This is a genomic window from Streptomyces sp. NPDC005784 (assembly GCF_042871525.1).
Taxonomy (GTDB): Bacteria; Actinomycetota; Actinomycetes; order Streptomycetales; family Streptomycetaceae; genus Streptomyces.
The window spans coordinates 55,998-111,701 of the sequence record NZ_JBIAIQ010000026.1 but is presented as its reverse complement, the minus strand read 5'-3'; the positions used below and the strand labels follow the sequence as shown (position 1 = coordinate 111,701).

Here is a 55,704-nt window from a genome sequence, read left to right as displayed (position 1 = left end):
AGCCGAGACCAGCGGTCGCCAGTCCCGCGGCGGCCTTGTAGGCCAGGCCGCCGGCAACGAGCGGGCGGGCGAGGAGCTTCGGGTCGAGAAGCGGATGGCGGACCGAACGCTGGCGAAGGAAGAAGGAAATCGCCCCCACAACAGCCGCGGCGGCAGCCGTCCATGGCGCCCATGAACCGGTGCCTTCGTTCACGAACAGTGTCGGCGCGACGAGCGCGAGCGCGATCGTCGCCGTGCCCAGCACCGCTCCGAGGACGTCCACCGGGTCGCGGTGGAGGTCAGCCGCTTCGTCCGCGGCGACGCCGACCCGCACACCTGTCATCGCGAGCACGGCGATCGGCACGTTCACCAGTAGCAGGACTTGCCAGGGAGCGACGGCGAGCACGAACCCTCCCACCGTCGGGCCGATCGCGAGCCCGACCAGACCGACGGTCGAGATGATCGTTATCGCACGGACACGCAGGCTCTCCTCCTCGAACAGCCGGAAGGCCAGCGCCATCGAACCTGGAGTCGTCATCGCCGCCGCGACGCCCATCACCGCCCGGACGGCGATCAGTTGCTCCGCAGTGGTGACGAAAGCGGTCGCCAGGCTCGCAACGCCGAGCAGCACCAGCCCGATGAGCATGATCCGTCGTCGGCCGAACCGGTCGGCGATCGCGCCGAACACCAACATCAAACCGCCGAACACGACCCCGTACGCGCCCGTCACCCACTGCAGCGTGATCGTCGAAGCGTGCAACTCGCGTCCGATCGTGGGCAACGCGACGTTCAGGATCGAGTTGTCCAGCATCTCGAACAGAAACACTGCCGACAGTCCGGCCAAGGCCACCCAGGCCTCGCGCAACGACCGGGGTGCGCCAGGAGAGGGGTCCACCGCGGCGAGAGCGGGTCCGGTCTCGTTGGGAGTACTCACGAGCAGCCACCTAAGATAGAGACTCCTGTCTTACGGGGGCCAGAGTAGGGCGCTAGAATAAGATAGGCAAGTCTATTCAAGGGAGGCACGGATGCCCGAGCGACGCCGCGGAGCGGCTCTGGAGAAGGCGCTCCTCGATGCGGCCTGGGAGGAACTCACGGACAGCGGCTACGCCAGGTTCACCGTGGACGCCGTCGTTCGGCGCGCGGGCACCAGCCCTCCCGTTCTCTACCGCCGCTGGTCCGACCGTGACGAACTCGTCCGGGCAACCATCGTCCACATCCTGGAGAAGTACCGCCTCGACCCTCCCGACACGGGAAGCCTCCGGGGGGACGTCCTCACCCTCATGCGGGAGATCAACGCGACCCGTGTCCAGCTCATCACCGTGATGAGCGTGCACCTGGCCGGCTACTACCAGGAGACCGGCATCAGCCCCGGCGACCTCCTCGCGACGGGGCGCGGGAATGGTGTCGACGTACTGTTCGACCGGGCCATCGACCGCGGCGAGATCAAACCGGAACTCCTGACCGAACGCATCAAGTCCCTCCCCTTCGACCTGCTGCGCCACGAAATCCTCACGACCTTCGCCCCCGTGCCCGACGACGTGCTAGAAGAAATCGTCGACACGGTCTTCCTCCCCCTGGTGCACTGACCGCAGCCGCACACCTCGCGCGAACGGTCCCTTCGCGCGAGGAGGACCAAATGGCCGCCGCCGGCCCGACGATCTGCGTGGGAGTCGCCGTCGGCGGAGAGTCAGAGTCCTGGTCCGTAGCCCGCGTCCGGGTGCTGTCGAGGGGTCCACCACTCCATGAGTCCCCAGATCCCGAGCACGAGCGTGGCCAAGGCGGCGAGTACCGAGACCCAGGGTCGGCCTGTCCAGCGTTTGGTCAGCGACCAGGCCAGGAGCGGCACCAGAGCGCCGCCGAGCACGATGAGCGGAAGGTCGAGGTAGACCACTCTCAGGTTACGGGCATGGCCCTCGAACCCGCCGTCGATACTGAACGCTGCCCGCGGCGCCCACACAAGTACCGCTGTCACCGCGCCGAGACCGGCAAGGAGGCGTCCGGCGCCGCCGGTGCTTTTTGAAGTGGTGCTCATGTCCCGTCCAGTGGAGTTCCGCCCATGCCAGTGACGGACGCAGATGGCATGGTGTGTGGTTCCTGTCGACGGTTGTCAGCGTTGGTCGTTGAGCGTCCTTCCAGGTTCCGGGACGGCCCAAAGAGTGTCAGTACCAGGTGCGACGAGTCCTGAGTCACCCCGGTTGGAGGAATCATGGGCTTCGGCTACAAGACCGACACGGTCGACGCCCCAGGGATCTACGGCTTCCCGTCCGGCGTCGAGCCCAGCCACGAAGCCTGACGTTCGATCGCGACGGGACCCTCACCTCGTTGGCGCGCGGTCCGGCACGCGCCGCGGGCAGTCACCGGTCGGCAGTGCCTCAACAACTCAGGCAGGCCAACAGGTTGCGGCCGACGGGCCGGCGAGGGCCGTGCCCTTCGTCGGCATCAGCGGTAGATGAACCTGCCTCGCTTGCGTTGACTTGAGACAGTCGCCAGTGTTCGTCCTTGTTGGTGTCAGGGGCCGCTGCATCAGGCACCGTTCGACCCACCGTCGGGTCCGAAGTCAGTGACCGGTCTGTCGCTGTCCGCCAGAATCAGCGCATGCTGAGGATCGGATCCATTGTGTTGGGTGTCTCGGATGTGTCGCGCGCCGCCGCGTTCTGGATGGAGGCTCTGGGTTACGTCCCGCGCGAGGAGATGGAGGACGACTGGGTGGTGCTGGTGCCGGCGGAAGGATACGGGCCCCAACTGTCGCTCGGTCTCAGCGAGACGGTGGTCCAGGCGTATCCGCGGGTCCATCTGGACCTCTATGCCGGGGACGCGGCAGACCAGGCGGCCGAGGTCGAGAGACTGGTGGCCCTGGGCGCCCGGCGCGTGGACTGGGATCTCTATCCTGAGGACGCCGATTTCATCGTGCTCGCCGACCCCGAGGGCAACCGGTTCTGCGTCATCGACACCAGCCACGGTTGACGGACTGCCGACGGCCACGGCCAACGCCCCGAGAGAGCCCCGTACTTCGGCCTGGCCCGCGCTGGTGGACAGTCCCAAGTCGCCGATCGCGGCGGGCTCCTGGTCGCCGTGTCGCTGGTGGCCGGCCAGCCGGCTCCCGTTGATGAGCGGCCGCAGGGCGCTCCGGGCCATCGGTCACGCCACCACCGCGCTGCCTATGACCAGCGTGCTGATGGTCTGCCTGCTGATCGCGCTGAAACTGTACGACCGCACCACCACCTGCTGACGAGCGCTCGGGGACAGGACACATCCCACCGGCGGCCGCCCGCACAGCCGGGCCCGCTGTGCCTGAGTCAGTAGGCCTCGGAGCGCGGCACATGGAGCAGCCGAGCCACTGCGCGGCCAGCCGGGGGGACGGACGCCGGGGTGACGCCGAGGCCCCAAGTGGAGCCCACGAGTGGTGGACGTCTCCCCGCCGACTCAGGCTGGCGTACGCAGTGGCCGCCCCGGCCATGCGGCGGCGGGCGGAGCCACGCGACGTCGTCCCGGTCGAGACGGCCGGGGCCGTCAGAGAGACGGGATCGTCAAGCCGTGCCCTGGCCCGTGCTGTCCTGGGGACAGCACGGGCCAGGGCGCGAGCCGTGGCACCCCCGTTTGCGGCCGCCGTGAGCGCGGGCGTGAACCCGGCCTGGCGGGGCGGGTGTTGACCCCGACCCTCGTCACTGGCCCACCCTGCCGTCGGTGCACTCGCGCAAGAGGTCGGCGTGACCGCAGTGACGGGCGTACTCCTCGATCCTGTGCACCATCAGCTCCCGGATCGCGATCCCGTCCTTCCCCACCCGCTCGCTCAGATCCGGGTGTTCAGCCAGCGCGGCGTCGGTCGCCCCCTGCTCACGCTCCAGATCGGAGTACGCGGCGTCGACCAAGGCCTGATCGGCGGCAGCTTCCTCGAAGTCCGCGTCACGTCGGCCGTACAGCTTCGGCAGCGGGTCACCGTCGCTGATCCAGTTGCGCCAGTCCCGTTCCACCTCGGCGAGGTGCCGGACCAGACCGAGCAGCGACATCGTCGACGGCGGGACCGATCGACGGGCCAACTGCTCCGCGTCCAGGCCCTCGCACTTCATCCGCAGGGTCATGCGATAGCCCGTCAGGAAGTCCTGCAGCGTCGCGAGTTCACCGTCCAGGCTGACACCTTCATCGTTGCGGGGGTCGTCGTCCGGGTCGGCCCACATGTCGGGGTAGACGGTTGCCTGGGTCCATCGTGCCGGTCGGTCACTCATACGTCGCATGGTTGTCCGCGACGGCCCCTGTACGCCACCGAGTTCTTCACTGCGACGTGACGCCATGGTGGCGTCAGGAAAGGCGCAGGGCCCCCCGCAATGAGCGCGATGGGTCAGAAGCGTCAGAAGCTCACCGGCAGCGCGAGCAACCCGCGGGCCCGCATTGAGGGTCGCCACCTCAACTCCTCACGGGGAGCGGCCAGTTGCAGGGAAGGGAAGCGGCGCAACAGCGTGCTTACGGCGATCTGTGTTTCCAGCCGTGCCAGCGGGGCGCCCACGCAGTAGTGGATGCCGTGACCGAGCGCCACATGCCCGCTGTCCCGTCTGTCCACGTCGAATCGATCGGGGTCGCGGAAACGGGCGGGGTCGCGGTTGGCGGAGGCGAGCGACAGCATGACCGTCTCCCCCGCCGGGATCGTCACGTCACCGATCTGCACGTCATCGACCGGGAAGCGTCGAATGGCAAGGAGCGCAGGACCGTCGAAGCGTGCGAACTCTTCGACAGCATCCTCGATCTTGGCCGGACTGTCGCGTAGGGCGGCCAGTTGCTCCGGGTGGTCCAGCAGCGCCAGCACGGCGGTGCCGATGAGCTGCACCGTGTTTTCGTAGCCGGCGGACAGGATGAGGAACGCGAGTGACGTCAGCTCGTCCTCGGTGAGTTTGTCGCTGTCGTCGCGGACGTTGATCAGGTCGGACAGCAGGTCGTCGCCGGGAGTGCGGCGCTTGTCGGCGATCAGTTGTGGGAAGTACGAGAGCATGGCGGCGACGGCGTGCTTCGTCCCGTCGGGGTTCTCGGGATCCGGGGCGACCAGTGCGTCGGTCCAGTCGCGGAAGTCGCGGCGTGAGTCGTGCGGCACACCGAGCAGGTCACAGATGACGGTGATCGGCAGTGGTGCGGCGAACTCGGCGATGAGGTCGGCGTGCCCTCGGTCGGCCACGCTGTCCAGTAGTTGGTCGGCCAGGAGCTGTATGTCCGGACGCATCCGCTGGATGCGGGCCGGGGTGAACGCTTGGGTGACCAGTCGCCTGATGCGGGTGTGATCGGGCGGGTCCATATTGAGCAGGTTGGCGTCGAGGGCCGCCGGCAGCGTGAAGCCTTTGTACTGGCCGGGAAGCCTGTGTGTCTTGTCTAAGGAAAGCCGCGGGTCGGCGAGCAGTTGGCGTACGTCGGCGTGACGAGTGACGATCCATATGGGCAGACCGTCCGGCCCGGTGATCTTGTGCACCGGCCCGGCCTCCCGCAGACGGGCATACGCTGCGTGGGGGTCGGCGACGAGCGTGGCCGGATCAGGGAATGCAGTAGACATGGGCGCAGCCTAGGCTGATCGCTTTCGGCCGCGCCCCGTCGCCCCTCCCCCGCCGCCCATTGCTCTTCGCGGCTGGGAAGGAGCGGAACAGGCGACATGTCCGGATCTTCCTCAGGAAGACCCAAGTCCCCCCGAACGGCTCTGCTTTCGTCGACGACAGCAGGCAAGTCGGGGAGCCGGGGGTCAGGGGCGGTTCAGCCCCCACGTCTGCAGGGCATAGGGGCGTCCTTTCTCCTCACCTGTGATCAGCGGCACGTCGAGCAGTCCGAAGCCCGCCTTGGTGGCCACGGCGACGCTGGCGGCGTTCTCTGCCTCCAGCTCCAGGATCACCTGCCCCGCGCCCAGCTGCTCGAAGGCGTACGCGGCCATGACCCGTACCGCCCGCACCGCGAGCCCCTGGCCGCGGTGCGCGGGACCGACCGCGTACCCGAGCTCCGTGCCCTCGGGGGCACGCCGCAGCATCACTTCGCCGAGCGGTGCGCCGCCGTCGACAGTGATGGCGAGCAGCACGGCCGTGCCCTGCGCCCGGAGCTGCCGGTCCCGGTCCAGGCGGGCGCGGGCGGCCGCTTCGTCGAAGGGGGAGACGAGCGGTGTCCAGTACGCGATGTCGGGGTGGTCGAACAGCTCCGGCATCGCCGCCAGGTCCGCCTCCGTCCAGTCACGGAGGACGAGCCCTTCCCCCGAGAGCTCGATCCGCTCGGGAAACGACGGCATGGTGCTGTTCATGGTGCGGAACCTCTCTGGCCTGTTCAGGACGAGGCAGGATAACAATCGATGTCCCATGACCGGACGGCACCGGTCGCGTCCGAGTGCCCGCCCGGTCTCGACGGCGCCGGCCAGGTGCGGCGGAGCGGTTACCTCGGGTTCACAGGGTGTGGTGCAGCCAGCGCTGGAGCACGTTGTTGACGTCTGCGGGCAGGGCGCTGATCTGGTCGATGACGGCACGGTCTTCGGGCATCGGTGGGATGCCCGCGGCGGTGAGTGTGGCATGCAGGTCGAGGCGTCGCCGGTCGTGCGGGTCGAGGGTGTAGCCGAGGCGGCGGGCGGGGTCGGGCGCCGGCAGGTAGGCGTCGATGTCATCGCAGGGCTGGTCCGGAACCGGCCAGGCACTGTCCCGGGACGATGCGGCATAGGGGTCGACGAAGGCATGGGAACCGAGGCTCTCACTGTTCCAGGGGGTCATCTCTGTCTCCTCACCAGGTGACGTACGAACTACCTGTCCAGAGCACCGCAAGGACCAACCCGGTTGCGCCCGCAGCACAACACCACACGGACGGAGCCATCGACGGCTGATCACCTCGTGTGACCAGCAGACGACAGCCAGCGCCTCCAAGTCTCCGTAAATCAGGAGTTCCCAACGCGCGCAGCGGTGAGTACCCCGCCACCGCGCCAGTGACGAATTCTTCCTCTACGACGTCGAACTGCTCGACAAAGCAGACGAGTTGATACGAACGCCGCTCACCGCGCGGTGACGTGCCAGAAGTCCCGCGTCAGGGGGGTGGGTGTCGGGTTCGCCATGGCGACCTGGGCGAGCAGAAGGGTGACCGTTCCGGTGGACGGAATGACATGGCCCGTCGTCCCGGTGCCGCCGATCCAGCCGTAGCGGCCGGGCACTCTCCAGGGTTCCGAAGATGGTCCGTTCGTGCCCGTCGGCCCGTTTCGCGGTTCTCCGCTGGTGTTCCGAGGACCGCCGACGTCGAAGTCCGTTTACAGGTCTGCCGATTCACCTGCGGGACGATTACATTCGCCGGGCAGCCACCCAGCCCGAGACACTGCTATCCGGCTCGATCCCGGGTGAGCCGGAACTGAGCCACCTTCAATCCGGGGGCGGGCTCGACGGTGCCCACACGGGAGAATCCCAGGCGCTCGTAAAGCGCGACTGCCGGACGATTGTCGGCACCGGTACTCACCAGGACGTACCCACTGGGGACGAGGTCGGTCAGGAGATGACCGAGCAGCCTTGAAGCCAGGCCGCGACGAAACCATGTGGGATCAACGCACACGCGGTCGATGTCGAGAGCGTCCTCTCCCGCCGACCACTGCCAGGCGACGAAAGCAATGACCCGCCCGTCATCCGTCACTGCCCCGAGCCAACGCAAAGGCTGGGCCCGCATCTCTTCTAGGCTCTCTCGCAGAGCCGGGATACCGTCGAAGCCGATCAGGTCAGCCTCGACCGCGTACGCACGGCGACCGATCCGGTGCACCGCTGCAGCCGTCGTCTCCTCGCCAGGATTCAACTCGCGCACGATGAAGCCATCGTGACTGCACTCATCGCGTCGAGGATGATCAGAAAACGACATACCCGATGGTAAACCGCGCCGAAATCGGGACACCCGCCGTTGAGTTGTCGCGCTTCGATCAGCCGCCACGGTGGCCGGACCCCACTGCCCCCTGAAACCGCGGGTGTGGCGTTGACAATGGGCATGCTGGCCACGGCGGGCATACCGGCGCGGACCGTACGCCCTGGCCGCGGCGTTCTTCGTGCCGAGCCGGTGGGCGCGGCTGGGGGCGGTGGCCACGCTGCGGCCGGGGTGGCCTACGGGGGCTTTGTCGGCTCGGCGCAGGCTCAGCAGCGCCGGCACGCGGCGGAGGTTGCCCGGTACCGGGAGCATCCGGAGCCGCTGTACCTGGCCGCTGCGCCGCCCGGCATGCAGTTGTCCCGTGCCGAGGTCGGCCCCGCCTCCTTCGGAAATCGACCGCAGACTCTGACCATCACTTCAGCGAGTTCGGCTTGCGGGCCGTGCCCGACTGACAACGCATATCCCGTAGCTGGCCACCCCCTTGAACGAGATGGTCAACTACCAGTCGCCGGCACAGATCGGCACGCTGGTCCCTGGGCTCCGGGACGGCCGAGGTGACGTACCTCGATCGTGCGTTGCGGAGCCAACGCAGGCTGCACCCCGCGGCGCTCGGGCGGGGCGTCGTGGTGGTGGTCAGCGGTACCAGTAGCGGACGCCGCGGTGGTGGCTGCAGGTGTCGGGGAAGTGGGCGCGTAGCTCACTGTGGTGAGCCGGAGCGGTAGTTCGGGAGGCTGACCATCGGCCGCTGCCGCCGCATGGATTCCCTTCGAGCGACTGTTCTCGAAGCCCCGGGAAGCCTAGGCTCGGCTGATGACCTTGAAATGGCAGAATGTAATTGTTCACTCTGCAGATCCGGCGGCCCTGGGGCAGTGGTGGGCCGAGGCTCTTGGTTGGGTTGTGGTCCACACCTCTGACGTGGAGTTCGCGATCCGCCCGGAGCTGGAGCGCTCGCCGGGGTTGGAGTTCGTCCTGCTTGATGAGCCCAAGAAGGCCAAGAGCCGACTGCATCTCGACTTCGTGCCGGATGATCAGGACGCCGAGGTGGCTCGCCTTCAGGCGCTTGGCGCGAAGCGTGTCGACATTGGCCAAGGTGACCAGTCGTGGGTTGTCATGGCAGACCCCGAGGGCAACGAGTTCTGCATCCTTGGCCGCCGACCTCAGTGAGACGCCCTGCGAGCGCGTGTCCGGCCTGGCGGGCTCGCAGTCCCCAACACAGGGCGCCGTCCTTGACCTTATGGACTCGTGACCTGCCGACGATGCGGAACTGGCTGATCGCCGAGGGCGTCACGGTGGTCGGCATGGAGGCGACCGGCGCTTACTGGAAGCCGGTGTTCTACTTGCTGGAGACGCCGAGTGCCGGCTGCTGAACGCCCGGCACATGAAGAACGCATCTGGCTACGAACTTGCTGCTGGTCCGGGGCGGGATGGCGTCCCGCAGCAGGGGGCGGTCGAGCCAGAGCGCGGTTCAGCAGGGATGACGGCGGTGGCGGCCGCCTGGTGCATTGCGCGCGCCTGGCGGCCATGATTGGCTCGCCCGGTGAAGCTTCTGTTGACGGCGAGCGGCCTGCGTAACGCGACGCTGCGAGATGCACTGCGGGACCTGCTGGGAAAGCCGTTCGAGTCGGCGAACATCGTGTACGTTCTCACGGCATCCACCGCCGAGCCCGGTGACCACGGGTGGCTCGTCGCGGATATGAGCCGACTGCACGGTCTCGGCTGGCGGGAGTTCGACATCCTGGAGCTGAACGGCCTGCCTCGGCAGATGGTGCTTGACCGGCTGTTGCACGCCGACGTTATTTATGTCGAGGGCGGCAGTCACTACCATCTCGCGCGCAGCATCACCGGCAACGGTCTGGCCGAGGGCTTCCTGGAATTGCTGGAGAGCCGGGTCTACGTGGGGGTGAGCGCCGGATCGATGATCTTCAGCCGGAATCTCACCGAACATTCCGCCGACGTCATCGGGGATGCTGCGGACCTGCACGTGCTCGGCGCTACGACGGTGGAGCCGCCGTTCGCGCTCTTCGACTGGTATCTGAAGCCGCACCTGTACTCGCCGGATTTCCCGGAGCGGGACGACGCCTGGGCTGATCGCATCGTCGAGCGGGCGGACTTCCCGATCTATTTCATCGACGACGACACGGCAATTCGCGTCAATGACAACAAAGTGGACGTCATCTCCGAAGGCCGGTGGCGGTTTCATCCGTGACTCGACACGCGATGCGGTGCCTCCGCCTGTTTCCGGTTGGGGCTTTTCAAGCAGCCCCGTTTGCCCGCTTGCCTGGTCAGCAATTGATGATCTTGAGACTCGTGGAGGTCAGCAGCAGTCCTTGAGGACGGCCAGCCGCCCGTTAGGGCAACGGGCCGTCGCGGTGGGACGTGCAGAGGTCAGCCAAGCGACAGCAGTGAGGACGGGCCGGCGGCGGCAACCCAGCGAGTGGACAGACCGACCCCCAGGCGGCCCGGCTGTCCGGCCGTCCGGCCGTCCGGCTGTCGAAGGGTTCGCACGGTAGACGGCCACCCGGCTTCGCTGTGGACCGCGCCACGAAGCACAACAGTGACGAGCTGGCGATCAACCGATTGAAAGATGATCCGGCGACGGCCGCGTGATACCCCAACCCCCTGACCGAGGCATCCGCATGCCCGCCAGTGCTCAAGGCAGCCGAACTCGGCCCTCCGGACGAATATTTCCAGCCGCCATCTATTGCTGTGGCTGGTTTTAGGTACAGGGTGTGCGTGAGCCCATCCTGTGTCCTCCTCAGGTCGGGATCACCCCTCGGGTCCCGCCTGAGGTGCGCTCTCTCGGGGCCCGCCGCTCCTCCCGTCTCCCCACGGGAGGTTCTGCGGCTGCCCTCAGCCCAGGGCGCGGTTGCTGGTGTCGACAGCCTGTGAGCCGGTTGCGCGTTGTGGTTGTTGATCTTCCTGCGGGTGCTGATTGATGCGCCCAGGCCGGTGAACCGAACACGGCCGTCGCCCTTCGCCCGCGGCATCAGCGGACCAGCACACCCATTACGCGGTCCCGGCCCGGCGTCCTCATCCACGACCACGACCAGCCTCAGCCTCAGTCAGGGAACACGGTCCCTGCCCATGCCGTCACCGTACGAACTTCAGCACTATATGGACGCCCCCGGTTCATGACGGCCGGCCGCCGAACTGCCAGTTGTGAACCTCGATGTCGGCGTACCGGTCCGGGATCAGGACAGCGCGTGCCGCGTCCGGGTCCGGCGCCCGGACCAGTGCCGCCGTACCCAGCCACGTGGCGCCGTCGTCGGACAACAGCGGCCCGTATGCGATCAGCTCGTCCCGGTCGGGCGGCACGGCGACGTCGGCGGCCTCCCCCGAGCCGAGGCCGAGCACCAGGTACCGGTTGCCACCGGTCCGGCCTCCAGGGAAGTCCCACATGGTGCGCCCCAGCATGTTGCGCCACCGGCGCAGCAGCACGTCCCGGTACACGCCGGCCTGATAGCCGGGCTCGTCGAAGGCGAACGCGCGGGCGGCGACGGGATCGGGCAGGTCGACGATGTGCACGCTGCCGGTCGCCACGTCGCCATCGCCGACGAGGGTCGGACCCCGGGCGATCATCTCCTTGGCGTACCCGTCCATGTAGGACCAGTGCTCTTCCAGCAACTCGCTGCGCAACGCCACGGAGCCGGACCGATCGCGGTGATAGCAGAAGAATTCCATGCCCACAGTCCCTACCACCATGCACGGCGACAGCGCGACAGACTTATGGCTCGTCTGCCAGAAGCGACAAGCCTCCGACCTGCAAAAGGTTTCAGAACTGGAGCCTGCACACGCCGCGGAAACGCCCACCGGTGGCCCAACACCGCGCCGGCATGCATGACAGCAGCCTCGCCACGAACGCGGCCTTCCCCGCACCTCACCCGCGTGGCCACCAGTTCATCAGCAACGTGGACAGCCTCACCGCACGGTCCTCACCGGGAAGGACGCCGCATGGGCGGACTGGTCGGCGGGCAACCCGACAGACGTCACCGACATCAGCCCCTCGGGGGCCTGGGCAGCCGGCGCGGGCGTCTCCACCCTGGACGACCTGCTGCGCTGGGCCCCCGTCCTGGCCGACGGCGAGTTGCTCGGCCCGCGGACCCAGCGTGAGCGGCTGACTTTCGTCCCCACCTCGGACCAGCCCGGCCGACCCACGTACGGGCTGGCGATCGCCAACTTCTTCGGCTTCCTCGGCCACGACGGCCAAATCCCGGGCTACAACAACTTCGTGGGATACGACCCGAAGCGGAAGGCGACCGTCGTCATCCTGGTGAACCTCAACCAGTCGCCGGACGGCGCCGCCCCGTCCGACGAGCTGACGAAACTGGTCCTCTCGGAGGTGTTCCACGTCCCGCAGGCCTGAGCGGCGTACCAGCACGGGGCCTGGCCGCCACAACGGCCCGGCCCGGCCGCACTCCCGGCTCCCGGCACTGACGCGGGGGACGTTGAACCAGTCGTCGTCGCCTGTGCGGGAGGAAGGGTCAGGCTGCCTCCAGGTCCGTCAGCAACTGCGGCCATGTGGCCGCGAATCCGGGGTGGAGACGAAGCGAGTCGATCTCGGCAGGGGTGCACCACCGATAGGCAGCGCCTTCGCCGTCGCCACGGCGCGGGGAGAACGGCTCCGTGACGTCCATGACGAGCGTGTGGTAGGCCCATCCGCCGTGGTCGTCCACGAAGGTACGGACGTGACGCAGTGCCGGAACCACGCCGAGTTCCTCCTCGAACTCTCGGCGGGCCCCGTCCCGCGGGCTCTCACCTGCCTCCAGCGCTCCGCCGGGAATGCTCCAGCTGCGGCCATGGTGGACCCGCCAGGAACGGCGCTGGAGCAGAAATCTGCTGTCCTGGCGCAGGAGCAGTCCTGCGGCACCGTGCGGGCCCCAATGGCGGCATCCGCGCCGGTCCCTGACGTATCCGCGACTGCTGTCGGCCATGCTGCCTCCCGTGCGTGGTGCCGGCCTGGGTCGGACAGGCTGAACAGACTTCCGAAAGACTGCCATCCTCCAGTGCACAGCGTCCGCCATGGACAGCAACGAAAAGAAGATCGCGCTGGTAGCGGCCGGGAGATGCCGAAGAAAAGACCCTGCCCCGGACAATGCCGGACAGGGTCTTCACAGAGCGCCGGGCAGGCCTTGCACCTGCATCTCCCCGCAGGAAGCGGGACGTCTTTCCTTGGACCACCAACGCGTAACGAACCGGCCTGGCTTCCGCCGATCAGCTCAAGATCCATGTTAACGCACGAGATGACAGGCAGGTTGGCAGCACCTGTTGGAGTTGATCGACGAGGCCGTGGCCGACGGGCACGAGGAGTTCCGTCCCCTGACCGAGCTCAGTCCGGAAGAGCGACGGCAGGTCATCACCCTGCCGCCCGGGATTGCCAGGCTGACGGCGGTCAGGCACCTCGTGCTCTACGGCAGCAACCTGGTCAGAATCCCGCCCGAGATCGGGGCCATGACCAGCCTCGAGGAGTTCACCCCCTACACCTCCCACTGGCTGCACTGGTTCCCCTACGAGATCACCCGATGCCGGAACCTGACCCGCAGCACGGTGAGCACGCGCGCGTTGTTCGGCAACTACAAGGTGCGACCGCCCCTTCCCGCAGTTCCGGTCTTCCCCTGACTCCGCCGCTGACCGCGATCTCGAAAACCTGGATCCCGGGCGATGGGGCGCCGCCGGCGTTCACCGCTGCAGCGTCGGGCGACAAGTCAGCCGATACCTCAGTGACAGCGTCAGACCCCGGCCGCCTCGGCGCTGGCCGGCCGGCCGCGACACCAACGCGCCGCTGCGGTTGACGACCGGGGTGCCCCCGGCGACCGTAGGGAGGTGGAGCCCCTGCGGCGGCGGGCGGACACCCGCGTCGGCGGCGGCCGTCCGCAGCGGCGTCGTGGGCGTGCGGGACACCGTGAACCTGGTGGGCGGCATCCCCGACCGCACGACACGACCTCCCGCGCGAGCGCAAAGGACCACAGCCCATGACCGAGGCTCGACCCAGCCGCTCCGCAGCAGACTGGCAGGACCGGTCGTCCACCGCCGACCCGGTGGCGTATCCGCCCCATGTCCTGGACAGCCGCCTGAGGGACCTGCCCGGTCCCGTCCCCGACCTGCGGCGGATCGGTATCTCCCCGGATCACTGGTATCCGGTCGCGACCTCCCGGAGCGTGCGGCGCAACCGGACGTTCGCGGCCGTGTTCGCCGGCGAGCGGATCGCGTTGTACCGGGGACACAGCGGCACCGTCCACGCGTTGGAGGACCGCTGCGCGCACCGTCAGGTGCCACTGAGCATGGGTGTGGTGGAGGGTGACATTCTGCGCTGCTGCTACCACGCCTGGGCCTACCGGGGCGACGGCCGCATCTCGCAGATCCCCTACCTGCCCAAGGGCTGCGAGCGGCCGCCGCGCGGGGTGCGTTCCTACCCGGTCCGAGAAGCCTACGGCCTGGTGTTCGTGTTCCCCGGGGACCCGGCTCTGGCCGCGGCGGCGTCGTTCCCGTTGCTGCCCGAATACCATTCGGCCGCCCACCGCACGATGACGTTCTCCCGTACGGTGCGGTGCCATTACTCGTTCATGCACGAGAACCTGCTCGACATGAACCACCAGTTCCTGCACCGGAGTGTGCTCGGCAGGATCCGGCCCGAGCTGCTCGGCTACGAGACCGGCCGGCGCCATGTCGAGGCCCGCTATCTGTTCGTCCCCGCCGGAGGGCGCAAGGACCGGGGCGCGGGCCTGCTGTCCGCGGAGGGGATGGGCGGCCGGGACAGGCCCGACGTCATCACCATCCGCACCGAGTATCCGTACCAGACGCTGCGGGACGTCCCTGAAGGTACCGACCTCCCGGTGTTCTCCCTCTGGGCCGCCTACGTACCGGAGGATGCCGAGCAGCGCGTCAACCACGCCTACGGCCTGCTGACGATCGCGAAGCCGTCGGTTCCCGGGGCGCTCCACCTCGCCTGGCCGCTCATCCGCCGCTTCACCGAGCGCGTCTTCGCCCAGGACCGGACGGCGGTCGAGGCCGAACAGCGTGCGTGGGACGAACAGAGCGAGGACCGCAACCACGAGGTGTTCCCGCTCATCCTGGATCTCCGCGACGTGCTGCGCAGCAATGGAGTGCCACTGAGCCCGGACCAGGCATCCGGATGTGCGCCGTGCGGGTTCGCCACCCCGTCGCACCACGCCAGTGTCACGGACCATGACGGGCCCATGCAGTCCGCGGGGCCGGCCGCGGACGGCACCGTCAGGTCCGAGTAGTCCCAGCGTCCCATCGTCCCATCGTCCGAACAGTCCCAGCGACCTGTCGAAGGTCGATCGAGGGCCGACGCGTCAGTCCGCTGTGCGGACGCGCGTGTCTGGTTCGACCGCGGGCGACGCTTGCGCGATCACTTCGGAGCGTCGGTCGCCCCGTTCCATGAAACCGCCCGTGAAGGCGAGGCCGAGACCCGCCACGGCGAGAGCCGCGCCGACCAGGTTGGGGGCGGCCCAGCCCCAGCCCGCCGAGATGACCAGGCCGCCGAGCCAGGCACCACCCGCGTTGGCCAGGTTGAAGGCGGAGTGGTTCGAGGCCGCCGCCATCGTCGGGGCGTTCTTCGCCTTGGACATGAGAAGCATCTGAACCGGCGTGGTGATGAGGGAACCCATCGCACCGATGAACGTGATGGTGACCAGGGCGGGCACGGTGCTGTGGACCGTGAAGTAGAACGTCGTCAACGCCGCAGCGAGCAGAACGAGCCCCCAGTACATCGTCGGGCGCAGCGCGCGGTCCGTGAGCGGACCGGCGATCAGGGTGCCGAGCGTCATGCCTACGCCGTAGAGCGCGAGGACCCAGGTGGTCGAGGAGTCGGCGATTCCGGTCAGGTGCGTGAGCATGGGCACGAGATAGCTGTAGACGGCGAAGAATCCGCCGAAGCCTATGACGGCGGTGGCCAGGCCGATGGCGACCTGCTTGTTGCCCATGGCCCGCAGTTCGTGCCGGATGCCGGACTGCTGCCCGCGGGGCTGGTGCGGGACGAAGGCGGCCACTCCGGCGAGGGCGACGAGGCCGATGACGGCGACCGCGCCGTAGGCGGACCGCCAGCCCAGCTGCTGCCCGAGGGCAGTACAGGCCGGAACCCCGACGATGTTGGCGATCGTGAGACCGAGGAACATCTTCGACACGGCACGGGCCGCACGCTCCGGGGCGACCAGCCGTGAGGCGACGACGGCGCCCACGCCGAACAGCGCGCCGTGCGGCAGACCTGCCAGGAAGCGCGCGGCGAAGAGCGTGCCGAAGTCGGGGGCGAGCGCGGACGCTATGTTGCCGACCACGAACAGACCGGTCAGGAGCATCAGCAAGCGCTTGTGCGGGACGCGCGCGCCGATGCCGGTCAGCAAGGGCGCGCCGACGACGACACCGAGCGCGTAGGCCGATACGACGTTGCCGGCGTGCGGCACGGACACACCGACCCCGTGGGCGATCTGGGGCAGCAGCCCCATCGTGGCGAACTCGGTCGTGCCGATACCGAACGCGACGACCGCCAGGGCCAGCAGAGCCAGGGGCATGGTGCGGGAATACCTTTCGAAGACAGCGAGCCAGGGCGAGGGAGCAGACAGGATCGAGATCGTTGGCGGGTTCTCGTGTCCGGTCTTGCCGAGCACCATCGCCCGGAGCACCCCTGGAACAGGGCGAGCCCATGGCGAGTGCAGCAATGCCGAAGGGTCATCCATTCCAAGATCGACCTGCGGCTTTGCGCACCGGGCCGAGCCCGGTCCCCAGGCTGTGGAGGTCGGCCCTGGCCGGTGAGAAGGATAGCCGCTGCGGTCACGGCTCCGTCCTCGGCGGCTCCAGCTGCCGGCCGGCATCGGCGGGTGCACCTGCCGGCGTGCCGGCACCGGCGGGTGCGGCGCTTCGTTGAGCGAAGGCAACGGCACCGCCGGCTTTCGCCCTTCCGTCTCACGGCACCGCCGGCTTTCGCCCTTCCGTCTCAGTGACTCGGCTCCCATTCCCAGAGGGCTCCGGAGGCATCGCTGTAGCAAGCCGACGGGTCGGCCGGTAGATGCGCGTTCCGGTCCCCGGAGTCACCGGGCACTGTCCGACCTGCACCGAGATCGTTCGCCGTCCTGCGCGCGACTCGCTCAGACCCGAGGGCGACCTCGTACGGAGCTCGGATCGCCGGCAGCGCGTCGCCCCGCCGCGGCCACCGATGGGACAGCTTCGAGGGCCCGCGACACGAACCGGTGCGTGGGCAGTCCCGCCAGTGCGGCAAGCACCGTGTCGTTGGCCTTCCGGCTGCCGACGGTGACCCTCAGTCCCTCGCCGGGGTAGTGGCGCGTCAGGACACTCGCGTCTGTGAGTGCCGCGGCGCCCTCATCGATCGGATCGGGCGCGGCGAGCCAGACGGAATTGGCGTGGCCCGGACGTACATGCCAGCCCAGGCCGAGGAGTTCGTGCCGGAGGCGTTCGCGTTCGGCGACGATAGTGTCGACGCGCAGACGCAGCTCGCTGCCGGCGCGCAGGGAGGCGTGCACCGCCGCGGTCGCCACCGTGTTGATGCCGAAGGGCAGTTGTTGCCGGCGGATCCGATCCACCAGGGCGGGGGCGCCGAGGCCGTAGCCGATCCGCAGGGCGGCGAGGCCGTAAGCCTTGGAGAAGGTGCGCAGAACCAGCACGTTGGGGTGCGCGACCAGGAACGCGGGCGTGTCCGGCGCGTCGGTGTCGCCGGCGAACTCCACGTACGCCTCGTCGAGGAGCACGGTGATGTGTCGGGGGACCCGGTGCAGGAACGCCGACAGGGCATCGGCGGTGATCCGGCTTCCGGTGGGGTTGTGCGGATTGCAGACCACCACGACCCGGGTGCGGTGGTCGAGCGCGGCCAGCAGGGCGTCCAGATCCTGCCGGCCGTCGGGCGTCAGGGGCACGGGAACGGGTTGCGCGCGGACCATGGCGGCCAGCAGGGGATACGCGTCGAAGGTACGCCAGGCGTGGACCATCGTGTCGCCGGGTTCCATCACCGCCTGGAGCAACTGCAGCGCCACCCCCACCGATCCACTGCCGACCGCGACGTTGTCGGGTGCCACCCGGCACCAGGTGGCGATCCGCTCAGCGAGGTCGTCGGGATAGAACTCCGGGTACCGGTGAGCTTGTGCGACGGCCCGTCGCATCGCCTTGCGCACGGAGGGCAAGGGAGGGTACGGGCTCTCGTTGAGGGCCAGTCGGTGCAGTACGGGAACGGCCATGGGTCATCCCCGCCCGCCGTGCCAGCGCACGGCGGCGCCGCCGGCGAAGTCGCCGGCGTGGGCGAATCCGCCCAGTACCACCAGGTCACCGTCCTTCACCTGGCCCGAGCGGATCGCGTGGTCCAGGGTGACCGGGATCGCCGCTCCGAAGAGGTTCCCGTACTGGTCGAAGGTGTTCAGGTGCCGTTCCGCGGGCAGTTGCAGCGCCTCCCGCCAGTTCCGCAGGAAGGTGCGGTTCGGCTGGTTGGTGATGAGGACGTCGATGTCGCCGGTGGCCACGCCGAGCCGCCGGCACAGGTCCGTGACCACTTCCGGGACGAGGCGGTTGCCGCGTGCCAGGACCTTGGCGACGCTGGCGTCGGTGAACCCGATCCGGAGCTGGGACTTCCCCGGCTCCCAGTACTTGCGGCCGTCGTCGACCGCCACGGTCATGTCCCCGGCGTAGTCGCCGATGTGCCGGGTCTCCACGTCGAGGACCGGGGCGCCGGCCGATGTCGTCACGAATCCCACGCCGCAGCCGTCGCCCGGGATCGCGGCCTGCGCGAGCCTTCGCACTTCGGACTGGGTGAAGCACTGACCCGCGGCGCTCTGCGCGTTGCAGATCAGCGCGGTCTTCGCATCGGTGGTGCTGAGGATCTGCCGGGCCAGCTTCAGCATGTACACGAAGGAGGCGCAGCCGGCGTTGGCCACATCGATGAGCCACTCCGGGTTCAGCCCCAGTCGGCGTGCCACCTCGGTGCCGGCGCCGACGAACGGCAGATCCGGCAGCTGGCTGTGCACCAGCAGTACGTCGACACCACGGATCTCGTCCCTGCCGTGCCGTTCGATCAGAGGCTGTACGGCGCGCTCGACCATGTCCGCGTTGGTCTCGTCCGCGGCCACGTGGTGCCGTGACGGCGGGACCTTGAACATGGGGTGGCTGCGGAGCTTGTCCTCCGCTCCGGGGTAGTCGGTGTAGAACCCCGCGGGTACCGGCTCGCCGGGAAGGTAGCTCGCGACGTCGGTGAGGCTGACCGTGGTCACTGTGCCACCGCCCTCGCCGGAGCCACGCTGATCGGAAGTCCGTTGCGGTGACGGTATTCCAGGATCGCCTTGAGGTTGTTCATCTCCACGGTGTGCCCCGCGTAGAAGAGGTCCCAGTAGTCGCCCACCCAGGGCCGGTCCTGGCGGGGTGCCAGACCGGGCTGGGGGTTGTTGTCGTAGTAGGGATGCCTGCAGTTGGTCCAGGTGATCACCGAGCCCGGCTTGTCGAGCACCCGGCGGGCCGGTACGACGCGCATCAGGTAGATCATCCACAGCTTGTCGCCCTGGTCCCAGGAGCAGTGGTAGTCCACGGTCATGGCCTCGGGGTTGGCGACCACCTCGCAGTAGATCCTGGTGTCGTCCTCGAGCCGGTCGTGGCCCACCCACAGTCCGGGTGTGCCGGAGGGAGCGAAATCCCGCAGGCTGCAGGTCCACTCCTCCAGATTGTGGCCCTGGCGGAGGTAGTCGTAGGCCAGTTCCGGGGGGCAGTCGACGTACTCGTGGATGGTGCAGTACTGCCCGTAGACCTGATGATGGGGGTAGACGGCGTGGGTGAGCTCCATGCAGTGGGCGGTCAGCTCGTCCCTGCCGGGGTTCTCGATCCGCATCAGGCCGGGGATGTCAGCCAGCGTGGACGACTCGTCGCTCATCTGAATTCTCCTTGCTGTCGGCGTGCTGGGTACTGCCGGTGGCTTCGGCGAAAGGCTGGAAGGGGAGGAACGGAGGAATCTCCCCCGGGTCGCAGTTCAGCGCGACGAATGCCGGGCCGCCGCCCGTGTTGCCGCGCAGCAGTGCCTCGCGCAACTGCGCCGCGTTCTCGGCTCCGGTGACGTCGAGGTCCGGGAAGGCGGCGGCCACCCCGGCGGCGATGTCGGTCCGGCCGAAAAGGTCGTTGGAGCGGATGCCGCCCTGAAGGAACTCCTCGCGAAGCGCGCACATGGCGTGGGCGTTGTTGTTGAAAATGACGAAGGTCACGGGTGCGGCGTACTCCAGGGCGGTGTGCACTTCCATCCCGTGCATGAAGAAGGAACCGTCGCCGGCGAGTACGTAGGTACGTCGCCCGGTGGCGAGGGCGGCGCCGATCCCGGCACCGAAGGTGTAGCCCATGCCCCCCATACCGAGCGCCACCACGAAACGGCCGTGGCGCGGTGCCGGGAGGAGATGGACCGCGCTGGCGCCTGCGTTGCCGGCGTCCACGAAGACGTGCGCGTCCTGAGGGAGTGCCGCTTCAACCGCAGCGACCGCCTGGGTATAGGCAACGGTTCGCCCCCGGGTGGCCGAGGAGGCCGGGCCCGTCATGACGGTGGGGAGTGGGCCGGAGTGCTCGGGGCAGGCAGGTGGGCGTGACGGGAGCCGGCCGGTCAGCGCGCGCAGCGCGTCCCGCAGGTCCCCGCCCAGTGCGGTGGCCGCCATGAACGGCCGTTCAGGGCCCAGGTGTACGACTTCGGTGGTGGCGAGGGCCCGCTCAAGGCCGCCGCGCGCCAGGAGCGGCAGCCGGGTCCCGACCAGCAGGCACACGTCGGCCCGCCGCAGGCATTCTTCGACGTTGGCATGGCCCATCACCCCGGCCACGCCCGCGAACCGAGGATCACGGTTGTCGAAGACGTCCTTGGAGTCCGGGGTGACCGCCACCCACGCCCCGAGGTTCCGGGCCAGTTCGGCCAGTTCCACCCGCGCGTCAGCGGCGGCGACGTCCTCACCGGCGATGACGAGGATCCTGTCCGCCCTGCGAAGGACGTCCGACACTTCGGCGAGAGCCGCGTTGTCGAGCCGTGTGGCCGACGCTGTCGGCGCGGGTTTCATCGGGACCGATGTCGGCGGCGCCGGTGTCGGCACGTCACGTACGGGCGCCGGCTTCGGCACCCCAAGGGTGGACGCCGGCATCGGTTCGCCCGGTACCGGCGCCGGGCCGCGGCCGGGCAACCGGATCCGTGCCTGCTGCACGTCCTTGGGCAGCAGCAGCACCGCCGGCCCGCGCTGATCGGCCTGCGCCGCCGCCAGCGCCAGCGGCAACAGCTCGATGAGCGAGTCCGCGTCCTCGACCCGGGCACAGAACCGGGAGATCGGCGTGAAGACCTCCCCGGCGTCGAAGGAGTCCCCCTTGCCGCTGGTGTCCTGGAACGCCCCGTGGCCCTCCTGACCGGTCGGCGGCTGGCCCACCAGGGCCAGCACGGGCACCCGGGAGGCGTACGCCTCCGCCAGACCCGGTACCAGGTTCATCGCACCGCCGCCCGAGGTGGCGGCAACTACGCCGAGACGCCCGGTGGTTCGGGCGTAGCCGTCGGCCATCGTGACGGCCGAGAACTCGTGCTTGGCGACGACACCGCGTACTTTGCCGCCGCGATGCACGGCGTCATACAGGTCCTCGATGTTCGCGCCGCCGACGCCGAACATGTGGGTGACACCCGCCTTCGCGAGCTCGTCGGCCAGGTGGTCGACCAGGCGTACCGTCCCTGCCTCGGGCTCGCCCGAGGTGGTGGTGGTCATGCGTGGCTCCTGTCCGTCTCGTGGCGCCGGTCGATGAGGCCGGACGGCGTCATGACCTGAAAGCGGTGCCGGTACTCCTTCGGGGTGAGTCCCAGGGTTCGTCCGAAGGAACGGAAGAAGGTCTCGGGGGCGCCGAATCCGCAGCGGCCCGCTATCTGACCGATCGGCAGATCGGTGGTTTCCAGCAGTTCGCGCGCTCGGGAGATGCGCGTGCGTTCGACGTACTGTCCGGGGGTCGTGCCCACCTCGCGCCTGAACACCCGGGAGAAGTTGCGCGGGCTCATGTTGGCCCGCTGGGCCATCTCGGCCACGGGTAACGGGTTGTGCAGGTTCTCCAGAATCCACTCCTGGGCTGTGCGGATCGGCGGATGGTCGGCCAACTGGGCGTCGAGCATCGCGCTGAACTGGGACTGCCCTCCGTGCCGCTTGAGGAAGAGCACCAGAAACCGTGCCGTCTCCAACGCGAGTGCCGCACCGTGATCGGCCTCCACCAGGGCCAGCGCCATGTCGATCCCGGTCGACACGCCCGCCGAGGTCACGAAGGGGCCGTCCCAGACGAAGATCGGCTCGGCGTCCACCGTCACGGCCGGATAGCGGCAGGCCATCGCCTCTGTGTAAGCCCAGTGCGTGGTGGCACGTCTGCCGTCCAAGAGGCCCGCCTCGGCCAGCAGAAAGGATCCGCCACACACCGAGGCGACCCTTCGCGACCGGGCCGCCGCCGCGCCGATCCACGAGACCAGCGCCCGGTCCCGGAGCACCTCGCCGACACTCCACCCGCCCGGGACGAGGAGGGTGTCGACGGGGCCCTGCCCCGCCTCCAGCGGCAACGCCCCCAGGACCACTCCTGAACTCGTGCGCACCAGTGGCGCGTCGGCGGAGACCAGGTCGATCCGATAGGGGGCGGCCGCCGGGCCAAGGAGCCGGTTGGCGACATCGAACACTTCAATCGGTCCGGTGATGTCCAGCGCCATGGCGCCCGCGTACACCACCACAACAACACGTCGTTCTGCCACGGTCACAGCCTGTATTGATCCTCACACCGACTGCAATGACAGATTATTGACGTATCCGGCCAACAGAGAGTCGCCGGGTGAGCGAGAGGGGCCGTTGGCCAGGCAGTTCGTGCACGGGAGCCGACTGTGGCGGGTGAGCCAACTCACAGGAGGTCAGGTCGTCGGGGCGTCGTGCCGGGGAGCAGGGGGCTCGAGCGCGCGATGCGCGGTCGACGGTCCGGACGCGCGCGGCGCCGTCGGCGTGCAGTCCTCCAGTGGTCGAACACGGCGACAGCCGGGCAAGGCCGTCGCCTCACCCCGTCCGCATGCCGGGCGGATTCACACGTGCCGGCGGCTCCCGCACAAGAACCGACTCCCCGGCTGCTCAAGCCGATCGAGCCGATCAAACTGGTCCAGCCGATCGAGCTGGACGAGGGATTCCGGGTCACTGGCCGGACGATCTCCCAGGCGTCCCCCTGGCCGGGAACTCGGGACGTGCGGGGACCAGCAACGTGAAGGTCGTCGGGTCGCTGTTCGCCAGGATGAGTCTGCCGCCCAGGGAGAGCGCCAGGTCGGCGGCGAGGGCGAGACCGATCCCGGTTCCGTGCTCGCCCCCGCTGTGGCCGCGGGCGAAGAGGTAGACCGGTTCGGTCGTCAGCGTTCCCTCGTCGGTGACGTCGAACGCCAGGGCGTCGTCGAGGTCCCGTACGGCGACGCGAACACTGCCGCGTCCATGCGTTCCGGCATTGTCGAGCAGGACGTCGAGGATCTCGGTCACCTGTCCGCCCGGCACCCGTACATCGTCCGGCGCGGTATCGCACACCAGGCGTCTGCCGTCCTGGGCGAAGAGTCCGTGCCAGCGCCGTTCCGCCTCTCGCAGGATCTGCTGCACGGGCCGGTCCGGCACCGCCCGGTGCGCCGAGGCCGGCGCACCGGCCAGCCGCAGCACCTCCTCCACTGTGTGGTGGAGCCTGCGGGTCGACTCCAGCGCCTCCTCCAGAACGGGGCGCAGGTCGGAGTCCTTGCCGAGCCCGGACTCCAGGGTGAGCTGAAGACCCGTCAGCGGGGTGCGCAGTTGGTGGGACGCGTTGGCGGTGAAATCCCTTTCGTGGCGCAGGAGTTCAGCGAGGCTGTGCAGCATCTGGTTGTGCGTGCGGGAGACCTGGTCGATTTCCGCGATGGTGCTGGAGGCGGCGCGCGCGGTCAGGTCGCCGTCGGTGACGGCCTGGCAGTGCCGGGAGAGAAGTCGCCCTGCGGCCCAAGGAGTTCGAGCTGCTGGCGGTCCTGGCCCAGCATGCCGGAGAAGCCGTGTCCCGCGAGACACTCATGTCCGAGGTGTGGGACGAGAACTGGTTCGGCTCCACGAAGACCCTCGACGTCACGATGGTGGGCCTGCGGCGCCGCCTCGCCGATGCCTCGGCCTCGTCTGGCACCGCGCTCCGACTGCCGCGCATCACCACACTGCGGGGCCATGGATACCGGCTCGAACCCCCTTCGGGGACCTGACCGAGGGATGGGCGGACGCAGACCGAAGGGAACTACGGCCTGTGTCCGGGACAGTCACACCGCGGTCCGCTCGGGTGCGAGACGGACAGCGCGCACTGTGCGCGTTGGGCGTCGTCGAGCATGTCGTCGCTGTCGGCCGCGGCGTTGGCCAGACCGACGCAGCAGAGGGCCAGCAGCAGTGCTCCGGCGACGATGGGGAGCAGGCGCCGGGGTGGGGGCGGCGCCAGCAGGGCCCGTACCCGCTGGGGCACGGCACCGCCGGTAGCGGCAAGCGCCCCGGTGCTGGACCGGCGGGACGTGGACGCGAGAGCCGCACGTCCCACCGCCCGAGCCACCACACCGCGGTTGCCGACCACGGCTGCCGCGTCTTCGTCGGCCCAGCGCTCCAGGGCGAAGCCACCCGCGTCGGCGAGTCGCCGCAGCAGCGGGTTGGCGGCCGCGGTGAGCTGCCACAGGGTCTGGAAGTGGTGGTGCCGGTGGCGCAGATGGGCCCTTTCGTGCGCGAGCAGGGCCTCACGTTCGTCCGAGGCAAGGCACTGGAGCATTCCGCGGGAGACGACGATCCGGCCCGGCGAGCCGGGGAGAGCGAAGGCCTGCGGTCTGTCGTCGTCGATGACGGACAACTCGTTTTCGTGGGGCATGCAGGCACACTCGCGCCGCGCCCAAAGGATGTGGCGAGTGCGCCGTACGAGCGCCAGGCCCAGGGAGACGACCTCCGCCGTCAGGATGAGGGCGCTGACCACCGCGACGGTGAAGTGGACCGGGTCCTCGGCACGCAGGGCGGGTACGGACCAGCGTCCCTCAGCGGCCACCTGGGGGATTTGCGCGACAGCGGTGAACGCGAGCAGGGCCATCGATCCCATCCAGCCGACCGTGGTCACCAGCGCCGCGCAAGCCAGGGCCCAGACGGCGGGGCGAGGAGCGAGCAGGCGAGCCACCCGTGGTGCGAGCACGGTCAATACGGCCGTGACGACGAGCGGAACGTAGACGCTGATCAGCACCGGTTCACTTCCTGCCGTCGACGTCGCCGGCGCCGTGGTGACCTTGGTGACCTTCGTGTGCGGACAGCAGATCATGCAGCAACTGCTCGTCCTGTTCGGACAGTTCGGAGACGAAGCGGCTCAGCACCGCCTCACGGTCGGAACCCTCTTCCAACAACGATTTCATGCGCTGCGCCGTGTGGGACGCCTCGTCGCGAACCGGTCCGTAGGCGTAGCCGCGGCCCTGGCGGTGCCGAAGGAGCATGCCCTTCTCGTACAGCCTGGACAGGATCGTCAGGACCGTCGTGTAGGCCAGGCCGTCCGGTAGCCGCTGAAGCACCTGACGGGCAGTCAACGGACCCTCGGCCGACCAGAGGGCGGCGAGTACGGAGCCCTCGAGTTCACCGCGGGCGCGCCTGCCGGATGCACCCCCGGCCCCCTCACCCTTGAGGTCATTCACCGTTCACCCTTCCGCCGCTGCGCCGTCAAGTAAGAATACCCGGTGACCTCCTACTAGATGTAGGAGGTATGCTCCCGTCCCAACCACGAGCTACTACATCTTGTAGTTGTGCGGCCTCCCACCTATGCAGAGGAAAGCCCATGGCCAACCGCGGACGAGCGCATCCGACACCAGCGGTCATGGGTGTGCCCCCTACATGGGTGTCGGCGGCGCACCCGGGCCGCGTCGCGATCGTCTCGGCGAGTGTCGGAGCCGGTCACGACGGCGCCGCCACGGAACTCGAGCGCCGCCTCACCGCGGATGGAATCGTCGTCGATCGATACGACCTGCTCGACCTCCTGCCCGCTCGTCTCGGCCGGGCCGCCAGGGACGCCTACCACTTGATGCTCGTCCGGGCGCCCTGGCTCTACCAGAGGATCTACTCCAGCACCGAGCGCGCCGGTGGCGGCGGCCGCGGCGCGCGAGCCCTGCTGAGGTCCGCCGAGAACCGCGTTCTGAAGGCCTTGCACCCGGACACCGGCGCCGTCGTCTCCACCTACCCAGGGGCCAGTCGCGTCCTGGGGAACCTCCGGCTCGACGGACGTCTGAACATCCCCGTCCTCACCTATCTGACGGACTTCTCGGTGCACCCGCTGTGGGTGGCGGACGGAGTGGACACCCATCTCGCCGCCCACGCCATACCTGGCGCCCAGGCGCGGGCGGCGGGAGCGCGGGACGTTCGCGTCTGCGGGCCCTTGGCCGACCCTCGCTTCCAGCTCTGCGACACACAGCGGCGCAGCCTCGCGCGGACGAGGTTCGGACTGCCGGCCACGGCTCCGCTCGCACTGCTGGTGGCCGGATCGTGGGGTGTCGGTCCCGTCCGGCAGGTCGCTCAGGAACTGCGCGACTGCGGCGCCGTGGTCCCGGTGGTCGTATGCGGCCACAACCAAGAACTGGCCGCGCGACTGCGCGCCGACGGTATCGAGCATGTCCACGGCTGGGTCGACGACATGCCCGCCCTGATGCACGCGGCCGACGTCCTCGTCCAGAACGCGGGCGGGCTCACCACCCTGGAGGCATTCTCCGCAGGGCTGCCCGTGGCCAGTTACGGCTGCATACCCGGCCACGGCCTGACCAACGCCGATGCCCTGGACGAGGCGGGCGTAGCGGTCTGGATACGCGACGAGGCCCAACTCAAGCGCGTCCTCAACGACTTGGTCAACGGGCCGCTCGGGCTGCACCAACGCGCGGCGGGGCTCTCGCTGTTCGCCGATTCCCCGGACCGCGGCCCGGCGGCGGAGATAGCCCGCGTTCTTCGCTCCGGGCAGCCGCCCGTGGTCCCGCCGCCCGCCACCCGGCGACGCACCCGGGCTCGGCGGCTCACCGCCACGACCGCCGTGGCCTGCGCCGTGTGGGCGTGCGCCGTCGGCACCGGGGTCGCCACAAGCTATGAGGGCACCACCCTGATGCACGCGCTGAGCCATGGTCTCGACCTGGACCTCGTCTCCGGCCACGGTCCGGGAGGGCACCACTCATGACGAGACTGTTCAGCAGGACATCCCTGCTCACAGCCGCCGCGACGGTATTGCCGGCCGCTCTGGTCACCGCCCACTGCGCTCCGGTCGTCTCCACCTTCGGGCCTTTGCGCAATCGCGTCATGCCCCGGCTCGCCGGTAAGGGCCGCGCGGATCACGTCGCCCTCACCTTCGACGACGGACCGGACCCCAAGTCCACGCCGTCGTTCCTGCGACTCCTCGCCGCGCGGCGCGTGCAGGCCACCTTCTTCCTTCTCGGAAGCGAGGCACACCGCTCCCCCGGACTGGTCCGCGAGATCGCCGCGGCAGGCCACGAAATAGGCGTGCACGGCTGGTTGCACCGCCCGTTGCTGCTGCGCGGCCCGCGCGCGACCTACACCGACCTCGCCCGGGCACGTGACACCGTCGCCGAGATCACGGGGAGGCAGCCCACGCTCTTCCGGCCCCCGTACGGCGTCATGTCGGGTTCGGCGCATATGGCGGCCCGCCGCCTCGGGCTCACCCCCGTGCTGTGGACATGCTGGGGCGAGGACTGGACCGCCAGGGCCACCCCGGAGTCGGTCCACCGCACCGTGGTCAGCGACCTGTACGGCGGAGGCACCGTGTTGCTCCATGACTCGGACTGCACCTCCGCGCCCGGCGCTTGGCGGTCCGCGCTGGGCGCTCTTCCGCGCATTCTCGACACCTGCGAGCAGCGAGGCCACGCAGTCGGTCCGCTCTGCGATCACGGGACCCCGGCCTCGGTTCTGGGCGACCGGCACGCCCCCGCGACGCCACACGAAGTCGTGTGACGCGGACGTACGAAGTCCCGGGATGAGGCCTGTGGAGGGTCACTCTGCTCTCCGGTAGGGGCTGACGCCGTTGCCTGCCGCGCCGATCCCCGCCCCGATCCCCACCCCGGCCGGGCCCAAGGCCTGGCCGGCTCCCACTCGGACCGCGGCCAGACGTGGGCGTGCAGAAACGGGTGCCGGAGATCATTGCCGGGGGGCGATCAGTCCTTGTAAAGCGCGGCGATCCGCGGCAGTCGGGCGGCGATCCTGCCGTGGTCGCCGAGTCGAAGTTCCAGGCGGGGTCGAGATCGGGGTAGTTGATGGCGAAGGCGTCGCCGGGGAGTTCCGTACCTGTTGCCGCCTTGTAGGCGTCCCAGGCGATGCCCCTGGTGGGTTGCCGGGGGTTACGCCATCGAGCTCGCGGTCGGCTATTCGTTCCGAGATCACAGCGATGTCGATCTCCTGTTGCTCCGGCGTGACCAACGGGGTGGTGCAGCAGGTGCTGCCCGCCTGGGAGTGGTGGGCGGCGGACCCGCCTGGGACTCTCAGGCCGTGGCAGCCCGGAGAGACCTTGTCCTCCGCCGTCCAGGACATCTGGTGCCGTCCCGGCCCTTCGGAGCCCTGGCGGATCCAGATCATGCTTGATGAGGCGGAGGGTCAGGACTGGTTTTCCAGGCGATGTGCCCAGGTGCGGCGTCCGGTCGACCTGTTGGGCAGGAACTCTCACGACGGCGTGCCCTACCTGGCGCCCGAGGTGCAGCTCTTCTACAAGGCTCACCAGCCCCGGCCGAAGGACGAAGAGGACTTCCGGGCTGCACTCCCAGCGCTCGATGCCAGTCAGCGACGGTGGCTGGCAACTGCCGTCGCGCAGGCGTATGGAGATCGTCCCTGGTGCGAGAAGCTTCAGTGAGTGGCGAGGCGGCACCTACCGGGGGTTGCTCTTTCACGGAATCGCGGGCAGAGCCTTGAAGATCCCCAGCCTCGCTCTTCGTCGCCACTTTGGTGCAGGCTCGACCAGGTGGCGGGCGGGGTGCCGTACGTGTAGGCGGCGACTGGGAGTTGCTGGCCAGCCAGCTTGGCGAGAGCCGACTCCAGTTCATGCGATTCCCGAAGAGCGCGTCCTCACGAAGAGGGGTAAAGCCAACACCTGGCCAGCCTATCTGCACGGCCATTGGCGCATTCCGGCATCCGGATCATCGGAAACTCTTCGAATGCACCGTCACGAAGAAGAGAAACACCTACTCACTGCAAGCGACGTCACACCGGCCTCGACTGAACCCTTCACCCAGATGATCCGTCAGATCGCCAAGTGCAACTGGAGTACTGGGGCACCAGCACCCGAACGGGCGACCCGGTCCCGCCTGTCGCCGCACCTCAGGTTTCGCTCAACCGTGCGAACGGAGGTGGGAGTCGGCGCTAGGGTCTCTCCTCGGCGACTGTAGAGGCCGTTGTCGACCAAAGAAAACCAAGGGGAACGCGTGCGCCGAATTTCGCGAATCATGTCGGCAGGCTGTGTCGCAGCGGCACTGCCGTCATCAACTCCACACCTGCGTCCGCCGCTGTGCCCGAGAAGATGAAACCCATGAGTTGCCCGATGACCAAGGGCTACGATTTTTCCGGCAGTCACAATTGCTACCGGGACCTGGAACCCCGTTCCGGCGGCGACAGCGGTACGACAATCAGCATCACCTTCCACAAGGGAAAGACGACGACGTCCACCGTGGGCGGAGCGGTCTCGGGCGAAGCGAAGGTGGTCTTCGTCAAGGCGTCGGCGTCGTTCGACTACCACTTCGCATGGCAGTGGACGAACAGCTCGACCTACACGTGGTCGTGGAAGGTGCCGAACAACATGAAGCGCGGTTACCTGCACGCAGGTGTGAAGGTCAAGTACACGAAGTGGAACGACAACCAGACGCAGCCCAACTGCACCACCAAGGTGCTGCGCAGTGGATCAGCGCGGCTGGTCTACAAGGGTCGCGAAACCTGGGACGGAAAGAGCTGATGCGCAGAAGACATCTGGCCGTACTGCCAGTCATCGTCATCCTGGCCGCCGGGTGTGAGGGAGGGGGAAATCCGGCTCCTGTGGGCAGCCCGTCGAAATCAGTGCTGGTGTCTGATCCGGACCGTCCTGACAGCGGAAAGGAGACGCCGGGCCATCTCGGACCCGGGACGGTCAAACTTCCTGTTTCTGCTGACCGGATCGCCGAACTAGGCGTCCGCTACGACTGTCTCGGACCTGGCGGTCTCACTGTCACCAGCGGAACCGGCCTCAGCGCCGAGGTCGGTGGCTGCGACGACAGCGCCACGTTCGGCGCCCGCATCAAGGCGAAGGATTTGCACGGCAGAAAATTCGCGGACACGGTCACCGTCACGGTCGGCAAGCGTACGAGGTGGCGTATGTCCGTGGACATCACCACCAAGGACGGTGTGAAGCAGACCGTCCACGGCTGATCGGGTTCGGACAATGCGACCGCTTCGCTGCGGCGGATCGGCTGTACGCGCCCTTCCGAATTGAACGCCCAAAGGCCTTTTGGATGGTCGCTCTCCTCGCTGGGTGAGGATGCCGATCCAGAGGAGTTCGAACGAGGCCCGGCCGTCCGGGGGTTGCCCCGTTCGGGGCGCGGGCTCCATTGCTCACGAACCGCTTGTCTCGCGCCCGGGATTTCCCATCTGACGGACCTTCATGTGAAGATGATCGCCGCCTGACGTCGGGGATCGGGCGCCTCTTCCAGGATCACGGGAGTTACGAGGCGCGCGCAGCCATGCCTCCGCCCAAGTGCCAGAACTCCATCGGATTTCGTTCCGCGAATGCCTATGTGTTGCGCGAAGGGGCTCGGACACACATGCATGACAAGACCTCGACGGGCACCCCGGAGAATGGTCGGGACCTGTCGCCTCCGGTTCGGTCGGCGCCCGCACCATCCCGGGCGGAGGACGCTCCGGCCGCAACCGACCGCCGCCACAACAGCATCACAGTTGCGTTGAGGGTATTGATCGGCCTGATCACAGCGGCGGTCGGCACACTGGTGGTCTATCTGTTCTGGGTCATCACCATGATGGGTGGTGGCTGGTATTTACTCGTCGGCACTGTCCTTCTCTGCGCACCCGCCCCTGTGCTCCACCTGATCACACGGCTCCAGAACAAGCAGCGTTGACATCTCCCAGCCGCACGATTCTTTGCCGTAGCCACCTTTGACCGCTCGCTCCACGGCGCTCCTCCCGACCTGACCGAGTGCTCGTCCGGACGTATGCCTCGGGGCCATGCGCGCCGACCTTCCAGTCGGGGTTCCCGCGTTCCCAGTGGCCGGGATTCTGGCGGCTCGGGACGAAAAAACAACCCAGGCTGATGGTCGCTGCGTGGTTACTGACTTCGGCTCGTCAGGGCGATCTTTCTCGAAGGCCCTGATGAGCCGGGAGTGTTGTCTGTATCCCGTGATGTATGAGGTATGCGGATGGCGGCGGGCTGACCCGTGCGGGACGTCGGCGCCGGGAGACGGTCCGGATACAGGCGGCCGAGCTGTTCGAGCAGAACATCAAGCCGCCGGATATTGCACGGAGCCTGCGGGTGAGCCTGAAGTCGGCCTACCAGTGGTACCAGCTGTGGCGGGACGGAGGCGTGCAGGCTCTGGCCTCTCGTGGCCGAGCGGATAGCGATGCCGCCTGTCCCCGCGCTGTCTGGAAAAGCTGGCCGCGTACCTCGATGAAGTGACAGCCGCGCACGGCTGGGTGGAGGACCAGGTGTGGACCGCGGCGAGGGTGGCCACGCTGATCGGCAGGAAGTTCCACGCCTCCTACAGCGTCTCGCGTGCCACCCGGCTGATGCACCGGCTCGGCTTCAGCCCGCAGATCCCCGTACGGCGGGTGGCCGAGCGCGACGAGCAGGCCGTCACCGGCCAGAGCCTGATTCAAGACACTCCCCGTACTGGCGCCCTGACTGCGTGACGGACCGATCGCGGCCCGACGGCCCGGATCGTGTTCGTGGGCATCAGATCCGGGGCGCGCCGGACGGTCTGTCCGGCCGGCCCCGGTCAGTGCGGGCCGGCCGGTGGGCCGAGACGGTGCGAAGGGACTCGCGGTGTGCCCCGGTTCGTTCAGCTCAGGCGCCACTGCTGGTTGGCGCCCCCGTTGCAGTCCCACAGCTCCAGCTGCGTGCCGTTGACGTTGCCGGCCGGCTGGTCGCCGCCGGTGACGTCGAGGCACAGGCCGGACTGGACGCCGGTGATCGTGCCGTCGGCGTTCAGGCGCCATTGCTGGTTCGTGCCGCCGTTGCAGGTCCACAGTTCGACCTTGGTGCCCGCGGTGGTCGCGGCGCCGGTGGCGTCCAGGCACTGCGTGCCTCCGTACAGCCGCAGTTCACCGGCCGCGGTCAGGGTGGCCTTCTGGTTGGCGCCGCCGTTGCAGTCCCAGATCTCGATCTTCGTGCCGGGCGCGGTCTGGTTGTCGAACGCCTCGAGGCAGCGGCCGGAGGAAGCACCGACGAGGGCGTGCGTGCTGCCGGTGCTGGTGGCCGAGCCGGTGGACACCCGGAACAGGACCGTGCCGTGGTCGGGCACCGTGGCCGAGATCGCACCGCTGGTGGTGGTCTTCACATGCGACCACAGGTTGTCCAGGCTGTAGCCGGCGGGCGAGGCGGGCAGGCCGACCGCCGACGCGGTCGTGGAGATGGTGGCCGCGCCGGAGTTCTCGTTGAACAGCGCCACCGACACGTCGCCGCCGGCCAGCGGTTTGGCCAGTACGTTCAGGCCTCCGGCGGAGGATACCTGCACCCCCTGCTTGCCGAGCGCGTCCTGGTCGACCGCGACGACGTCCCGGTCCCCGAGGATGGACGCAGTGGCGGCAGTGGAGTTGGGCAGGTCGTTGCCCGTGATCAGCGGGGCCGCCATCTCGGCCCAGAGACTGAACTCGCTGCGGTCCTCCCTGAACGACATGCCGCCGTTGCCGACCTCGAGCATGTCGGGATCATTCCAGCCACCGGGGCCGGCGTACTGCGCCAGCTTGACGTTGGCGTGAAAGATCGACAGCAGGGAGCCGTAACTGTCGTTGATGTCGCCGGTGGTGCGCCACATGTTGCCCACGCCCGCGCCCCACGTCCACACGTTGTCCACGCCCCACTCGCACAGGCTGAACACAATGGCGCGGCCGCTGCCGGCCAGGGCGTCGCGCATGGTGGTGTCGCGCCGCTGGGCCGAGGTCCCGTCGTCGTTGCAGTTGTCGTACTTGAGCAGGTCCACGCCCCAGGAGGCGAAGCTGTTTGCGTCGGTCTGCTCGTGGCCGAGGCTGCCGGGGTAGCCGGCGCAGGTCTTCGTGCCCGCGCTCTCGTAGATGCCCAGCTTCAGGCCCTTGCCGTGCACGTACGCAGCGGTGCCGCTGATGCCGTCCGGGAACTTGACGGGGTCCGGCACGAGACGGCCGGCGGAGTCGCGGCTGCCGGCCATCCAGCAGTCGTCGATGTCGACGTAGGTGTAGCCGGCCGCGGCCAGCCCGGAGGAGACCAGGTAGTCGGCGACGGATTCGACCTTCTGCTCGGTGACGTTGCATCCGAACTTGTTCCAGCTGTTCCAGCCCATCGGCGGGGTCAGGGCCAGCCCATTGGGCAGCGCGTCGGCCTGTGGTGCGGCGCCCAGGACCCAGGCGGCTGGAGCAATGAGCAGGGCCAGGACGGTGCCGACCGCGGTACCGGTGCGTCTGCGGGCGGGGTTACGGCGGCTGCCGGTGCCGGTGCGGGCCGAGACGTACTCAGGGTGGAATGCGCGGCGTGTCCGGAGTGTGCGGGCCATGTGGAGCGTGCGGGGCATGTGGAGGCGCACGTTGTCCTTCTTTCGGATGGGGGCTACCCAATGGGCACTCAGGCTCGCGGACAGGCTTGAGTGACCCCGCGTCAGGTGTGAGAACAGCCGAAGGGGTGACAAAGACGCATGATGGGTAAGGGTGGAAAGTTTTGGATTCTGTGCGAATGACGGGCCATACCGTCGCAGTCCACACAGGCTCCGTCAAGGGTGTACACAGCAACCGGAGCGAAACTCTGGTGCCGGTACTCATCGGCGTCTTCGTCGACCAGGCCGTGAGCAGCGGCGACAGTCGGCTGCTGCTGTGGCCGGCCGTCCTCACCGTCCGCCACATCTGCCTGTCATGGAGTTTCCGGCTGGGCGCCCGGGCCGGCGGACGCGGCGCGCCGCATGGCGAACACTGCGCGCCGCGGAGACCGCCCACGACTGCGCCTCGGCCGTCGGCCGGGAACTCGATTCTCCGGCCGGAGCGGAGCAGGGACGGCTGCGCGGCGCGCTCGCGTACGTCCTCCCCACCGGCTCGTCAGGGCGCCGATCGTGCTGGTCTGGGACCGCCTGAGCACTCACGTCTCCCACGCCATACGCGAGCTGATCCACGAGCGCGCATGGCTGACGGTGTTCCTGCTGCCCGCCTGCTCGCCCGATCTCAACCCCGTCGAGTGGGTCTGGGCCCACGTCAAGCGCAGTCTGGCCAACCTCGCCGTCGTCGCCCTCGACCGACTCGAGGCCCTCGTCCGTAACCGGCTCAAGCGCCTGCAATACCGGCCTGACACCCTCGACGGCTTCATAGCCGGCACCGGCCTGGCCATCGACGACCCAACGTCACCCTAACGAGCCGAAGTCAGTAACGTGACGGCATGGGACGACGTCGATATCGGCACTTGGTTGTTGGGCCCGAGCGTTTCCGGTGGTGGGTCGGCCATCACCATGTGCCGGACTCGGACCCTGGCAGTGTGGCCGGACACTCATGCCAGGAGGTCCTCGCGTTCGCGCGCGAGGGCTCACCAGGTGCCATCCGCATCGTCTTCGCTTCCGGTCCCGATCGCGTGGTGGGCGGCGGTGGTTGGGGTGCTCACGAGGGAGGCGTCAGCCGGTTGAACGGCGGCGGGTATCTCAATCTCCACAGGCCCGCGGCCGTAAGAGCGTTGATCGACGAGGTCTTGGCGGATGGGCAGCGCTTCGGGCACGCCACCCATGTTGATGGGTGGCGGTTCTTCGAGGCTGTGCTCACTCGTCTGCCGCCGGAGCGACAGGAAGCGTCACCCGATCCATCCGGGTGAGGCTGTCCGGGTGCGGACAGGTGAGACCTCCCTGCGCGGACGGATGAGGTGAGCGCGACGCCGATCTTCGGTACCCCCGCACGTCTTCGGCCAGCCGTCGTGGCGTCCGATGGCGTGTCCCACTCGCGGTGGATGCGGTGATCGGTGACATAGAGGCGAATTGGCGCGAGGCTGGAAACCCGCTGGCCCGAGGGAACTCCGCGGGCGACGTGGACGGGACCGTGGCAGGGGACCCGGCGACGGTCGGTGCCCATCGCCTCGCCGCCGCGACCACTGGAAACGGGCCACGGTGGCGATCCACTTCGCGCGACGAGTGGGCATTCCATGGACCGGGCCTACGATTGTGTCGACCGACAAGCCATACCATCTGTTGAGGCCCGACACACCGGGACGCATACGGGTACAACTGGCTTGTCCCTCACCGCCGATCCGGCCCTCCTTGCGAGGCTGTGGCGCACTGAGCCACACGTGCCCTCCGAGGCAGGCCAAGACGCGAAAGGCAGCGACGTGGTGCAGTGGCAGGGGACCAACTTCACCGTGGACGGACACGAGCCGACCAGCGCCGAGGAGTACTACCAGATCGGCCTGCACTGCTGGAACAGCGCTCAACACCATGGTGCGGACGTCTTCTTCCTGGAAGCCGCGGCGTCCACCGGCCACAGTGCCGCGATCGAGCTGCTGGGACACATCGACTATGTGCAGGGGCGGTACGCGAGCGCGGTGCCACGACTTCGGCACAGCAGCGCTTCGCCGCGAGCGGCCTACTACCTCGCTTCGCTCTACCACCAGGGCTGCCCCCAAGCGGGCATCGTCCAGTCGTTGGACGAAGCGGCCCGCTGGTATCACGCCTCGGCCGAACTGGGCGAGCCCGAAGCGATGCTCGCCCTGGGCGACCTGTACTTGGAGCGGCTGCTGCCTCTCAACCGGGCCCCGGCAGAACATGCCCTGGAGCAGTTCCTTGCGGCCGCCGCGCGCAGCCACCCGTACGCCCAGTACCGTGCCGCAGAGGTCTACCGCACCCTCTACCAGGACAGCGAACGAGCCGCTGTGATGTACCAGTCCTGTGTGGACAACCCGAGGACCGGGCGCCACGCACTGGGCTCGATGATGATGCTCGAGAGTCAGGCGCACCTGCGGGAGATATCAGCTGTCAGGACAGCCCGCCTGCAGCAGCAGCGGCGTGACACCGTCAACCCCGCGCAGCGCCGGGACAACTTCAACCTCTGATCTTGGACAGTGCTCCGCCGTTTACGGCGGGGGTGAAGGCCGTCTCAGGGCTGCTCCGACCGGCGCGGGTGGACGGATTCGCAGTGTTGTTCTCAGGCGGCGGGGCGTTGCTGGTTCTCGATGTACTGCTTGACGACTGTCAGCGGTGCCCCGCCGCGCAGGACCGGGCGAAGCAGGAGTCGGACCAGAAGTGACCGCCCCACAGGTACCGGTGGACGTGGATGTCTTAACTCCCGGCGCAGATGGTCGGCATTTGGGTTCCGTCATCGCGACATAAACCAAAACTGTATGGTTTTAGCCGTGCGTGATCGAGGCTTGGAGAAGCAGCAGTTCGGGCACCGTGCCCGGCTTGCACTGACTCCTGCCGACGCCCTCAAGGCTGACGACCAGGCGCACGCGGCCCGCACGATGTGGAATCTCCTGCACGCCTGGTGGCAGATGATGCCGAAGGAGAAGCGGACTCTGGCGAACGCGGATGCCGCGATCCGACAGGCCCGCAAGGACATCGGTTTCCTCGCCGTCCTTCCCGCCCAGGCCGCGCAGGCGGTGTTGAAGACGTATTTCCAGGCGTGGAAGAACTGCTGGGACGGCCGGTCGGACGCCCCGAACTTCAAGGCCCGCCTCCGCAGCACCCTGACCGTGGATGTGCCGCAGGGCCGGGACCTGAACATCACCCGCGTGCACCGCCGATGGGGCCTGGCCAATCTGCCGAAGATCGGCCGCGTCCGCTTCCGCTGGACCAAAGACCTCCCCGTCGGCAAGCGCGCCGACGCAGAGAACCGGATCACTGGTGCCCGCCTGGTCAAGGACGCGCTCGGCTGGCACATCGCCTTCCGCGTCCAGACCCTCGAAAAGACGCCGGAAACCCACCAGGGGCCGGAGATCGGCATCGACGTCGGCATCACCGTGCCCCTCGCCCTCTCCGACGGAGCAACGTACGAGCACGGCGAATGGCTGACCGACCGGGAACAGGCCAGGCTCCTGGGGCTGGAGCAGCGCGCCGCCCGTCGCAAGAAGCACCGCAGGCCCGGTGAACGCACCTCCCGCCGGTTGCAACACACCTACGACCAGATCGCAGGACTGCGCGCGAAAGCCAAGCGCCGGGCTGCGGACTGGCAGCACAAAACCACCACCCACATCGCCCGCATGTACAGCGTCGCGGTGGTGGAGGCATTGCAGATCACGAACATGGTCAAGTCCGCCAGAGGGACCGTCGAGGAGCCGGGAAAGAACGTCGCCCAGAAATCCGGGCTGAACCGCTCGATCAGCGGGGAGGCGTGGGGCCGCACGGTCACCCTGCTGACGTACAAGACCGCCCGCCAGGGCGGCACCCTGGCCAAGGTCCCCGCCCCGAACACCTCCCGACGCTGCTCCGCATGCGGCTTCACCACCCCCGGCAGCCGGGAGACCCAGGCCCTGTTCGTGTGCAAGAACCCCGACTGCGGATGGTCCGGCAACGCCGACCACAACGCGGCCCAAAACATCCTGCACCTGTACCGGACGGGCCACGCGCTCGTCCCGGCTGCCGGGAGGGCAGTCGCCAGGCGCGCACCGCGCGTCAAGCCCGCCACCGCAAGGTAGACGGGAATCTTCCTGCTTCAGCCGGGAGAGCACTTCAATGAAGCCCCATGTTCATCAGAATCAGATTCAGATCAGGAGTAGGACCGCGCCACCGGGCAGAGCCCGACCACGACCGCCCGCAGCGACGTGCTCCCTCCGGTCAGCTGCACGCCAGGACCCACGAGAAGACTGCGACCGCCCGCACAAGGTGTTCCGTTTCCTCCGTCTGGACCAACAGCGCGCCCGGTACGTGGGACAGTTCCCAGGAAGCCGGGTCCGCGGGTTCGCGCGGCTCCGCCGACCACAGGCGCCCGATCTCCTCGGTGTCGGCCCTCAGCCTGGCGCACGCATCGGCCGTGGCGCCGAGGACCCGGGCCAGCGGGCCTGCGATTCCCGGGCCGTCGCTCGGCAGTTTGTCGGCTGCTACGGACAGGGCAGCGGCGGTCTCGGCCAGGCGCGACGCCCGCTCCAGCCAACTCGATGCCGGGCGACCGAAGGCGGCGCTCGTGTCGGGCGGTGGTTCCCAGTCCCGGCCGATCCGCGCGCCCACCGACCGTTCCTGCTCGGTGGGGTGCCATGTCCCCTGCTCCCGCAGATCGTCCGCCCTCCCCATGGCCGTCCGGGCCAGGGCAAGGGCCGCCGGCCAGTCGCCGAGCTCCCAGTCGGGCGTCGCCCGCAACTCCCGGACACGGTAGCCGAGCGTCAGTCGCACCCCGGTTGGGCGCGGCCGCGGAGGATCGGTCTCGACATGGGCCTGCAGTACGTGCCTGATGCCGGCCACCGATGCGGCGCTACCGACTCCGATCCCAGCTTTGCGGGCGGCATCGGGCAGCGGACCTGTGTCCAACGGATCGGCCCCCTGGACGCAGTAGCCCTTGGCGTCAGACAGGGGGACCTGATCGACCAGGACCCCGGCATCGTAGGCGGCCCGCCAGAGCACCAGGCCCACCGTGATGTGCCTGGCGCTCCCCCACGGCCACTTCACCCGCGGACCGGGATCCGCGTAGAACCGCCGGGGTACATGCGCGCCGAAGCCGCGATCGCACTCCTCGTGCCAGGCGACCAGCAGGCGTGCCTGGTGACATGCCCGCTCCCACGCCCCGCAGCCGTAGGCGACCTGGTGCCCCGACTCCCACCCCTCCACGTCCACGTTCACGGGGCGAACCGTACCCGGCCCCCACCAGCGCACGCGCCCCTCGTGGATCCGCTCTCTGTCTTCGTCCCCTGATTTCCTGTCGAGCCGTCTGCCGTTCCGCCGCCGAGGCCCGCAGCGGTGAATGCAGATTTCGAATTCCTTCGGTGCGAGTGCGTGACGGAGGAATCCGGGAGGCGAGGCGCACGGCGTTCCGCGAAAGGGTCATCTAATCTGGATGACGCCTGTGCGATTCCCCAGTTCAGCTGCGGAAGAGTGAGGAATTTCGATGAGGGAGCCGTTCATGAGTGACAACATCTGGGGCTACCACCCGACCGCCGGGCACATCGTGGGAACCGATCTGGTCGGGTACAAGGTGGAGGCCATCGACGGCGCCATCGGGAAGGTCGACAAGCATGCGGACGACGTCGGTTCCTCGTACCTCGTCGTCGACATCGGCGTGTGGATCTTCGGCAGGCATGTCCTGCTGCCCGCCGGCACCGTGAAGAGGGTGGACCCGGCCGAGCGGAAGATCTACGTCGCGCTCACCCAGGAACAGATCAGGGAATCGCCCGAACTCGACAGGGCCAAGCACGTCGGCGACGCCGACTACCACCAGCAGGTCGGCGGCTACTACCAGAGCCACCGCTCCTGACCCCCGGCGCCAGGCCGCAGGTGGGGGCAACCGGAGACACTCCGGTCGGCCCCCTCCCTTGCTCCTGGACAGGGCCCGGCCGCTTGCTCCGCACCGGGTCCAGCAGCTGCTCAGCCCTGGGCCAGCTCCGCCACCGGCTGCCACTTCTCCCATGACGCCAGACGCTGCTCGTAGTCGGCCTTGGCGATACCCAGCGGCGCCGAACCGAAGAAGCAGCGCAGCGGCGGCTCTTCGGCGTCCACGATTTCCAGCACCGCCGCGGCGGACGCGCGCGGGTCGCCCGGGGTGCCGACGCGCTTGCTCCGCTGTTCCTGTACTTCCTTGTGGAAGTCGGCGTACGCCGACAACTGCTGGGACGTGCTCGACGACGAACCGGCCCAGTCGGTGGCGAACCCGCCGGGCTCGATCAGAGTGACCTTGATGCCGAACGGCGCTACTTCCTGAGCCAACGCCTGGCTCATTCCTTCGAGCGCCCATTTCGAGGCGTGGTAGATGCCGACCAGCGGAAAAGCGCTGATACCGCCGATGGAGGAAACCTGCAGAATGTGGCCACTGCCCTGTTCGCGCAGGAACGGCAGTGCCGCCTGAGTGACCCACAGCGCCCCGAACAGGTTGGTCTCCAGCTGCGCGCGAGCCTCCGCCTCCGTGATTTCCTCGACCATTCCGAAGTGGCCGTAGCCGGCATTGTTGACCACCACATCGAGCCGGCCGAACCGCTCGTGCGCCAGCCTTACGGCGGCGAAGTCGGCCTCGCGGTCCGTGACATCGAGTTGCAGAGGCAGCAGCCGCTCTCCGTAGGTCTCGCGGAGATCGCCCAACGTGGACAGGTCACGCGCCGTCGCAGCCACCGAATCGCCGCGTTCCAGCGCGGCGATCGCCCACTCCCGCCCGAAGCCGCGTGAGGCGCCGGTGATGAACCAGATCTTCTGTGTCATGGAGTGCTCCTCATGAAACCCGTCGTCCACTCGGTCACCACGTCGCGTCGCGGTGCCTGTCCTACCAGCCAACACCTTCGAGTGGGCTCCAAGGCAACTCCAGCCTTCCCGGGCGCGGCTCGACGCCGGCTCCAGCTCCCCGTACGCAAGGCCTCCGCGGCCAGAAGGCTCCGCGGCGGTCCAGGGCATTTCGAAGAGTTGTGGGCGGACAGTGGTTACGCCTGTACGAGTTGCGGTTCCGGTTGTTGCGCCGGTGCGGCCTTCGGACGCCACAGGTTGGTGGTCCGCACGTAGCCGTAGACCACGGAGGTCATCGCCAGAAGAAGGCCTGGTCCGAACGCCCAGGGATATCTGGCCATTTCCAACGGCAGGTAGCGATACGACACCAGGAGCGCGATGAAGACGGTCGCGCCGTAGCTGACCAGCCGGATACCCGCCCGGTCCCAGCCGCGGTCGAGCGAGCGCATCGCTGCCTCGACCGTGAGCGCGAACACCACGCCGGCAACGAGATCCGCGCCGTAGTGGTAGCCGAATCCCAGCGTTGCGGTGAGCGTGCCGACCAGCCAGAACGTGCCTGCGAATCGCAGAGTCCGTGAGGCCTCACGCGTATGGATGAAGAGCGTGGTGGCCCAGGCGGTGTGCAGGCTTGGCATGCAGTTGCGAGGGGTGATGTCGTCGAACAAAATCTTGTGCGGGGCATGGATCGACGGCGCCGTGTGCGGCCACAGGTTGGCCGCCGCCCATTGACCGCCTTCGGAACCGTAGGCGAAGACGGGTCCGGCCACCGGGAAGATCATGTAGATGGCCGGCCCGAGCAGGCCGATGACCAGAAAGGTGCGCACCAGATGATGGCCCGGGAATCGGCGCTCGACCGCCACGTGACGCAGCTGGTACAGCGCGAAGACGGCCGCTGCCAGCGGGAGCTGACCGTAGACGAGGTGGAGAGCGTGGCTGCCGATCGGGCCGGTGGCCGCGACGATCCGGCCTGCCACCCATGACGGGTTGCCCAGCGCGTGATCGGCTGTCGCCACGTACGGGTCGAGGACGGCCGGACGGGTCTTCGATGTGATGAGCAGCCAGGTGTCGCCCGTTTTGTGGCCGGCCACAAGGAGCAGGCCCAGTCCGACACCCTTCAGCAGCAGGACACGTTCCTGGCCGGTGCGGCGCGTGATGGCGATGAACGCATAGGCCAAAATCACCCACAGCGCGCCGTTGCCGAAGCTCATCCTGGCATCGACCGCCCACCGGATCAGCAGGAAGACGACGTCGATGCCGATCGCCGCACCCAGCGCGATGAACCGTTGCCGCCAGGTGAGCACCACCATCATCAACGCCAGGCCGGCGTACAACAGCGGCCCCGAGGCGGGGGCGAGAATCACCTCCCGCGCCTGGTTGGTCATCGGTCCCGGCAGGCCGTAGCGACGCGCGACGATCTCCATCGTGACGAGGAATCCGAAGGCCACCACACCCACCGCGGCCCACAGCATCGCCTGTGGTTGACGTCGCGCAACGAACGCAATTCTGTTGTTTATTCGCGAAACTATTCGCGATGATATAGATATCAACTATTTGGCCGATTTGTTAGATGGTGGTCAAGTTGCTCACCCTTCGCGCTAGATGGCGTGTTCTTCTAGTGAAGGACGGACGATCAGGGCAATCGTCGTGAGTTCGATCATGCTATGAGCGTTACAGGCGGGTTTCAAGGGTCACAGGCGGTGCAAAGGTCAGCCAATCCTGTGATCAAGGATCTGCCGCGCGGCCCGAAAGCTGTCACCCTGGGTTCAGGCGATCTTCAATGCTCAGGAGTTTTCATGGCACGGACTGTCAGAAGAGGCAGTGGTGGGCCGGGGCTGGAGGGCCAGCCATGACGGGCCCTCCAGCCCCCGGGGGCCACTACGGACAGGACCTGTTCGAACCGGAGCACCCACAGGAAGCCGAGCGCATCGACTCGGCCGCGCTGGTCTACGACCCGGTCACCACAGGTCGTCTGCGCGCTCTGGGCTCAGGGCCGGGCAGCCGCTGCCTGGAAGTCGGGGCCGGAACGGGGACTGTGGTCCGCTGGCTGCTGGAGGAGGCGGACGCCGCGGAGGTGGTCGCACTGGACCGGGACACCGGCGGCCTGGACGACCTCGGGGGTTCGCGGGTGCGGGTCGTCACCGCCGATCTGAGGGACGAGAGCCTGGACCTGGGCAGCTTCGACCTGATTCATGCCCGGTTCGTTCTCATGCACCTGCCCGAACGCCGTCGGCTCGTCTCACGTCTCGCGCGATGGCTGAACCCGGGTGGCTGGCTGGTGCTCGGTGATGCCGTGGAGGTGCCGAATGCCCTGGACACCTCGTCGGCCTACCGGCGGACCATGGACGCCATGTGGCAGGCACTGCGGTCGACCATCGGCACCGACACGTCGGGCGTCCCGGCCTATCCGCACTTCCTGAGAGAGGAAGGCCTCCGGAACGTCGCCGGTGAACTCTTCTGCCCACCACTGGTCGCGGGCAGCCCCCTGGCTCGTTTCTGGTCCGAGACGTGGAACCGGATGCGGCCCGCCCTGGAGGAAACAGGACAAGTGGACTCGGCCGGCATCGACGACGCGCTCGCCTACCTGGCGTCGCCACAGCTCGCCGAACTCGGCCCCGGCCTGATGATGGCCTGGGGCCAGCGGCGCTGAGCCGTGGGCAGTGGCCGGTATCGCCGGCCGGCCGGCATTCACGCCACCACGTGCAAGCCCGCGGCGCGCACGAAACCGGGTCCGACGAAGGACTCGTCCAGTCGGCGGCCGGTGACCGGGACAGTGACCCGGTCCCGGACAACGACCCGTGGGTTGCCGGAGACCTCTCCTGCAACACCATCACCAAGGCCGCTCCTCCGTCCTCACGTCTGCTGAGACGGCTCGTACGTCTCGGCGGCGAGGCCGAACGTCCACGCCACTCCCTCACGGGCCGTACGGGTCGTCGGCGGGACGCGCAGCCAGTACGTACGGCTCGTGCCGTCGGGTTCCGGGGTGGAATTGACGACCTCCACCATCACCACGTCCTCGTCTCCGAGCAGTTCGACCCGCCACAGCACCCCCGTCTCGTCGCGGTGGACGGGAACCGCCCCCGACTCGTCCAGGTACCGGTCGTAGCCGTAGTACTCCAGCATCACGCGGCGCAGTTCGGCGTTCTCCTCGGCGCGGATCCGCTCGGGCGTCAGCGCGGTGAGTTCGTCGAGGAAGGTGCGCGGGACGGGCATTCCGCGCCATGCGTAGAGCTCGAACCCGTCCGCGTAGCGCAGTGCCGGACCGTCGCCCCGGTCCAGGCGTCCGGCCTCGTCGCGGCTCAGGCTCAGCGGCCTCTCGCTGAGGACCGCCACCTTCTCGTAGGGCCACCACCAGCCGGCGTTGCGCGCCACCGCGGCGATTCCGGCCAGAGCGCTCGCTTCGTCGGGGTCGAACGCGCACAGCCACGCCGCGTCGTGCTGGCCCAGGGTCGCGTCCAGGAGCAGCAGCCGGACCCGGCTCTCCTCGTGCCGGTCGGTGGCGAGGTCCTCGACGATCCCCGACCGCACCCGGTCGGCCAGCGTGCGGGTCGACTCCCACAGGGCCGCTCCCGTGGCCCGCCAGTGTCCGCTCCACCCCTCCGGCCCCAGCCGTTCGTGCGCGCGAGCCCGTTCCGCCGCCCAGGGGCCGGCGACGACCGCGCTTCGGACGCTGGGACCTGTGTCCCCAAGTCCCGCGCCGTCCACGGGCGCCGCACCCATGAGCATGCGCACGGCCTCGTGGGGCGAGCGCGCCCAGACGATACGCGCGGGCGCGTCCAGCCCCGCCTTGCGGTAGGCGAGCTTGACGCCCTCCTCGGCCGCCGCCCGGTCGCCCACTCCCGTCCGCGATGCGGTGGCACGCCAACTGTCCTGCTCCATCACGCCGTTCCTCCCCGAAATCCCCTGTGCCCGAGCGGCGCGACACCCGCGGTGCCACCCGGTCCTGCCTTCGAGCGTGCTGTCCGCACGCTCCGCGAACCACTCCGCCATCCGGAGCGGGAACCACCGACGGACACGTCAGTCGGCGACGATCCGCACCGAGCCCGGCACGTACTCCCGCTGGCGGATCACCCGGTACCAGCCCTTGTGGAGCGAGATCGCCCCGTGCTCCTCGTGCACGACCCGCGCACCGTCGGGCACGTGCAGCAGCATCGGGCCGAACACCCCGGCCTCCCGTATCAGCCGCCCCGGACCGACCACGGCATGGGCGTGCCCGGTGACTTCACCGAGGGCCAGCACGAGTCGTCCGCGTCCGTCGCGCGGCTCGGACCCCGCGTCGAGGGCGTGGTCCGGCACCGCCTTCTCGTCCAACGGCACGATCAGCACGTCTCCTTGGCGGAACATGGGTCTCCCTCCCGGCACGGCACGGGATGTGCCATGGAAAAACCGTAGAGGCGACCACTGACAATCGCCCTCCGGACCCGGCGCCGTACCCCCGATGCCTCGGCGTCATATACCCCGTGACCAGGCGTCATACCCAGCTCGAAGCCGCTCGGGCCCGCCCGCCCGCGGCCGCTCCCCCGCTTCCCGTCCCCAGGTGCCGACCCCTGTTCGCCGTGATGTCAGTGGGGCTTGGTAGAACTCGTCTACCGGGTGCGACCGCGTGCTCCGGACTCTCCACCAAGCATGTCGATCCACCGGAACCAGGACGAAGGAGCGGGCGCGCATGACCGTCCACAGCCACCTCAAGGAATTTTACGGCCTGCCGGCCTTCACCTTCCCGGGCGCCGACGACAAGTCGCCCCGGGCCACGTCACTTCCCGCGCCCGAAGCCGTCGCCTGGCGCATCGCCGTGGACGCCTACGAAAGTGAGGAGCAGTGGGAGGACGCCTTCGCGCGCTTCCTCGCTGCCGTGGACACCCAGCAGGTGCGGGCGCTGATCATCGGCGCGTGGAGCGATGTGTACGACACGTCTCCCGACTCGGTTATCGCGGCTCTGGTGGCCGCGCGCGACCGGCTGCCCGCGCTGCGCGGACTGTTCCTCGCCGACATCGTGGGAGAGGAGTGCGAGATCTCCTGGATCGTCCAGGGTGATGTGTCGCCTCTGCTGGGGGCTTTCCCCGCCCTTGAGGAATTCGGCGTCCGGGGCGGCAATCAGCTGGTCTTCCCCGCCGTCCGGCACGAGCAGCTGCGCACGCTGACCGTCGAGACAGGCGGCATGCCCGTGGAAGCCGTGCGCGGCATCGCGGGCAGCGACCTGCCCGCGCTGCTCACACTCGACCTGTGGCTCGGCACCTCCGAGTACGGGGGCGACGCAGATGTCGCCGACCTGGAGCCATTCTTCGCGGGCACCCGGCTGCCCGGCCTGATCCGTCTCGGCCTGCGCAACAGCGAGATCCAGGACGGCATCTGCACGGCGCTGGCCTCGGCCCCGGTCGTGGCGCGTCTCCAGTACCTCGACCTCTCCATGGGCGTGCTCACCGACGACGGCGCGACGGCCCTGCTCTCGGGCCAGCCGCTGACGCACCTCAAGACGCTCGACCTGCACCACAACTACCTGAGCACGGCGGTGCGGACGCGCCTGCTGGAGACGCTGGAGCCCGCAGGTGTGCTGGTCGACGTCGACCAGGACGACGCGGAGGCCGAAGAGGAGGAGGACGGGACGGTCTGGCGTTTCGTCGCGGTGGGTGAGTAGCGCCGACCGGCGCCGGAACGCGGAACGGGGAAGCGGGATGGGCGAGATGCGGACGCAGGGCGCGCCGGTGAAGTGGGCGGTCGTCGCCAACGGGGAGAACCGCCGGGTCGGCCTGTTCACGGCGGCGGCCGAGCAGGCAGGCTGCGGCACACCCCGCGTCGTCGAGTGGCGGGACGTACTGCGGGACGGCGGGCACGACTTCGCCGACGACGAGGTCGTCCGGCTGGACTCTCCCGGTGAGAACGCCGAGGTGGACCGACTGCTGCGCGGCGCCGACGAACCGACCCGGGTGGAGGGTTCCGCGCGCTGGTACGCGGGTCTCCTGGACTGCGTGGGTTCGCTGCGCGGGGGGAGGCGGCTCGACGACCCGGCGGAGCTGGCGGAGCTCTTCGACAAGCGGTTGTGCCACGCCCGCCTCGACGCCGCGGGCGTGCCGGTTCCGCAGTCCCCCACCTCCGGTGCCCGCCGAGCGGTGGAAGGCTGGAGCGGTGTCCGGGATCTCATGGCGGAGGCCGCGCTGCGGCGGGTCTTCGTCAAACTCGCGCACGGTTCGTCCGCGTCGGGTGTGCTGGCCCTGGAGACGACCGCCTCCGGCCGGATCCGGGCCACCACCTCGGTGGAACGCGCGGCGGACGGCAGCCTCCACAACTCCCTGCGGATCCGCCGCTACACAACCGAGGCGGAGATCGCCGCGATCGTGGACACGCTCGCGCCGGACGGGCTGCACATCGAGCGCTGGCTGCCGAAGGCCTCACTCGGCAACAGGTCGGCTGACCTGCGGGTCGTGGTCGTGGCCGGGCGCGCGACCCACGCCGTGGTCCGTACGAGCCGCTCTCCCCTGACCAATCTGCATCTGGGCGGGGCACGCGGTGATCTCGCGGCAGTGCGCGCGCTGGCCGGTGACCGGTGGGCAGAGGCCCTCTCCATCAGCGAACGGGCAGCCGCCTGTTTCCCCGGCACCCTGTGCGTGGGCGTCGATCTGCTGCCCGCCGTCGGCTGGCGGCGGTTCGCCGTCGGGGAGGTCAACGCCTTCGGTGATCTGCTCCCCCGCCTGACCGGACTGCCGGGCAGCGGCGCGGAAGGCCTGGACACGTACGCGGCGCAGATCGCGGCGTTCCGGTCCCTCTCCCCCGACCGGTTCCCCCTACGACCGGCGCCGCCGCTCGAACCCATTCTCAACACGCCTGCTAGGACAGCACATGCTCCAGCCTGAACCCGAGCGCACGTCGGACGTGACATCCTCCGCCCCCGAATCGGCCGGGACGCCGGACATGAACGAGGTGGTGGGCCGGGACGATCTGCTCCTGCTCACCCTCGACACCCTGCGTTACGACGTGGCCGTCGAACTCGCCGCAGCCGGCCGCCTGCCGAACCTGGCCGCGCATCTGCCCGGCGGCACCTGGGAGCGGCGGCACGCGCCGGGGAGCTTCACCTACGCCTCCCACCAGGCCATGTTCGCGGGATTCCTGCCCACACCGGCGACGCCGGGGCCTCATCCGCGGTTGTTCGCGGCACGGTTCGCGGGCAGCGAGACCACGGCGGACGGTACGTTCGTCTTCGACACCCCCGACCTGGTGTCGGCTCTCGCCGCCCGCGGCTACCGCACGGTGTGCATCGGCGGCGTCGGCTTCTTCAACAAGCAGGGCGCGCTGGGCGACGTACTGCCAGGACTCTTCCAGGAGAGCCACTGGGAGCCGGAGTTCTCGGTGGCCTCCCCGACCTCGTTCGAGGCCCAGGTCGCGCGGGCGGAGAAGACCGTGGCCGAACTCCCGGTCGAGCAACGGCTGTTCCTGTTCCTGAACGCCTCCGCGCTGCACCAGCCGAACTGGTTCCACCTGCCCGGCGCCACCCGGGAGGCGGGCGACAGCCGGGGCACCCACGCGGCGGCCCTGGAGTACCTCGACCGTCACGTCGGACGGCTGTTCCGCGCGATGAGCTCGCGCCGCCGCTGCTTCGCCATCGTCTGCTCCGACCACGGCACCGCCTACGGAGACGACGGCTACACCGGCCACCGCCTCGGTCACGACTCCGTGTGGACCGTGCCCTACAGCCACTTCTTCCTGGAGCCGACCCCATGACCCTCGCCCCAGTGGCCGCGCCGACCGGCCTGCCGCGCCCGTACCAGAGCTACACCTACGCCTATCCCCACAAGACGGCCTACCGGCCCCTCGCCCCGCGCCCGCCGCTGAAGGACCTGTGGGCCGGCGAGTCCCGGCGGTCGCTCTCGCTGTACCTGCACATCCCGTTCTGCGAGGTCCGCTGCGGTTTCTGCAACCTGTTCACCCGGATCGGTGCGCCCGGCGACCTGACGGGACGCTATCTGGACGCGGTACGGCGCCAGGCCGCCGCGATGCGCGAGGCCCTCGGCGCCGAGGAGACCCCGCGTTTCGCCAACGCCGCGTTCGGGGGCGGCACACCGACGTTCCTGGAGGCCGCCGAGCTGGAGCGGCTGTGCGACATCGCCGAGCAGGAGATGGGAGCCGATCTCCGCGCGATCCCGCTGTCCGTCGAGGCCTCGCCCTCCACCGCCACGGCCGACCGGCTGGCCGTGCTGGTCGAGCGGGGCACCACCCGCCTCAGTCTCGGGGTGCAGAGCTTCGTCGAGGAGGAGTCCCGTGCCGCCGTACGACCGCAGCGGCGCTCCGACGTCGAGGCGGCGCTCGGACGGATCCGCGAGGCGGCCGTCCCCGTCCTCAACATCGACCTGATCTACGGCATCGACGGTCAGACCGCCGCCAGTTGGCGTCTCTCCCTGGATGCGGCCCTGGCCTGGCGACCCGAGGAGATCTACCTCTATCCCCTCTATATCCGCCCCCTCACCGGACTCGGCCGGCACAGCGACGCGCGGGCGGCGGACCGGGAATGGGACGAGCAGCGCCTGCGCCGGTCCCGGGAGGGCCGCGACCACCTGCTGGAACACGGCTACGAGCAGGTGTCGATGCGCATGTTCCGGCGCGCTGACGCACCACCTCAGGGACCGGACGACTACGCCTGCCAGACCGACGGCATGATCGGCCTCGGCTGCGGTGCCCGTTCGTACACCTCGACGCTGCACTACTCCTTCGACTACGCCGTGTCGATGCGGGAGATCCGCGGCATCATCGACGAGTACACCGCCACCGAGGACTTCTCGCGCGCACTGCACGGCCGCCGTGTCGACGAGGACGAGGCACGGCGCCGGCATCTCCTTCAGTCCCTGCTCCAGGCCGAGGGCCTGCCCGTCGCGGACTACCGCCTGCGCTTCGGATCCGATCCGTACGACGACTTCCCGTCCGAGCTGGACACACTCGGCGCACGGGGATGGCTCACGCACACCGGGGACGAACAGCTCCGGCTCTCCGCGGAAGGACTCGCCCACTCGGACGCGATAGGCCCCGAATTCTTCTCTCCGGCCGTGCGGGACGCCATGGCCGCCTACGAGACGAAGTGAGGCTTCCGTGGACCTGACGATCCTGTACCGCGGCCCGCTCGCCTCCTGCGACTACGACTGTCCGTACTGCCCGTTCGCGAAGCGCCGCGACACCACCGCACAACTGCGGGCCGACCGCGCGGCGCTGGAGCGGTTCACGGCGTGGGCGGGCGAGCAGCGCGAGGACCGGCTCTCGGTGCTCTTCACCCCGTGGGGCGAGGGGCTGGTCCGCTCCTGGTACCGCCGCGCACTCGTGCAGCTGTCGCACCAGCCGCACATCCGGCGCGTAGCCATCCAGACGAACCTCAGCTGCCGTACCGACTGGCTGGAGGAAGCGGACCGGGACACTGTCGCGCTGTGGTGCACGTACCACCCCGGGCAGACACCGCACGAACGGTTCGTCGCCAAGACCCGGCAACTGACCGCTCTGGGCGTCCGCTTCAGTGTCGGCGTCGTCGGCCTGCCCGAGCACAGGGAACCCGCGCGCAGACTGCGCGCGGAACTCCCGGAGCACGTGTACCTGTGGGTGAACGCCGCCGAAGGCCACACGTACACGGACGAGCAGGCCGACGAGTGGACCGAACTCGACCCGCTCTTCCCCTACAGCCGCCACCCGCACCGGTCGGCGGGCCTGCCCTGCCGCACCGGCGAGTCCGTCATCTCGGTCGACGGCGACGGAAGAGTGAACCGCTGTCACTTCGTACGGACCGAGCTGGGCCGCCTGTACGACGGCTCCTACCGCGCCGCACTCGCCCCACGCCCCTGCCCCCTGACAACCTGCGACTGTCACATCGGCTACGTACACCTGGAGACGCTTCCGCTGTACGACGTGTTCGCGGGCGGCGTCCTGGAACGCGTCCCGCGGGCGCTGCCGGACCGCGCGCTTCTTCCGGTGATCCCGTCAACCGGCTAGGTCCGAAGGCCGGTTCGGCTCCCGGCTCTTCGAAGATCCGGTGCGCGCTCCTCCGCCCCACAGCACGCTCCGGGTGGCAGCGTTCACATATCTTCCAACGCAACACGACGCCGACTCGTTCCAGTTCTCCATGTGACTCTTCCCGCCCGGTCCATGCCTTCTTTTCACAGTGATCGCGACCCCATACTCCGAGGTCGGCGAAGGCGGCGAACTGCGGTAACCGGAGTCAGTACCGCTCAGGATCGCCCGCCCGCGCCCAAGGACCGGAGCGCCCTGTCAGGCGCTCCAAAGTCGTAGGGAAGGACTCAGTCTTGATCTCGGACACGACCACCGCGGCGGCCGCGGGTACCTGGCTGCTCGGCGACCGGGAAGTCAACCGTCTCGGCTTCGGCACGATGCGCCTGGCGGGGAACGGCATGAGGGGGAACTCTGTCGGCGCCCCAGCCGACCGCGACCTTGCGGTCAGGGTCCTGCGCCGTGCGGTCGAGGCCGGCGTGAACCACATGGACACCGCCGCGTTCTACTTCTCCCCGTTGTGCTCCGCCAACGAGCTGATCAACCGGGCGCTGGCCCCGTACCCCGATGACCTGGTCATCGTCACGAAGGTCGGGCCAGGACGGAGCCCGTCGGGTGAGTGGCTGCCACCCGCGACCCCCGAGCAACTGCGCGGCCAGGTCGAGGAGAACCTGCGCCAGCTCGGCCGCGACCACCTCGACGTCGTCAACCTGCGCAGGATGGACCAGGACTCGATCGCCGAACACTTCGGCGCCCTGGCCGAGTTGCGCGACGCCGGGCTCATCCGCCACCTGGGCATCTCCAGCGTCAAACCCGAGCACCTCGCCGAAGCCCAGGCCATCGCGCCGGTGGTCTGCGTGCAGAACTGGTACGGCCTCGACCGCCGACTCGCGGATGAAAACGGCCTGTTGGACAGCTGCGGCGAGCAAGGCATCGCGTTCGTACCGTACTTCGCGATCTCCGGCGAGCGGCGCGAGGGGAGCGCAAGCGACACGCACCACGACGAACTGCTCGCCGTCGCGCGCTCACACGGCGCGACGCCCGCGCAGGTCCGGCTGGCGTGGACCTTGCACCGTGGACCACATGTGCTGGCCATCCCGGGCACGCGCAGCCCTGACCACCTGACCGAGAACGTCGCCGCAGGCGCGCTGCGGCTCTCGCAAGACGATCTGGCCCGCCTCGAGCGCCTTCACCAGAGATGAGACTCCAAGGGTCACGCACTGCGGTCGGCGGAGAAAGGCCGTCGATTCCACTGACCAGCAGGATCCCCTGACCGACGGCTACGGTGCTTGGTCGGTCCTCCTTCTCCGCATGGCAAGGACCCTCTCCCTGACCTTGGGAGAGGAGGGGCCAGGGGTTCGTGGGTTGCGTAGATGATGCGGCCACTCAGCGAGTCGACTGCCGGCAGGTCCGATCGCCTTCCCGGGAGGTAGCGCCATCGAGTGGCGTGCCCGACCCGCCCGAAGGCCGGCCCCCGGCCCCGTTCAGAGTGGCCGCCATCCAGCCCGGCCTTATCAGCCATCGCGCCTTCGGGCGACGTAGACGGTGTTGGCCGCGGTCCCGCCTTGAAGCGGGTTGTCGAAGTCCACTACGTGCGCGGCGGTCTCCACGAGGACTTCCGCGAGCACCGAGCTGAATTCCTTGTCCGGTGGGTCGTTCGACCAAAGCGCGAACACCCCGCCGGGATACAGCAGTTCGGCCAGAGCCGTCAGACCGGTCCGTGTGTAGAGCACGGCGTGGTCGGGGTGCAGCACATGACGCGGCGAGTGGTCGACGTCCAGCAGGATCGCGTGGAAACGGCGGCCGGGAGTTTCGGGGTCCAGGCCGCGCGGCGCCGCACCGGCACCTTCGGCAGCCTCGTCTCCCGCCGATGCCGAAACGTCCGCCCCCGCGCCCTCGGCAGCCGGCGGTCCGCCCGCCGCGTTCCCAGCAGTCATCGCGAAGAAGTCCCCGTGCACCAGGCGGCATCGGGGGTCCGACGCCAGTCCCGCGCCCAGCGGAACAAGCCCGCGCCGGTGCCAGTCGATCACTTCGGCCAGGGTGTCGACGACGATGAGCGAGCGCACTCGCGGATCGTCCAGCGCCGTCCTGGCCGTGTACCCGAGACCGAGTCCACCCACGACGACGTCGAGGGGGCCCTCGGACAACTCCGCCAGGCCGAGCCGGGCCAGCTCGACCTCGCCCGTGGTGAAGAGACTGGACATCAGGTACTCGTCACCGAGCTTCACCTCGTACACGTCCTCGCCCGACAGCGGATCTCGCCGACGGCGCAGGCTGATCTCGCCCATGGCCGTCGGCCGCCAGTCGATCTCCTCGAAACGTGCGCTCATCCGATGCCCTTCTCCCCAACCTCGTCCCACCTCCGCGGGCCGAGGGACAGCCGTGAGCGCCGACTGCCACGGACGGTTGAGGTACGGAACAAGAAGGCACCGCACCGTCCGGCTCGGGCCCGACGCTCTGGAGGATCTTCACACGGAGCGCTTCTGACGGGGTGGTCAAACGGCCGTACGGCACCGGATCGAGTCCGCCTGCCCGTTCCGCCGTCGCCGCAGGGCTGCCTCACACCTTCACAGAACCACCTGCGCCACCCAGCTCAGGTCGGCACGGCAGCACGACGTTGCGCCTGGGATCACGGTCACGGCGGAGGAGGGAGAGCAGGAGGAGAAGCACGAGGAGGAATTGGGGGGAGGAGCCGCCGGTGCAACGGACGCGGGCCGACCGGCGGGCCCCGCACCTCGCTGCGGCCCGCCGGTTCCACGTCGGCGAAGGCCATGTGCGAGGCCGTCGCAGCCGAAAGGCCTTCGGCCGAGCCCTGTGCCCCGCGCCCCGTCGTACCTCCCGGTCGCCCCTCGGAGCCGACGGTCATGGCGGGTACGGACGGCGCGGCCACCCGCCCCTGCGCGCTGCCGAGTCAGGAGTGCGGGACGGCCTCGCTGATGTCCTGGTGCATGTGGTCCATGAGTTCGCCCATCTCGCGGAGGTCGGCGTTCGGGGTGTCGACGTTCCGCGCCGCTCCGCGCAGCCAGTCGGCGGTCGCCAGGGCGAGTGCGGTGGCGTCTGCTTCGCGGTTGTCGCCGAGGAGCTCCTCGATCCGGTAGGCGAGACCGCCCAGGGTTTCGTCGTTCGTGTCCGGCGTCAGGTAGCCGCGCAGGCCGACGGGGTACGGGTCCTGAGCTCTGGCGTGCCGCACAGCCGCCAGTACCGCGGGATCGTCGCTGTACTGGTCGAGGTGCCCCAGGAGTACGTAGATCCGCGCGATCAGCCGTGGCCGCCCGGGGAAACGGTCCAGCCAGGCCATCAGCTCCGGCTGGCCACCGAGGTGGTCGATGACCGGAGTCAATGCCTCCACCGACTTGGTGGGGAGATCCCAGTGGTGGGGAAGAAGCTGGGCGACTTCGTCGGCGAGCCTCGCTTCGTCCTCGGCGCTGAGCGTGCCGGCGGTGAACCCGCTGACCTTCAAGCTGTCCAGGGCGAACCCGTCCGGCCCTGCCGCCTGGGCGCTGCGTGAGGAACCGTGCCGTCGGCGCAGCAGTTCACCGACGCTCTTGAGAAGCGGCTTGTCGTGCACGAAACCTCCTGATGAATGCACTCAAGGGCCTCTCGTCCGGGACAGGAACCCGGGGACGACGCCGCGGTCCGGACGGCGATTCCCGGCGGACGACGTCCCGGTCCGGACGGCGATTCCCATCAGTGCTCTTCGACGTCGGTACCACTACTCTGCCGCCCGGTCGCGGTGTCCGCGCGCCCGGTGACCCATGAGAGGCATCGTCCCTGAGACGCGGGTGCCCGGCAGGTCCAGCCGAGAGCGCGTCCGTGAACGTGTCAGCCCGACGGGGTCCGCACTGGCCGGCGGAGGGCGCCTCCCGCCGCGATGAGTTCCGGCCGGGTCGCGAGTCTGAGGGCCGGTCGGTGATCGGCGATGTCCGCGAGGGCGACCCCTCCGTCGGCCGCCAGGCCTGCTGGTACTGGCGCTCGGACGCCGACGGCGTCGCCGCCTGGGGCCCGACCAGCCGGCCAGTGCCGCAGTGGACCCGCCCCGGCGCGACCCCCGTGGAGACCCTCGGAGGCATGCGCCCCAGTCTTGCACGGAGGTCTGACACAACTCGGGTCGAGGAAGGGGCGGAACGGACCACTCCTCCCGTCGCTGCCGATCCGCGAGGCGCGGCAGAATGTGCAGAATGTATCGTCGGCCGAACCTCAGGTCACCGTCGCGGTAGCAGCCGATGAGACCACCGCGTGGCGTTCAGCCCGTTCCATCACTGGGGGAGCTCGCTCGTGTCACGACCCCCGCAAGCCGCAGCGTCGCAAAGGCCACCAGCCCCGCCACGCTGCCGAAGGTGAGGGCGGCCGGAACACCCTCGCCGAGCCTCGAGAACAGGTACACGGGCCCCCACACGTCGACGTTCGCGCCCACCGCCGTGTACAGCACCTGACTCACCAGCAGTCCCAGTACGGTTGCGCAGACCGCGCCCACCGCCATCGTCGGCACCGTGGTCCGGGTGAGCAGGCCGGGCAGCAGCCGCAGCGCCCACCACACCACGGCCAGCATGAGCACGTCGACGGCTCGGTACAGCAGCCAGTCGCCGAGCGGCGTCGTCGCCGGCCTCGTCCAGCCGCCGAGCAGCAGCCACTCGCGCAGCAGGTCGCCCGGCTCGGACAGCAGCCCTCCGCCGCCGAACGAGGTCTGGATCCACGCCGCCACCGATTCGTACGAAAGGGCCACCAGCGACAGCGCGATCACCGCGGTCCCGGCACTCGCGGCCAGGCGGGCGTCGCGCGGCGGCACACTCTGCCGAGGCAGCGGATCCTCACCCTTGGCGGTGGCACGCGCCACGAACACTGTCAGCAGTGCGGACACCAGCGCCGCGAACACCACGACCGGCCCGCTCGACGCGATCACAATCGCCAGCTGCGGCAGGACCCGGTAGCTGCCGTGCCCCCGGGACGCGATCAGCCACGGCGCGGAGACGGTCACGGCCAGCGTTCCGGCCACCGGGCCCCAAGCCCAGAGCGCGAGCACCGTGGCCGGCGTACGGCCCTGCGTCGGCGGAATCCTCCGGATCAGGAACAGCGCGCCGGCCAGGAAGAACACGAAGACCGCCACGAACCTGATCTGCATCCCTGTGCTGTACAGACCGGCGTACTGGCTGCCTCCGCTCAGGCCGCCGGTGTCCCCGCCCGTGCCGGCGCCGGCGGGCCCGTCGGACAACAGCCCCGTCGGGGGATCGTACGACCAGGGTGCGAGCCACCGCCGGAGCTCACTCACGGACTGAGCGTCGAACACGCTTGTAGCGCCACGCAGTTGCAGTCCCTGCGTGCTCGCCCCCGCCCACCACAGCAACAACGTGATCAATAGGGCTCCGACCAGTGCCGGTATCACCGCGCGCCGATATGTCATG

54 protein-coding genes and 4 pseudogenes (1 of these 58 cut by a window edge) are annotated in these 55,704 nt (G+C 68.9%); 30 read left to right on the top strand and 28 right to left on the bottom strand.

The window, feature by feature from the left end; all coding sequences use genetic code 11:
- Positions 1 to 829 carry the 5' portion of an MFS transporter gene (locus ACFYR3_RS31950; RefSeq protein ID WP_389285425.1) on the bottom strand. Its footprint begins 602 nt before the window's first position, so 829 of the gene's 1,431 nt are visible here — the first part of the coding sequence; its start codon is at positions 827 to 829; the stop codon falls past the left edge of the window.
- Between the two features lie 175 nt (positions 830 to 1,004).
- On the opposite strand from ACFYR3_RS31950, the gene ACFYR3_RS31945 reads away from it, so the two are divergent.
- A complete protein-coding gene (locus ACFYR3_RS31945; protein ID WP_355855342.1) occupies positions 1,005 to 1,565 on the top strand; it encodes a TetR/AcrR family transcriptional regulator in 561 nt (186 codons plus the stop codon).
- A gap of 101 nt (positions 1,566 to 1,666) precedes the next feature.
- Here the strand turns inward: ACFYR3_RS31945 and ACFYR3_RS31940 are convergent, their stop codons facing one another.
- Positions 1,667 to 2,011 (bottom strand): hypothetical protein, encoded by a 345-nt coding sequence (locus ACFYR3_RS31940; protein WP_355855345.1) that lies wholly within the window; start codon positions 2,009 to 2,011, stop codon positions 1,667 to 1,669.
- A 563-nt stretch (positions 2,012 to 2,574) separates the two neighbouring features.
- Here ACFYR3_RS31940 and ACFYR3_RS31935 point away from each other — a divergent pair.
- Together ACFYR3_RS31935 and ACFYR3_RS31930 are read left to right on the top strand one after the other, a co-directional pair.
- Positions 2,575 to 2,943: a VOC family protein gene (locus ACFYR3_RS31935; RefSeq protein WP_355855348.1), complete on the top strand. Its 369-nt coding sequence runs from the start codon at positions 2,575 to 2,577 to the stop codon at positions 2,941 to 2,943.
- A gap of 142 nt (positions 2,944 to 3,085) precedes the next feature.
- Positions 3,086 to 3,208, top strand: a complete 123-nt coding sequence (locus tag ACFYR3_RS31930; RefSeq protein WP_355855351.1) for a hypothetical protein — start codon at positions 3,086 to 3,088, stop codon at positions 3,206 to 3,208.
- Between the two features lie 433 nt (positions 3,209 to 3,641).
- On the opposite strand, the gene ACFYR3_RS31925 is transcribed toward ACFYR3_RS31930, so the two are convergent.
- The 6 genes and pseudogenes from ACFYR3_RS31925 to ACFYR3_RS31900 all read right to left on the bottom strand — a co-directional run bounded on the left by ACFYR3_RS31925 (position 3,642) and on the right by ACFYR3_RS31900 (position 7,809).
- Positions 3,642 to 4,211: a DinB family protein gene (locus ACFYR3_RS31925; protein ID WP_355855354.1), complete on the bottom strand. Its 570-nt coding sequence runs from the start codon at positions 4,209 to 4,211 to the stop codon at positions 3,642 to 3,644.
- A 113-nt stretch (positions 4,212 to 4,324) separates the two neighbouring features.
- Positions 4,325 to 5,509 (bottom strand): cytochrome P450, encoded by a 1,185-nt coding sequence (locus ACFYR3_RS31920; protein ID WP_389285396.1) that lies wholly within the window; start codon positions 5,507 to 5,509, stop codon positions 4,325 to 4,327.
- A gap of 183 nt (positions 5,510 to 5,692) precedes the next feature.
- Positions 5,693 to 6,235 (bottom strand): GNAT family N-acetyltransferase, encoded by a 543-nt coding sequence (locus ACFYR3_RS31915; protein WP_356780195.1) that lies wholly within the window; start codon positions 6,233 to 6,235, stop codon positions 5,693 to 5,695.
- A 139-nt stretch (positions 6,236 to 6,374) separates the two neighbouring features.
- Positions 6,375 to 6,692: a hypothetical protein gene (locus ACFYR3_RS31910; protein ID WP_355855714.1), complete on the bottom strand. Its 318-nt coding sequence runs from the start codon at positions 6,690 to 6,692 to the stop codon at positions 6,375 to 6,377.
- A gap of 275 nt (positions 6,693 to 6,967) precedes the next feature.
- Positions 6,968 to 7,135: pseudogene (locus ACFYR3_RS31905) on the bottom strand (serine hydrolase); the annotation flags it as partial.
- Between the two features lie 149 nt (positions 7,136 to 7,284).
- Positions 7,285 to 7,809, bottom strand: a complete 525-nt coding sequence (locus ACFYR3_RS31900; RefSeq protein ID WP_355843004.1) for a GNAT family N-acetyltransferase — start codon at positions 7,807 to 7,809, stop codon at positions 7,285 to 7,287.
- Positions 7,810 to 8,619: 810 nt separating this feature from the next.
- Here ACFYR3_RS31900 and ACFYR3_RS31895 point away from each other — a divergent pair.
- The 3 genes from ACFYR3_RS31895 to ACFYR3_RS31885 all read left to right on the top strand — a co-directional run bounded on the left by ACFYR3_RS31895 (position 8,620) and on the right by ACFYR3_RS31885 (position 10,015).
- Complete coding sequence (locus ACFYR3_RS31895; RefSeq protein WP_355843007.1) at positions 8,620 to 8,973, top strand: VOC family protein; 354 nt, start codon at positions 8,620 to 8,622, stop codon at positions 8,971 to 8,973.
- A 62-nt stretch (positions 8,974 to 9,035) separates the two neighbouring features.
- Entirely contained in the window at positions 9,036 to 9,176 is a 141-nt protein-coding gene (locus tag ACFYR3_RS31890; protein ID WP_389285394.1) for a hypothetical protein, read from the top strand.
- Between the two features lie 170 nt (positions 9,177 to 9,346).
- The gene (locus ACFYR3_RS31885) at positions 9,347 to 10,015 is read left to right on the top strand and encodes a Type 1 glutamine amidotransferase-like domain-containing protein (RefSeq protein WP_389285392.1); all 669 of its coding nucleotides are present in this window, start codon (positions 9,347 to 9,349) and stop codon (positions 10,013 to 10,015) included.
- A gap of 923 nt (positions 10,016 to 10,938) precedes the next feature.
- Here the strand turns inward: ACFYR3_RS31885 and ACFYR3_RS31880 are convergent.
- A complete protein-coding gene (locus ACFYR3_RS31880) occupies positions 10,939 to 11,490 on the bottom strand; it encodes a YciI family protein (RefSeq protein WP_389285390.1) in 552 nt (183 codons plus the stop codon).
- Positions 11,491 to 11,803: 313 nt separating this feature from the next.
- On the opposite strand from ACFYR3_RS31880, the gene ACFYR3_RS31875 reads away from it, so the two are divergent.
- Positions 11,804 to 12,172 (top strand): serine hydrolase, encoded by a 369-nt coding sequence (locus ACFYR3_RS31875; RefSeq protein WP_389285423.1) that lies wholly within the window; start codon positions 11,804 to 11,806, stop codon positions 12,170 to 12,172.
- A 118-nt stretch (positions 12,173 to 12,290) separates the two neighbouring features.
- Here the strand turns inward: ACFYR3_RS31875 and ACFYR3_RS31870 are convergent, their stop codons facing one another.
- Positions 12,291 to 12,740, bottom strand: a complete 450-nt coding sequence (locus ACFYR3_RS31870; protein ID WP_355843018.1) for an NUDIX hydrolase — start codon at positions 12,738 to 12,740, stop codon at positions 12,291 to 12,293.
- Positions 12,741 to 13,074: 334 nt separating this feature from the next.
- Between ACFYR3_RS31870 and ACFYR3_RS31865 the strand changes: the two genes are divergently transcribed.
- Both ACFYR3_RS31865 and ACFYR3_RS31860 read left to right on the top strand, forming a co-directional pair.
- Entirely contained in the window at positions 13,075 to 13,425 is a 351-nt protein-coding gene (locus ACFYR3_RS31865) for a hypothetical protein (RefSeq protein ID WP_389285388.1), read from the top strand.
- Positions 13,426 to 13,778: 353 nt separating this feature from the next.
- The gene (locus ACFYR3_RS31860) at positions 13,779 to 15,050 is read left to right on the top strand and encodes an aromatic ring-hydroxylating dioxygenase subunit alpha (RefSeq protein WP_355843021.1); all 1,272 of its coding nucleotides are present in this window, start codon (positions 13,779 to 13,781) and stop codon (positions 15,048 to 15,050) included.
- A gap of 72 nt (positions 15,051 to 15,122) precedes the next feature.
- Here the strand turns inward: ACFYR3_RS31860 and ACFYR3_RS31855 are convergent, their stop codons facing one another.
- From ACFYR3_RS31855 to ACFYR3_RS31825, 7 genes are all read right to left on the bottom strand, one after another.
- Positions 15,123 to 16,337, bottom strand: coding sequence for an MFS transporter (locus tag ACFYR3_RS31855; RefSeq protein ID WP_355843024.1), 1,215 nt, complete (start codon positions 16,335 to 16,337; stop codon positions 15,123 to 15,125).
- A 573-nt stretch (positions 16,338 to 16,910) separates the two neighbouring features.
- Positions 16,911 to 18,011: a histidinol-phosphate transaminase gene (locus ACFYR3_RS31850; RefSeq protein WP_355843027.1), complete on the bottom strand. Its 1,101-nt coding sequence runs from the start codon at positions 18,009 to 18,011 to the stop codon at positions 16,911 to 16,913.
- Between the two features lie 3 nt (positions 18,012 to 18,014).
- A complete protein-coding gene (locus ACFYR3_RS31845; protein WP_355843030.1) occupies positions 18,015 to 19,034 on the bottom strand; it encodes a 3-oxoacyl-[acyl-carrier-protein] synthase III C-terminal domain-containing protein in 1,020 nt (339 codons plus the stop codon).
- Positions 19,031 to 19,684 (bottom strand): SRPBCC family protein, encoded by a 654-nt coding sequence (locus ACFYR3_RS31840; protein WP_355843033.1) that lies wholly within the window; start codon positions 19,682 to 19,684, stop codon positions 19,031 to 19,033. Before ACFYR3_RS31840 ends, ACFYR3_RS31845 begins: the two co-directional genes overlap by 4 nt.
- Positions 19,656 to 21,521 (bottom strand): thiamine pyrophosphate-binding protein, encoded by a 1,866-nt coding sequence (locus ACFYR3_RS31835; RefSeq protein ID WP_389285385.1) that lies wholly within the window; start codon positions 21,519 to 21,521, stop codon positions 19,656 to 19,658. Before ACFYR3_RS31835 ends, ACFYR3_RS31840 begins: the two co-directional genes overlap by 29 nt.
- Positions 21,518 to 22,534, bottom strand: coding sequence for a GlxA family transcriptional regulator (locus ACFYR3_RS31830; RefSeq protein WP_355843039.1), 1,017 nt, complete (start codon positions 22,532 to 22,534; stop codon positions 21,518 to 21,520). Before ACFYR3_RS31830 ends, ACFYR3_RS31835 begins: the two co-directional genes overlap by 4 nt.
- Before the next feature lie 424 nt (positions 22,535 to 22,958).
- Positions 22,959 to 23,654, bottom strand: a complete 696-nt coding sequence (locus ACFYR3_RS31825; RefSeq protein WP_389285421.1) for a sensor histidine kinase — start codon at positions 23,652 to 23,654, stop codon at positions 22,959 to 22,961.
- Positions 23,655 to 23,752: 98 nt separating this feature from the next.
- Here ACFYR3_RS31825 and ACFYR3_RS31820 point away from each other — a divergent pair.
- Positions 23,753 to 24,019 (top strand): annotated as a pseudogene (locus tag ACFYR3_RS31820) (helix-turn-helix domain-containing protein); the annotation flags it as partial.
- Between the two features lie 32 nt (positions 24,020 to 24,051).
- Here the strand turns inward: ACFYR3_RS31820 and ACFYR3_RS31815 are convergent.
- Positions 24,052 to 25,020 (bottom strand): M48 family metalloprotease, encoded by a 969-nt coding sequence (locus ACFYR3_RS31815; RefSeq protein WP_355843042.1) that lies wholly within the window; start codon positions 25,018 to 25,020, stop codon positions 24,052 to 24,054.
- Positions 25,021 to 25,024: 4 nt separating this feature from the next.
- A complete protein-coding gene (locus ACFYR3_RS31810; RefSeq protein ID WP_355843045.1) occupies positions 25,025 to 25,459 on the bottom strand; it encodes a BlaI/MecI/CopY family transcriptional regulator in 435 nt (144 codons plus the stop codon).
- A gap of 140 nt (positions 25,460 to 25,599) precedes the next feature.
- On the opposite strand from ACFYR3_RS31810, the gene ACFYR3_RS31805 reads away from it, so the two are divergent.
- From ACFYR3_RS31805 to ACFYR3_RS31770, 8 genes and pseudogenes are all read left to right on the top strand, one after another.
- A complete protein-coding gene (locus ACFYR3_RS31805) occupies positions 25,600 to 26,976 on the top strand; it encodes a glycosyltransferase (RefSeq protein WP_389285382.1) in 1,377 nt (458 codons plus the stop codon).
- Positions 26,973 to 27,764: a polysaccharide deacetylase family protein gene (locus tag ACFYR3_RS31800; protein WP_355843051.1), complete on the top strand. Its 792-nt coding sequence runs from the start codon at positions 26,973 to 26,975 to the stop codon at positions 27,762 to 27,764. Before ACFYR3_RS31805 ends, ACFYR3_RS31800 begins: the two co-directional genes overlap by 4 nt.
- Before the next feature lie 330 nt (positions 27,765 to 28,094).
- Positions 28,095 to 28,653 (top strand): annotated as a pseudogene (locus ACFYR3_RS31795) (nucleotidyltransferase domain-containing protein).
- A gap of 684 nt (positions 28,654 to 29,337) precedes the next feature.
- The gene (locus ACFYR3_RS31790) at positions 29,338 to 29,745 is read left to right on the top strand and encodes a hypothetical protein (RefSeq protein ID WP_355843054.1); all 408 of its coding nucleotides are present in this window, start codon (positions 29,338 to 29,340) and stop codon (positions 29,743 to 29,745) included.
- A 107-nt stretch (positions 29,746 to 29,852) separates the two neighbouring features.
- On the top strand, positions 29,853 to 30,194 hold the full coding sequence (locus ACFYR3_RS31785; protein WP_147467569.1) for a hypothetical protein: 342 nt from the start codon (positions 29,853 to 29,855) through the stop codon (positions 30,192 to 30,194).
- A 392-nt stretch (positions 30,195 to 30,586) separates the two neighbouring features.
- A complete protein-coding gene (locus ACFYR3_RS31780; RefSeq protein ID WP_389285379.1) occupies positions 30,587 to 30,898 on the top strand; it encodes a hypothetical protein in 312 nt (103 codons plus the stop codon).
- Positions 30,899 to 31,182: 284 nt separating this feature from the next.
- A complete protein-coding gene (locus ACFYR3_RS31775) occupies positions 31,183 to 31,452 on the top strand; it encodes a helix-turn-helix domain-containing protein (protein WP_389285377.1) in 270 nt (89 codons plus the stop codon).
- Positions 31,449 to 31,685: a winged helix-turn-helix domain-containing protein gene (locus ACFYR3_RS31770; protein WP_389285375.1), complete on the top strand. Its 237-nt coding sequence runs from the start codon at positions 31,449 to 31,451 to the stop codon at positions 31,683 to 31,685. The genes ACFYR3_RS31775 and ACFYR3_RS31770 overlap by 4 nt, the downstream gene beginning before the upstream one ends.
- Positions 31,686 to 31,834: 149 nt before the next feature.
- Here the strand turns inward: ACFYR3_RS31770 and ACFYR3_RS31765 are convergent, their stop codons facing one another.
- The gene (locus tag ACFYR3_RS31765) at positions 31,835 to 33,520 is read right to left on the bottom strand and encodes a glycoside hydrolase family 27 protein (RefSeq protein WP_389285419.1); all 1,686 of its coding nucleotides are present in this window, start codon (positions 33,518 to 33,520) and stop codon (positions 31,835 to 31,837) included.
- A gap of 399 nt (positions 33,521 to 33,919) precedes the next feature.
- On the opposite strand from ACFYR3_RS31765, the gene ACFYR3_RS31760 reads away from it, so the two are divergent.
- The 3 genes from ACFYR3_RS31760 (at position 33,920) to ACFYR3_RS31750 (ending at position 37,617) form a co-directional block, all read left to right on the top strand.
- Positions 33,920 to 34,360: a transposase gene (locus ACFYR3_RS31760; protein WP_389285373.1), complete on the top strand. Its 441-nt coding sequence runs from the start codon at positions 33,920 to 33,922 to the stop codon at positions 34,358 to 34,360.
- Positions 34,361 to 35,277: 917 nt separating this feature from the next.
- Complete coding sequence (locus ACFYR3_RS31755; RefSeq protein WP_389285371.1) at positions 35,278 to 36,036, top strand: tetratricopeptide repeat protein; 759 nt, start codon at positions 35,278 to 35,280, stop codon at positions 36,034 to 36,036.
- Between the two features lie 354 nt (positions 36,037 to 36,390).
- On the top strand, positions 36,391 to 37,617 hold the full coding sequence (locus tag ACFYR3_RS31750) for an RNA-guided endonuclease InsQ/TnpB family protein (RefSeq protein WP_389285417.1): 1,227 nt from the start codon (positions 36,391 to 36,393) through the stop codon (positions 37,615 to 37,617).
- A gap of 139 nt (positions 37,618 to 37,756) precedes the next feature.
- On the opposite strand, the gene ACFYR3_RS31745 is transcribed toward ACFYR3_RS31750, so the two are convergent.
- Positions 37,757 to 38,752 carry a hypothetical protein gene (locus ACFYR3_RS31745; protein ID WP_389285369.1) on the bottom strand — a complete coding sequence of 332 codons (996 nt, stop codon included), beginning with the start codon at positions 38,750 to 38,752 and terminating at the stop codon, positions 37,757 to 37,759.
- 280 nt (positions 38,753 to 39,032) lie between these two features.
- Here ACFYR3_RS31745 and ACFYR3_RS31740 point away from each other — a divergent pair, with 280 nt between their 5' ends.
- The gene (locus ACFYR3_RS31740) at positions 39,033 to 39,383 is read left to right on the top strand and encodes a PRC-barrel domain-containing protein (protein WP_355843083.1); all 351 of its coding nucleotides are present in this window, start codon (positions 39,033 to 39,035) and stop codon (positions 39,381 to 39,383) included.
- Between the two features lie 110 nt (positions 39,384 to 39,493).
- Here the strand turns inward: ACFYR3_RS31740 and ACFYR3_RS31735 are convergent, their stop codons facing one another.
- Positions 39,494 to 40,318 (bottom strand): SDR family oxidoreductase, encoded by an 825-nt coding sequence (locus ACFYR3_RS31735; protein WP_356780149.1) that lies wholly within the window; start codon positions 40,316 to 40,318, stop codon positions 39,494 to 39,496.
- Between the two features lie 215 nt (positions 40,319 to 40,533).
- Positions 40,534 to 41,805: a phosphatase PAP2 family protein gene (locus ACFYR3_RS31730; RefSeq protein WP_355843089.1), complete on the bottom strand. Its 1,272-nt coding sequence runs from the start codon at positions 41,803 to 41,805 to the stop codon at positions 40,534 to 40,536.
- Between the two features lie 377 nt (positions 41,806 to 42,182).
- Between ACFYR3_RS31730 and ACFYR3_RS31725 the strand changes: the two genes are divergently transcribed.
- Positions 42,183 to 42,983 (top strand): class I SAM-dependent methyltransferase, encoded by an 801-nt coding sequence (locus ACFYR3_RS31725; RefSeq protein ID WP_389285366.1) that lies wholly within the window; start codon positions 42,183 to 42,185, stop codon positions 42,981 to 42,983.
- A gap of 203 nt (positions 42,984 to 43,186) precedes the next feature.
- Here the strand turns inward: ACFYR3_RS31725 and ACFYR3_RS31720 are convergent, their stop codons facing one another.
- On the bottom strand, positions 43,187 to 44,215 hold the full coding sequence (locus tag ACFYR3_RS31720; protein WP_355843095.1) for a DUF6745 domain-containing protein: 1,029 nt from the start codon (positions 44,213 to 44,215) through the stop codon (positions 43,187 to 43,189).
- Between the two features lie 135 nt (positions 44,216 to 44,350).
- Positions 44,351 to 44,677 carry a hypothetical protein gene (locus ACFYR3_RS31715; protein WP_355843097.1) on the bottom strand — a complete coding sequence of 109 codons (327 nt, stop codon included), beginning with the start codon at positions 44,675 to 44,677 and terminating at the stop codon, positions 44,351 to 44,353.
- 322 nt (positions 44,678 to 44,999) lie between these two features.
- On the opposite strand from ACFYR3_RS31715, the gene ACFYR3_RS31710 reads away from it, so the two are divergent.
- The 6 genes from ACFYR3_RS31710 to ACFYR3_RS31685 all read left to right on the top strand — a co-directional run bounded on the left by ACFYR3_RS31710 (position 45,000) and on the right by ACFYR3_RS31685 (position 51,507).
- The gene (locus tag ACFYR3_RS31710; protein WP_389285364.1) at positions 45,000 to 45,968 is read left to right on the top strand and encodes an STM4015 family protein; all 969 of its coding nucleotides are present in this window, start codon (positions 45,000 to 45,002) and stop codon (positions 45,966 to 45,968) included.
- A 37-nt stretch (positions 45,969 to 46,005) separates the two neighbouring features.
- Complete coding sequence (locus ACFYR3_RS31705; RefSeq protein ID WP_389285362.1) at positions 46,006 to 47,181, top strand: STM4014 family protein; 1,176 nt, start codon at positions 46,006 to 46,008, stop codon at positions 47,179 to 47,181.
- A gap of 58 nt (positions 47,182 to 47,239) precedes the next feature.
- Entirely contained in the window at positions 47,240 to 48,046 is an 807-nt protein-coding gene (locus ACFYR3_RS31700; RefSeq protein ID WP_356780242.1) for an STM4013/SEN3800 family hydrolase, read from the top strand.
- Positions 48,043 to 49,398: an STM4012 family radical SAM protein gene (locus ACFYR3_RS31695; RefSeq protein ID WP_389285361.1), complete on the top strand. Its 1,356-nt coding sequence runs from the start codon at positions 48,043 to 48,045 to the stop codon at positions 49,396 to 49,398. Before ACFYR3_RS31700 ends, ACFYR3_RS31695 begins: the two co-directional genes overlap by 4 nt.
- A gap of 7 nt (positions 49,399 to 49,405) precedes the next feature.
- Entirely contained in the window at positions 49,406 to 50,290 is an 885-nt protein-coding gene (locus ACFYR3_RS31690) for an STM4011 family radical SAM protein (RefSeq protein WP_356780137.1), read from the top strand.
- Between the two features lie 311 nt (positions 50,291 to 50,601).
- Positions 50,602 to 51,507 carry an oxidoreductase gene (locus tag ACFYR3_RS31685; RefSeq protein WP_389285359.1) on the top strand — a complete coding sequence of 302 codons (906 nt, stop codon included), beginning with the start codon at positions 50,602 to 50,604 and terminating at the stop codon, positions 51,505 to 51,507.
- Between the two features lie 312 nt (positions 51,508 to 51,819).
- On the opposite strand, the gene ACFYR3_RS31680 is transcribed toward ACFYR3_RS31685, so the two are convergent.
- Positions 51,820 to 52,635, bottom strand: coding sequence for a spermidine synthase (locus tag ACFYR3_RS31680; RefSeq protein ID WP_389285357.1), 816 nt, complete (start codon positions 52,633 to 52,635; stop codon positions 51,820 to 51,822).
- 581 nt (positions 52,636 to 53,216) lie between these two features.
- Positions 53,217 to 53,873 (bottom strand): hypothetical protein, encoded by a 657-nt coding sequence (locus ACFYR3_RS31675; protein ID WP_389285355.1) that lies wholly within the window; start codon positions 53,871 to 53,873, stop codon positions 53,217 to 53,219.
- 377 nt (positions 53,874 to 54,250) lie between these two features.
- Here ACFYR3_RS31675 and ACFYR3_RS31670 point away from each other — a divergent pair.
- Positions 54,251 to 54,370, top strand: a pseudogene (locus tag ACFYR3_RS31670) (DUF899 domain-containing protein); the annotation flags it as partial.
- Between the two features lie 178 nt (positions 54,371 to 54,548).
- Here ACFYR3_RS31670 and ACFYR3_RS31665 read toward each other — a convergent pair.
- Complete coding sequence (locus tag ACFYR3_RS31665) at positions 54,549 to 55,703, bottom strand: hypothetical protein (RefSeq protein WP_389285353.1); 1,155 nt, start codon at positions 55,701 to 55,703, stop codon at positions 54,549 to 54,551.
- Between the last annotated feature and the right edge of the window lies 1 nt (position 55,704).

Coding starts and splice junctions, on each gene's coding strand:
- ACFYR3_RS31945 (WP_355855342.1), top strand. CDS start 1,005: ATGCCCGAGCGACGCCGCGGAGCGGCTCTGGAGAAGGCGCTCCTCGAT.
- ACFYR3_RS31940 (WP_355855345.1), bottom strand. CDS start 2,011: ATGAGCACCACTTCAAAAAGCACCGGCGGCGCCGGACGCCTCCTTGCC.
- ACFYR3_RS31935 (WP_355855348.1), top strand. CDS start 2,575: ATGCTGAGGATCGGATCCATTGTGTTGGGTGTCTCGGATGTGTCGCGC.
- ACFYR3_RS31930 (WP_355855351.1), top strand. CDS start 3,086: ATGAGCGGCCGCAGGGCGCTCCGGGCCATCGGTCACGCCACCACCGCG.
- ACFYR3_RS31925 (WP_355855354.1), bottom strand. CDS start 4,211: ATGCGACGTATGAGTGACCGACCGGCACGATGGACCCAGGCAACCGTC.
- ACFYR3_RS31920 (WP_389285396.1), bottom strand. CDS start 5,509: ATGTCTACTGCATTCCCTGATCCGGCCACGCTCGTCGCCGACCCCCAC.
- ACFYR3_RS31915 (WP_356780195.1), bottom strand. CDS start 6,235: ATGAACAGCACCATGCCGTCGTTTCCCGAGCGGATCGAGCTCTCGGGG.
- ACFYR3_RS31910 (WP_355855714.1), bottom strand. CDS start 6,692: ATGACCCCCTGGAACAGTGAGAGCCTCGGTTCCCATGCCTTCGTCGAC.
- ACFYR3_RS31900 (WP_355843004.1), bottom strand. CDS start 7,809: ATGTCGTTTTCTGATCATCCTCGACGCGATGAGTGCAGTCACGATGGC.
- ACFYR3_RS31895 (WP_355843007.1), top strand. CDS start 8,620: ATGACCTTGAAATGGCAGAATGTAATTGTTCACTCTGCAGATCCGGCG.
- ACFYR3_RS31880 (WP_389285390.1), bottom strand. CDS start 11,490: ATGGAATTCTTCTGCTATCACCGCGATCGGTCCGGCTCCGTGGCGTTG.
- ACFYR3_RS31870 (WP_355843018.1), bottom strand. CDS start 12,740: ATGGCCGACAGCAGTCGCGGATACGTCAGGGACCGGCGCGGATGCCGC.
- ACFYR3_RS31860 (WP_355843021.1), top strand. CDS start 13,779: ATGACCGAGGCTCGACCCAGCCGCTCCGCAGCAGACTGGCAGGACCGG.
- ACFYR3_RS31855 (WP_355843024.1), bottom strand. CDS start 16,337: ATGCCCCTGGCTCTGCTGGCCCTGGCGGTCGTCGCGTTCGGTATCGGC.
- ACFYR3_RS31850 (WP_355843027.1), bottom strand. CDS start 18,011: ATGGCCGTTCCCGTACTGCACCGACTGGCCCTCAACGAGAGCCCGTAC.
- ACFYR3_RS31840 (WP_355843033.1), bottom strand. CDS start 19,684: ATGAGCGACGAGTCGTCCACGCTGGCTGACATCCCCGGCCTGATGCGG.
- ACFYR3_RS31835 (WP_389285385.1), bottom strand. CDS start 21,521: ATGACCACCACCACCTCGGGCGAGCCCGAGGCAGGGACGGTACGCCTG.
- ACFYR3_RS31825 (WP_389285421.1), bottom strand. CDS start 23,654: ATGCTGCACAGCCTCGCTGAACTCCTGCGCCACGAAAGGGATTTCACC.
- ACFYR3_RS31805 (WP_389285382.1), top strand. CDS start 25,600: ATGGCCAACCGCGGACGAGCGCATCCGACACCAGCGGTCATGGGTGTG.
- ACFYR3_RS31800 (WP_355843051.1), top strand. CDS start 26,973: ATGACGAGACTGTTCAGCAGGACATCCCTGCTCACAGCCGCCGCGACG.
- ACFYR3_RS31790 (WP_355843054.1), top strand. CDS start 29,338: ATGACCAAGGGCTACGATTTTTCCGGCAGTCACAATTGCTACCGGGAC.
- ACFYR3_RS31780 (WP_389285379.1), top strand. CDS start 30,587: ATGCATGACAAGACCTCGACGGGCACCCCGGAGAATGGTCGGGACCTG.
- ACFYR3_RS31775 (WP_389285377.1), top strand. CDS start 31,183: ATGAGGTATGCGGATGGCGGCGGGCTGACCCGTGCGGGACGTCGGCGC.
- ACFYR3_RS31765 (WP_389285419.1), bottom strand. CDS start 33,520: ATGGCCCGCACACTCCGGACACGCCGCGCATTCCACCCTGAGTACGTC.
- ACFYR3_RS31760 (WP_389285373.1), top strand. CDS start 33,920: ATGGCGAACACTGCGCGCCGCGGAGACCGCCCACGACTGCGCCTCGGC.
- ACFYR3_RS31740 (WP_355843083.1), top strand. CDS start 39,033: ATGAGTGACAACATCTGGGGCTACCACCCGACCGCCGGGCACATCGTG.
- ACFYR3_RS31735 (WP_356780149.1), bottom strand. CDS start 40,318: ATGACACAGAAGATCTGGTTCATCACCGGCGCCTCACGCGGCTTCGGG.
- ACFYR3_RS31730 (WP_355843089.1), bottom strand. CDS start 41,805: ATGCTGTGGGCCGCGGTGGGTGTGGTGGCCTTCGGATTCCTCGTCACG.
- ACFYR3_RS31725 (WP_389285366.1), top strand. CDS start 42,183: ATGACGGGCCCTCCAGCCCCCGGGGGCCACTACGGACAGGACCTGTTC.
- ACFYR3_RS31715 (WP_355843097.1), bottom strand. CDS start 44,677: ATGTTCCGCCAAGGAGACGTGCTGATCGTGCCGTTGGACGAGAAGGCG.
- ACFYR3_RS31710 (WP_389285364.1), top strand. CDS start 45,000: ATGACCGTCCACAGCCACCTCAAGGAATTTTACGGCCTGCCGGCCTTC.
- ACFYR3_RS31705 (WP_389285362.1), top strand. CDS start 46,006: ATGGGCGAGATGCGGACGCAGGGCGCGCCGGTGAAGTGGGCGGTCGTC.
- ACFYR3_RS31700 (WP_356780242.1), top strand. CDS start 47,240: ATGAACGAGGTGGTGGGCCGGGACGATCTGCTCCTGCTCACCCTCGAC.
- ACFYR3_RS31695 (WP_389285361.1), top strand. CDS start 48,043: ATGACCCTCGCCCCAGTGGCCGCGCCGACCGGCCTGCCGCGCCCGTAC.
- ACFYR3_RS31680 (WP_389285357.1), bottom strand. CDS start 52,635: ATGAGCGCACGTTTCGAGGAGATCGACTGGCGGCCGACGGCCATGGGC.
- ACFYR3_RS31665 (WP_389285353.1), bottom strand. CDS start 55,703: ATGACATATCGGCGCGCGGTGATACCGGCACTGGTCGGAGCCCTATTG.